The organism is Pseudomonas sp. FW300-N1A1 (assembly GCF_058789115.1).
Genome location: NZ_JBYTBK010000019.1, coordinates 57672 through 98211, shown reverse-complemented (window position 1 = coordinate 98211; position 40540 = coordinate 57672). Strand labels below are relative to the sequence as shown.

The window sequence follows — 40540 nt, the reverse complement described above, 5'->3', positions numbered from 1 at the left end:
CAATTCAACGATGGGTTGGCTCCAGCGCGGGCCGAGGAAAAATTTAAAGTCGTGTCCGGGATTAGTTGACCACTACACTTGATACGAAGGGCGTACAGAAATGAGTACATGTTTGCAAGGTGGCACCTCTGAGTGGTCCCGGAAATCGAAACTGCTCCCTGGGCAGTTTCGATTAAGCCCTCTCTACACCTTTGCCGTCCTCAAGACGCTTCTTTAAACCCTGTAGGTCTGATCTGAGTGACGGTGGCCTGGAATCCCTGTAGTCGGATCACACTGCTGTTGCTCTTCAGGAGCACGGCCGGGCCTGGATGAACCCACGGCGCTTACCGGTTGGACAGTTCACACAGCGATGTGGTGTCGATGATCTGGATGCATTTGCCCTGTGCGGCGATCAGCCCTTGCTGTTGCAAGAGGGTGAAGGTGCGGCAGGCGGTCTCGGTGGCGATGCCCAGGTAGTTGGCGATTTCATTGCGGGTCATGCTCAGTCGAAACTGATTGGCCGAGTAACCATTGGCGTGAAAGCGCAGGGACAGATTGACCAGAAAGGCCGCCAGGCGTTCGTTGGCATTTTTCTTGGCCAGTAGCCGCATCATTTTTTGATCGTCACGAATTTCCCGGCTCATGATGTGGATCAACTGGCGACGCAGTTTCGGAATTCGCTCCGATAACTTCTCCAGTTGATCGAAGGGGATTTCGCACACCGTGGTGGTTTCCTGTGCCTGGGCACTTGAGGTGTAGGCGTTTATATCCATGCCGGAAAAGCCGATCAGTTCGCCTGGCAAATGGAAGCCGATAATGTGCTCTTCACCATTACTGTTCAGACTGGAAGTTTTCAGCGTGCCGGAACGGATGGCGTAAATGGAGGTAAAGGGATCGCCCTGGCGAAACAGGTAATCGCCTTTTCTTAACGGGCGATCACGCTTGATGATCTCGTTCAATGCCGTGACATCCTCACTGTTGAGCGAGAGAGGAAGGCATAGGGGGGCTAACTTGCAATCTTTGCAGTGCTGCGTTTCGGCGTGCTTCAGGGGGGCAGGGGTTTGCATGTTTTAGCCTTGAGGGAATCGTGGGTGCGTAATGCCTTGGCCGCTATGTCGGGCGGCATCATGCAGGCGCTAAAAAATGGTTATTTCTGTCACCTTCACAACGTCGGGTGCTGGCATGTTCAAAGGGCGCACTCAATCCTTGAGTGCGCCCGTTATCACCGACTGTTGAGCGGGTTTGATGTGGATTACAGCAAGTGGTAGCGGTTGCGTCTGACGTCGTCTACCCGTAGTTGTACGCGTTCTTTGGGAGTGCCCAGCATGATCAGCGTGTGGGCGGCCAGTGTCAGGGTCGACTCGAGTACCTCCGGAATCACCTCGGTGGCACCGGCCGCTTTCAACTCGGTGGTCTGGCTATCGTCCTGGGTGCGAACAATGATGTCGATGCTGCTGTTGATGTGCCTGATGGCCTGGATGATGGTCATGGCGGCGTCAGCATCATCGATGGCAATCACCACCAGACGCGCGCGGTTCAGGCCCAGGGCGGCCAGTAACTCGGGGCGTCGCGAGTCACCGTAGTGGACATTCTTCTGGGCGGCGTCTTTCTGGATTTGCTCAGGGTTATCATCGACCGCGACAAACCGGTGTTGCTCACCCATCAGGACCCGGCCAATGGCCTGCCCCACGCGACCGTAGCCGCAGATGATCACATGGCCGTGCAGTTCCTGGCTTTGCAGGGCGATTTCATCGATATTGACCTCATCGTTCGGCGTCTGGTGCAGGCGCTTGGCGATGGCCGGGGCCACTCGCAGCATCAGGGGGGTCACCACCATCGAGCAGAAGGTCGCGGTCAGCAAGAGCCCGCTCAGCTCCTTTGAAACCAGGCTGTTGGCTTGCATTTGCGTCATCAGGGCAAAGCAGAATTCACCGCCCTGAGCCAATGCCAGGCCGCTGCGCCAGGACGTTTCGCTGTTGCTGCCATTGAGCCGGAGGATGACGGCAACGACCACGCCCTTGGTGACCAGCAACGCCAGGGTCAAGCCGATGATCAAGAGCCAGTGGCTCTGGAAGATGCTCAGGTCGATCAGCATGCCGATGCTGACAAAAAACACCCCCAGCAAGATATCCCGGAAAGGGCGTATGTCGGCTTCGATCTGGTGCCGGTAGCTGCTTTCTCCCAGTAGCATGCCGGCGAGAAACGCGCCCAGCGCCGGCGAGAGCCCGAGCAAATGGGTCAGCCAGGCTGTCAGCATGACAATCACCAGGGCCAGCAGCACAAACAACTCGGCGGAGCGGGAGGCGGCGATCTCATGGAACAGTTTCGGCAGCAGCCAGCGGCTGATCATGAACAAACCCACGAACAGCACGACCGTCTTGCCCAGAGTGATGGGCAGTGCCCAGTACCAGGCTTGTCCGGAGGTTCCGGAAAACACCGGCACCATCGTCAGCAACAGCACCGCAACCACGTCCTGGAACAGCAATACACCGATCGCGTTCTGGCCGTGGGGGCTGAAGACTTCGCCCAGGCTGGTCAGTTCCTTGCTGACAATGGCGGTGGAGGACAGTGCCAGGCCGGCCCCGAGCAGTACTGCGCCACTCGCCTGCAAGCCCGCCATGTACAAGGCCCCGCCTAAAATCACACTGGAGATGATGACTTGCAGGCTGCCCAGGCCGAAGACCACCTTGCGCAAGGCGAGCATTTTCGACAGCGAAAACTCCAGGCCCAGGGAAAACAGGAGAAACACCACACCCAGTTCCGCCAGGTAGGGCAGGCCCTCTGAGTCACTCACCCAGCCGAGCGCTTGCGGCCCGACGATCAACCCGACACACAGGTAGCCGAGGATCGGTGGCAGGTTCAGGCGTCGGAACAGTGCAATGACTACCAACGATGCTGTAAGAATAATTAAAACATCTCTGAGCATTGATCGTTCCCTGTGTGGTTGCGCAGCGTATCGGGTGGAGGCTGTAGAGTGAATGAATGTTCAATGTGCAGAAAGCGTAGCTCAGCGCTTTATGGGCTGCGTCGCTGTTGCGTTTTGCATGCTCGATTTTTTGCATGCCAAGGTGCTTTCCGGGCAGCAGGTATCAGACTGCCTGGCTCGGTTAATTAGGAGGGGGGAGGCGTGGGAGGTCAATGTTTACTGATTATAAATAAACATTTTTGATAAATTGATAAGTGCGCAAGGGCGCGCCGGGGGTGATTTTTGTGGCAGTGGGGTGAGTGCCTGACAGCCGCTAAGTCTCATGCTGGCGAGTTCTGGAAGTTTCAGGTGGGGTGTTGTGTTTATATCGGGAGTGGCATTGATAGTGTGTCAGATTTAATGAATTAAGTTTAGTGGTTAGTTGTTTGTATTAATATGGAATGTTCGCGGTCCGGGTTGATGACTGTGAAATAATTATCATCTTTTCGATTAAGCGAAAGCGGTGCATCCCAGGCGCCGCCTCGCAGTCATCATCAGGCCGCCGGTGGCTACCGGGCGGGTCGCTCTCCCAGTTCCTGGACCAGGCGCAACAAGTAGCCGTCCGGATCTTGTACCAGCAGTTCACGCTGGCCCACTTCAACAGCACCGCAGCGATACCAGGCTTCGGCAAACGGGCGGAATTGCGGCCATTGGACTTCGGCCAAACGCTGCAGAATCGGCTCGACGGCATCGACGGTCATCTGGAAGTTGATGCCGCGGCCAAAGGGCACTTCCAGTGCCCCCGTCTGCCATTGGCCTTCCAGTGGGTCGTGCTGTTCGAGCATCACTTGCACCCCGTCGAAATCGAGGTAGGCAAACCCCTCTTCAGGGCGATCGTAGGCGATGTGAAAGCCAATCAGCGTGGTCCAGAAATCCAGGCTCTGCTGGAGATCGCTGACCATCAGTTCGGGGACCATCTTGTTCCGTGTGAGCATACGTATCCTTCGTAAGCAGTGAACTTCAGCGGGTGGTCTGTGCCTGGGCGAGGAGTTCCATGACCTCGCTCCTGTCGCGCAGGCATTGTTTGGTATCCATGATACTGACGGTCAGTCCGGGGACGGCGCCACCATCCGGGTTTTCGGCGAGCCATTGGCATTGTGCTGGTAGATCGCCTGCGGTTGGCCCTGTTCATTGAAGAACACCTGGCCAATGCCCGCCGAATTCCACAGCCGCTCGCCGGCTTGTGCGTGTTCCGGTACATGGGGCACCACCTGCATGCGCCGGCGCCTGGTAAACCAGTTGAGCGGCGAGCGCGGTGAGTAGAGCCAGCGGTTGAGGCGGTCGAACCATTCGAGCAGGCTGGGCGGAAACTCGTTCTTGATGCCGCTGCTGGTGATCTGCCAGATGCGCGGGCCGGCGGTGCGATGACGGATCAGTACTTCGTAGACGAACGAGTAATGCACATCGCCCGACAGAATCACGTAGTTACCCGGCGTGCGCGAATGCCGGAAAATATTCAGGATCACCTGCGCCGCGCCACGATGGGCCATCCAGTTTTCCGCATCCACCAGCAGTGGATAACCGCACCAGCTGAAGACTTTCTGCACGGTCTCGATCAGCTTGACGCCGAACACCGGGGCCGGGGAGACGATGATCGCCGAGGGGTGGTCGAGCAGCTCCTGTTGCAGTTCGCTGAGGGCTTCCCAGTCGAGCAGCCCCGAGGGTTGCTTGAGGTTGAACTCGCTGCGCCAGCGACGGGTGCGGGTGTCGAGCACCACCAGCGCCGGCGTGGTCGGCAGCACGTAATGCCACTGCTGGAACCTCAGCAGGTCGCTGATCAACGCGTCTTGCGCGGCGCTGTCCAGGTAACCGTCCCGGGCGTTCAGGGCGTGGGTTTTATCCACAAGCGCGGTGAACGCATCGGGGTTGTTGCCCCAGCCCTGGCACAGCATGTAGGCGATCAGGGCATTGCCGATGATGCGTTTGGAAAATGGATGGCCGTAGGCGGTTTCTTCCCACTGGGCGCTGAGGTTCCAGTCGTCGGTGATGTCGTGGTCATCGAAGATCATCAGGCACGGCAAGTGCGCAAATACCCGCGCCACGCCGCCCAGCCCTTCCTTGAAGGCATCGATCCGCACCTGCTCAAGCTCGTAGAGTTCTTTTCGTGGCGCAGTGAGGGCCGGCGGTTGGGGGGCGATCAGCGTCCAGGGGGTTGGCGACCATACCAGCAGGTACATGGCCATGACTTCGGCGAAGGTCACCAGATGATTGTCGGCGCTGCTGCTGGTGAAAATCGGCTTGCGCGCCCCGCCGAAAAACCGCTCGCGCAGGGTTTCGTTGCTCGACAGCGCCGGCAGCAGGTCGGCGCGATGGTAGTAGCTGGCCGGGTGCCCGTAGAGCGCGGCGCTGTCGTTCACCACCGCGCCGTCCAGGTGCTCGCCGAACAGACCCAGGCGCTCGATCAAGGCATGAATCGCCCGCAGCATCGGCCCTGCCACATCGTCGGCATAGACCTGGTCACCACTCATCATCAACAGCGCCGGTCGTTGCTCGGCGACAGGGGTGGTCGCCAACAGCTGGTCGACACACAGCAGGCCGTCAGGGGCGTGGTGGTGAGGTTTGCGGCAGGATCCGTGGAGTAGCTGATCAATGCGGCTGCGCAGGACAAAGTTCGGCTGCTGCGCATCGCCATACATCAGGTGCGGTGCCCACTCGGCGATACCGCTGGACGTGCCATCGGCCTGAGTGATCAACAGGTCGTACTCAATCGCCACGTCGCAGGGCAGGGCAGCGTCCAGGTTGACGTCGATCAGATGGATAAAGGCCTGGCTGCCGACCGGGATCACCTGGCAGCGACTGGCGTCGAGCGCGATGTCGCCGCCTGTCGACAGGCGCAACGTCAGCGTCAGCGCCCGCGACCCCACTAGCCACAGCACCAGGCGCGTCGGCTCCAGGCGCCGCAGGAGCGGGCCGACCAAAACGGCGGGCAAAGGTGATTGAGTGTCGAGGGGCAGGGCGGGCATGGACATCCGGGGGTGGGGCTCTTGGCGCAAATTAGCCGTCGATGATACCGCAGCCGGCCCGCAGAAATATGTCCAGGCTTACATATGCGCACGTGAAAAAGGGGCCGGCAACCAGCCCCGCATCAACTGATTATTTGACCGCAACCGGCTCGGGGAATGTCCAGGTGCCATTCAGGATCGGCGCCTGCGGACGGTACAGGCGCACGGTGTAGTTCCATCCCGCAACCGTTGGCAGGCAGTTGACGGTCGTCGCCTGGCAATCGCCGAACTGGATGGCAATCGAGCCGTCATCGGCTTTCTTCGCGGTGAGGTTGTTGAGGGTGTAGGCATTGGCCGGGTTGGGCTGGTAGTAGCCTTCGGCGTTGTACAGGCTCACAGACCAGAAGCCGTCCACGGGTACGTCTTTAACGGTGAGGCGGTACACCGTTTTACCGTCGTTTTGCGCCGGGGTGACGTTCAGGTACGTGGCGTCTTTGTCCGGGTTACCGCCCCAGGCAGATGCCGAGCCGAGCAGGTGGCGGATCGGGTCGACGGTGTCCCGGGTGCCGAAGGCTTTCTTGAAGTCCGGGATGGTCGAGGACAGTACCAGCAGGGCATCGCGCACCTTTTTCTGGCTGGCGGCGTCCCATTGCGGCAACTCAAGCGAGCCAGGGGCTTTCTGGCTGACCTTGATCGCGTCCTGCAGTGTCTGCACCTGTTTGATGTCGTCCGGGTTGGCCGGGTCGACCAGGGTGCGGATGGCCGTCACCGCATAGCGGGTGCCAACGTTTTCGCGGGTCAGGGTGTAGCTGCCGGCGCCGTAGTACACGTTCGGCACGTAGTGGTCCTGGTTGATGACTTGCAGTGCCATGTAGCGCTTGCCCGGCTCCGGCAGGGTGATGGTCACCGGCCCGGCGTCGAGGTCGAACACCCCGGAGGAGTAGAGCGTGTCGCGGTTCAGGCGGATGACGGTCTGGTGTTCGATCGAAGCGGCTTCGCGACGGTGCAGCAGTTTGCCCAGGCCGCCTTGCTGGGTCAGCGCGCCCACGTACATGTCCGATTCGGCGCGGATGAAGTTGTCGACGGTCACGGGCACCGCCTTATCGGCGGCAGGCGTGGCGGCGGCCTGAGCCTGGGCGCTGCCGAGCAGGGCCGTGAGGACAGCAGTGGCAATCCGGGTTTTGTTCATCGTTGAGTCCTTTCAAGGCGCAGGGCAGGCGTCGGAGCCGCAGGGACGACGCTTCGACTGAATCAGCGATAGTAAGGGCTTGGGGCGCTAAAGCAAGAGGATGTAGGCAGCAGATGATGCCGCCGACAGAGCCCTGAAAGGGGAGGGGAATACACAGCATTGGCCCGCGAGCGGGTTCAAATCACCGATCGGTGGGCGGGCACTTCATTGCCTTGCTCCACCGCTTGCTCCTCGCCGTGGGCAATTATCCAGCGCATCAGAGTGGCCACCGGCACCCGATGACTGCGCTCCACCCACTGCACGCTTTCGGGGCTGGACACTTCGATGTAGCGCTTGAGGATCAACTCGCGCTTGTCATCGGACAGCTGCAGGCTGGTTTCGCTGCCGTGCAGGTGGGTATGGGTGCGTTTGACTTGGCGCTGCTCGAGCACCAGCGATCGGGTGTCAGGTGGCATCGGCTGGAGTTTCTTTACAGCGTTGCTGTTGCGGGTCGGACTCGCCCAGTTTGCCTTCCTGTACGAACTTGGCACGCTTTTCGGCGGTGATGTCACGCAGGGCCGCGTAGTAATCCGGTTGTTGTGCCAGGGTGTCGGTCAACGGTAATGCCGCGGCGCGCTTGTCGATCACACCACCGACACTGGCGACGGTGGTCAGGGTTTCGGCGGTGTCGCTGTTGTCGCCGAACGGGTTGAAGGCCGCGGCCAATACCTTGCCGACCGCGTCGCGGCTGTTGGCGGTGCCCAGTACCGGCATTTCAACGATCGGCCCGGCACCGATGCCCCACACACCGAAGGTCTGGCCGAAGTCCGAGGTGTGGCGCGGGATCGCCAGCGAGTCGGACACGTCGATCATCCCCAGCAGGCCGGCCGTGCTGTTGATCGTGAAGCGGCCCAGGGTGTTGAGTGACCGCTTGCCGTTGCCTTGCATCAGGTCGTTGACGAACACCGTGGGTTCGTTGAAGTTGGTGGTGAAGTTATGCATGCCCAGCTGGAAGAACTCCGGCGTGTAGCCATAACCGCGAGCGACCGGCGCGATGGCGTACTCATCGATCACCTGGTTGAACGAGAAAATACCGCGGTTAACCTGCTCGGCCGGGTCATGCAGCGGGTAGCTGACTTGGGCGCAGGTAGCTGAAGTGTCGGCCGTGTTACGACTGGTGCAGCCGTACAGGTAGGTCAAGGTCAGCAGCAGTGCGGTATTGCGAAACAGTGCTTGGGAGCGCTTGAACACAGGCATGGCGGACAGTCTTTGAAAAAAGAGGAAGCTTGATGCTGGCAGCTGCACCTTGCTTAAAGATGTCTGCTTTTTTGCGACACTGATTCTTTGTGACCTGGTTGAAATAAATGACGGCGCGCGCCGAATGGTTTTAGATGTCAGATCTATCAGACGCTGAGTGATGCGCCGGTGAGCAATCTTTTGATCGTGGACGACGACCTTGAGGTCCTTGATCTACTGAGTAAATTTTTTGTGCAGCAAGGTTATGCCGTCGAGGTCGCCACCGACGGTGTCTCACTGTGGGCCGCCATCGAGCGCCAGGTGCCGGACTTGATCATCCTCGACCTGATGATGCCTGGCGAAAACGGCCTGAGCCTGTGCCAGCGCCTGCGCCAGCAATACACCACGCCCGTGATCATGCTGACCGCCATGGGCGAGTTGAGCGACCGGGTGGTGGGGCTGGAAATGGGCGCCGATGATTACCTGAGCAAACCCTTCGACGCCCGCGAACTGCTGGCGCGGGTGCGTGCAGTGTTGCGCCGGGTGGGCGAAGTGCGTCCGCTGACCGGCCAGGTGCCACACCCGCTGATCAAGTTCGCCGACTGGCAACTGGACCTCACGCGACGCGAACTGCGCTCACCGGATCAGGTGATGATCCCGTTGTCGGCCGGGGAGTTCGACCTGCTGCTGGTGTTCGTCGAGCATCCGCAGCGCATCCTCACCCGCGAGCTGTTGCTGGACCTGGCCCGTGGGCGCGCCCATGAGGCGTTCGATCGCAGCATCGACGTCCAGGTCAGCCGCTTGCGGCGTAAACTGGAAATCGACAGCAAGCGCCCGGAGATGATCCGCACCGTGCGCAACGGCGGCTATCTGTTCACCCCTAGCGTGACCCGTCAGTGACAGGGCTCAAGTGGGGCCGGTGCCTGCGCTCGCGGGACACCGTGTCGCGCTGGATCGCCCTGACCACCATCCTGGCGATGCTCACCTCGCTGGGCTTCTACGCCCTGTTTACCCAAGTGGCGGGCGTATGGGCGTATCCGCCGCTGACCGAGAGCGGGCTGCTGGAAAAACTGTCATCCCTGAGCCGGGTGATCGAGGCCTCGGAACCCTCGCAGCGGCAAAAACTGGCCACGGCCGCCAGCGACGGCACCCTCGACATCAAGTGGCGCGCCAGCCATGACGCGTTGAACCTGCCCGACACCCCCGAGGCGAGCACCCGCACGAACAACCCGAAGGCTCATCAGCTGTTCGATAGCCCGCGCCTGGAAGCCTATCAACCCCAAGATTGGCCACAGCAGGACGGCCAGTACGCCTTGGTGATGCAATTGACGGATGGCTCCTGGTTGATGTTCGGCATGCCCTCGCGCAGTTGGGGGCTGGAGCACTGGGCGCGCAACCTGATCGTCATCATGCTGGTGCTGTTGTCCACCGGCCTGGTCGCCCTGATCGCCACTCGCCGCCTGGCCAGGCCCCTGAAAACCTTTGCCCAGGGCGCACGGCGCTTTGGCGTCGACTTTCGCGCCCCGCCTATCGAGCCGGTCGGCCCGAACGAAATCCGCCAGGCCATCCTCGCGTTCAACGCCATGCAGGCCCAGTTGCAGCACTTCATCAAGGACCGCACCCAGATGCTTGCGGCCATCTCCCATGACCTGCGCGCGCCCCTGACCCGCATGCGCCTGCGCGGTGAGTTCATCGGCGACCCGGAGCTGCAGAAAAAACTGTTCCGCGACGTCGATGAAATGCACGCCATGATCAATTCCAGCCTGGACTTCTTCCGTGACGATGCGCGCCTCGAACAAGCCACGCCGTTTGACCTGGCCGAACTGCTGCATACCCTGATCGACGATTACCGCGACCAGTCCATCGAGATCCCCTTCAGCGGTCCGCCCCGGCTGGTCTACGTCGGTCGCCCGCTGGGCCTCAAACGCGTCATCACCAACCTGGTGGAAAACGCCCTGAAGTACGCCAGTGAGCCGGCCATCGAACTGCGCGGCGACGAGAAGCAAGTGATTGTTCGCGTACTGGACCGTGGGCCGGGCATCCCGGACAACCGCTACGAACAGGTGTTTGTGCCGTTCTACCGGCTGGAAGGCTCGCGCAATAAAAACACCGGCGGCGTGGGGTTGGGCTTGTCAGCCGCGCGGGCGATCGTGCTGGAGCATGGGGGAGAGCTGACGGTCAGGAACCGCAAGATCGGCGGGCTGGAAGCGAGGGTGGTGTTGCCGGTGCTGGAGGGGTAGGGGCAGGCAGACAGGCCTCAAGGCGTGCCGTGAACCTGCCCCGGGGGCTCAACTTTGCGGCACCACCCGAGCCTCGTTGCCGCTGCCTTCGATGTAGACATTGCTGCCTTTGCTCAGCGCAGGATTGATCGGTTGGGTCACCGACACCAGCACACCGCTCTTCACCCGCACGATAACCTGCTGCGCTTGCTGTGGCTGGTCATAGTGTTTCTTCTCTGCATAATTACCGCCCGCCGCCCCGGCCAGCGCCCCGGCGACCATGGCCACGTCCCGGCCGGTGCCGTTGCCGATCAGGCTGCCGATACCGACCCCGGCCAACCCGCCCAGAATCGCCCCGACACCGCTGTCGTGATTGGTCTGCATCTGCGTGAGCGTGATCTGCTCGATCTTGCCGCTGCGAATCTCCATTTCCCCCGCACCGCCACTGCCCGCGCCCACAGCGGCACAACCGCTGAGCAACAAGGCAAAAACCGGTGCAAGCAACCACGAGGCAGATGTATTCATCGGATAACTCCAGTGTGTTGAGGCGGCCTTCATTGGCCATGGGCAATCGGGAAAAAGCCTAGCACACGGATTGAATCAGACTGGTGCGGCGCAAGCCGTGAACCGCAGGCCTTGGATTTGTCTCTAGTCCGCTTTGCCCAAGGCACCCCGCAAGTCTTTTACGACAGCGGCTTCGACCTCCCCTTCATCGGCGCCCTCCTGAAACACTGCACAGGTCGCAGATGCTTCACCGTCAGTCGCTCGATAAACCGCCACTACACTACCCGGCCCGCCGCCGGTATGCCCGCACAGGGTCAAGCCACCCTCAACCGGGCCATGCATCACACCCAGGCCATAACCGGGTGAAGTCCAGGGTCGCCCGGGGATCGGCCCGCCCAGATGACGGACTGTCTGCAGGTCCTGTAGCAGCGTCTCCGGCAGCAGATGGCCGGCCAGCAGTCGATCGAGGAAGGTCGCCGCTCGCCCCAGTGGCCCGACCAGCAGGCCGTGATAGACCCATGCGGGGTCGTAGCGGGAGGCTGCCCCCATAGGCACGCCTTGCAGGTCGGCGCATTGTTTGGCGAGCCGGACGTGGCAAACATCCAAAGGCTTCAGGGCCCGTTGGATCAGCGCCTCTTCCAGCGCCAGACCGGTGGTGCGTTCGATCAGCCGTGCCACGAGCAGATAGCCAACGTTCGAGTAGCGCCAGCCGGATCCCGGGGCGTATCGCAGTGTAGATGCATCAAGACGACTCAGCATCTCCTCGGCCGGCCACGCGGCTTCATCATTGGCAACCGCAGTGTGGTACTCCGTCAGTTCGGAATAATCCGCCAGTCCGGCCTCATGGCGCAGCAGTTGACGCAGGGTGAACGGGCCTTCCAGCACCGGGTCGTCCAAACCAACCAGGCCGTCGCGCACCAAGGACAGCGCCGTGGCGGCCAGCACCGTTTTGGTGAAACTCCACCAAGGGACGCTGGTGTCGGAGGGGTTGGGTGTGAGTGGGTGACTGTTCAGTACAAGGGCAGACATCATCGAAAGAGTGCTCATGGAGAGGGGCTAAAAGTCCGTGTTGGCCTGACTTCCCGGCATCATGAACGTAAGCAGGCGGTATGGGGTATATCGTAAAAACACGCTTGCGCGACCAAGCGAGCGGGATCAGCCTGTGTGACACAACCGACCTTGAATTTGATTTGGTAGTTCGGGGTGCAAGGAGGGATGCAAAGAAGAGACAGAAAAGGGGGGGCAGAGTTACTTTTGTTCCAGACCTTCGCGGCGAAAGGCAGGAGGTGTGCAACCGCAGCATAAAAACAAATCTGTCCCCTTTTCTCTTCATACGTGACATCACGGAATACATCGTTGGGTTTTACAACAACGAGCGGCTGCACTCGAAACTGGGATATCTGCCACCAACCGTTTATGAACGGGCGATGGCGTCGGAACCACCTATCGAGGTGTCTGGAATTAGTTGACCACTACAAACAACGGCAATCCCCACAGGTGTTAATTGATCTCCAGTTGGTGCAACCAGGCTCCCTCGGACAACTGTCGCCCCGGTAGTACTTCACGGGTTTTCCCCTCTACCACTGTCCACAACTCACATTGGTTTCGCTCGACGCCCTCAGCCGATCGGCCCGCACGCCCATCGTTGCGGATCAGATACTGTACCGACGTGGGCAATTCAAGGCCCGGAGGAATCGGCTGGCCCGCCGCTATTAAAAAATCGAGCTTGACCTCCGATTCGTATAACTCCTCCAGCCGCCCTAGGCCTATGTCGGCGCAAATATCAATGCCAAAGGACAGTCCCGGCGCTACCCGGTTATCAAACAAGGGCTGTAGTCGCCCCCCTTGCCAGTGTTTCGCGGTAGCGGTGCTGAGCTCATAGACCTCAACTTGCAGGGTGTTAGAAAGTTGATAGACAAATACTAACGGAGGGTCTCCTTCAAAAAGCTCTGGCGCAGCCGTTTCCGGGTCGAAGATTATGAGTTTATTGTCCTTTTCTACTGCTTGTTGCACTGATAACCCCAAGAAATCGATCAGCGCAGTATTGCGTTTGGGCCACAGGGAAATGAAAGGGCCTTGCCTCAAAAAATCAGGCCCGAAGTTATTGCCCGCCACCACATAATTAAGGGCCTCAAAACGTCGGGAGTTTTTCTTGCTGGGTGTCAGTAACGCAATTGTGCCCGGCAATAAAACCAGGCGTCCCCACCGCTTGGCAGGAAAGGCTCGAATAATTCGCTCCACCTGCTGTTGAATGGATTGACGGTAAAACACCTCTAACGCTCTCAACTCTTCAGCGTTTTTTACGCAACTCCATGGAATATTCCAATAGAGTTCGGGGGCGGTGAAGAATCGTACCTGGGGAACAATCGGCTGCTTTCGCAGGGTTGTCAGTGACCGTCTAAGCACGTCGATCAATTGCTCCTGACGACGATCGGTTTCACGCTTGGCAACGTCCAGAATCGATTCATTGGCTCCGCGCGATGACGCGGTATCGGGTGTGGCAACCTGTAGAGAAATTATCTGCACATGGCGTTTCATCTGGCGGTGTTCCCTGAGTCAATTGAAATAGCCACAGCTCAAGGCCGGGGGCTTCAATTAAGAACTCAACACCTGTGGGGCGCCGCAGGAAGTTTCCGAAAAGGGTTAGTGAAAAGCGCTCCGTTTGAGCGAGACGTCGAACATCATGTTTGCATCCGCCAGATGATCCACCGATCTCTTTCTAACCAAGGGGGATGCGGGTTGTGAGTCGATGCTTCATGGATGGGTATCAGCACGCAGAGCGTTCAATGGGCATGCTTCAAGATACTTCTTTTGGAAAATACCGACTGGGCGCTTCGCCCAGTACTCGACGGAAAACGCTGGTGAAAGCACTCGGGCTGCTATAGCCCAGATCAGTTGCCACCCGGGTAATTGCCTCCCCGTTGCCCAGGCGTACTACGGCCGTCAACAGGCATGCCTGCTGGCGCCATTCGACAAAGCTGATGCCGGTTTGTTGGCGAAATAGCCGGGTGAACGTGCGGCGGCTCATGCCAACCTGCCGGGTCATATCGTCAATCCCGATTTCCAGCGACGGTTGCTCCAGCAGGTTGCGGCAGGCGTGTGCCAGCCTTGGCTCACTTGGCAGCGGTGCATTGAGCGACAGGGGCGGCATGTCGGCTATTTCGTGGAGTAGCAAGGCCATGAGATGGCCTTCCCGCTGCTCCTCGGCATATAGGGCCGGAACGTCCGTGGCGCGGATCAGCAGTTGCCGAAGCAGTGCCGACACACCGAAGACCTGGCAGTGCGCAGGCAGATTGAGCCGAGCGGCGGCGGAGGGACGGATGTAGGTGTTCAGCATGGTCACCGGTCCGTTCATGCTCATTTCGTGGGGCACACCGGCCGGGACCCAGATAGCTCTTTGCGGGGGCACGACCCAGTTGCCCTGGTCGGTGAATACCGTGATCACGCCGCAGGCGGCGTAGGCGAATTGCCCGCGTAGATGGCAGTGCAGCGCAAAGTGCTGGCCGTCCCGATAGTCGTTGGCGGTGACCACGGCATCGCGGGGTGTGTGTTCGTAGGGATCGATTTCAGTTGCGCGCATGGCCCAAATCTACTGATCTCTGACCTGATAGTGCAAGCGGGCCGTATTAGCTATTACCCATAGTGACGCCCTGTTCGGCAGCATTCAGCTGGAGGACCTGTCTTCTGGAATCGCGCACTATGCAAAAGAAACACCTGATCCTGGCCGTGTCGGTGACGGCCGTCTGGGGGCTGAATTTCCCCATTACCAAGTTGGGCCTGGCGGCGATTGATCCGCTGTTGCTGACTGCTCTTCGATTTACGCTGGCGGCATTGCCGTGGGTGTTTTTTGTCAGGCGCCCACCGATCGCCATGGGTTGGCTGGCGGCCTATGGATTGATTTTCGGGGTGGCGATGTGGGCGCTGATCAATCTGGGCATCGAACTGGGTGTGCCACCAGGAACCGCTGCGCTGTTGATCCAGTTCAGTGCTTTTTTCACTATGGGCTGGGGCGTGTTGCTGTTTCGAGAACAGTTGAGCCTTGGACAGATACTGGGCGTGGGGCTTGCCGCACTGGGCTTGATCAGCATTATTGTCAGCAACCCCGGCGAGGCAACGACCGTCGGTTATGGCTTGTTGCTGGTGAGTGCACTCAGCTGGAGTGTCGGCAACGTCATCATCAAGCAGTCAAAGGTCCGGGAAATGTTTGCCTTTGTGGTGTGGGCCAGCCTGTTTCCGCCAATTCCCTTGTTGCTACTCACTTGGCTGGCCCATGGCACTGCGCCGTTTACCGCCCTGGTCACCCACTTTGAGTGGGTGGCGCTGTTCTCGCTGTTGTTTCAGGTCTATGCGGCGACGCACTTCTGTTACTGGGGTTGGAATCTATTGTTGCGGGAATACCCGGTGTCCAGAGTGGCACCGCTGTCGTTGCTGATTCCGGTATTCGGGATCGCCGGTTCGATGCTGATGCTCGGGCACAGGATCGATTTCAATGAAGGGCTTTCGATTGCATTGATTCTATCGGCGCTGGTGGTAGGGCTGATGAAGGAAGCCCGGCTTTTGCGCGGGGCACGGTCTAGTGAATAGATGCGCAGATCAGTGTGGCGCGAGAAATGAGGGCGATCGACGACAGTCGCCCTCCGTCAAATCCCGACTAACTGGCTATCGCACGCTGGCAATGAAACTGAGGATTTCCTGCGCGACCCTGTCTGGTTGGTCAAGCTGCATCCAGTGTCCCGTATCGGCCACTACAGCGTGGGGTAACTGCGGCCGTAACGCATAGAGCGCATTTGGATTGTCGTTCGCGCTACTGACCAAGAGGAAAACCGGACCTTTCCAGGCATCCAGCGCGGGTTCCGGGTTCCAGTCGGCGAACGCCAGCGCAAACCCCAGCCGTGCCGCCGGATCGACCACAGCACAGTCTTGCAGAACTCTGGACCGTACCTGTGGGTTGTTGCCCGCGATCGTGGCATAGAATCCCTGTTGCACACCGAGGCTCGTTGGCCCCTTGAGCGCCTCCAGCATGCCGGCGCGAACGTCACTGGGAAGTGCCCTCGGATCTGTCGCGGGATCAAGCAGGAATAGCCCTGCCACCCGCTCGGCGTATCGGGCGGCATAGTCCAGCGCTGCGGCACCACTTCCACTATGGGCCACGATGAAGAAGCGTTTTAGATTCAAGGCTGCCGCGACATCGATGATGTCCTGCGCGCGCCCTGCATAGGAATAGTCCCCATCCGCAGCCGGGGAGCTTTCTCCGCTGCCCCGTGAATCCAGGGCATAGACTTTCCGGTCGCGTCCGATAGGCTCGAGCATTCCCGCCCACTGGCTGGCCCGGCCAGAGTCCGCATGGAGGAAGAGCACTGGCAAACCTTCACCCTGTCCTGCTTCAATCACCGCAAGATCGCCCTGCGATCCCGCGACCGTTATTTGCCTCATGGTGTTCTCCTTGTTGAACCGCATCATCCATGTAAAAGCTCGATAAGCCGCGCTTTAGGCGAGCCTGTCAGTCACTGAATATCTTTCAAGTAATCCCTGAGTGCAATGAGCGGAGCCTGCAACTGCTCCATCGTCTGCTCCTGGCTGAAATCAGCGGCCAACCTGTGCAGTTCGCGCCCCAGGGGTTTGTCCACACCACCTAAAGCGGCCAGCGCCAATTCCACGCATTCGGCCACTTTACGCTGGATCGCCTCGATATCACCCCGGCGCACCAGCAACTCGAATATCTCCCGCTGATAGTCGCCCATGATCGGATCATCCCGCAAAATCGGGCTTTGACCTTCTGTCTCGTACGCCAGCTTGAGGGAGAAAAGGGCGACTGTTTCCAGTGGCAATTCCATGAGGTGGATCCTTGTGATGTCTTGCAGGACGGTCGTCGGCACTTTCCTGCAGGCGAAAAAAAGGCCTTGCTAAGCAAGGCCTTTCTTAAAATTGGTGCCCGAGGGAGACTCGTATGCCCCATATGTTTCGTGTCTTGCAGCGGGATTATATAGATAGGGATACAGATTGGGATACACGAATTGTTGTTCTGGATCCGCTTGGTTCAACTGTTGCCGTCGTGATGGAGGACGTTCTTTATATTTCGGCTTACTGAAAGCAATCCTAGGAAACCCATCGTGATTCCTACACTGGTGGACTTGATAGTCTGACCAAATAAGGAGATCTCTGCTTCGCCGGTGAAACCAAGAATGGTTATCAACGTACCTGAAATTACCAGCAGAGTGCCGAACCAGAACGACCAGTGGGTTATGAGAGTGTGAAGTGGTTTCGAGGCATGGTGTTTGGAAAGATCCTGCGAGACCTCTAGCACTTGCCGATGATTGCTGCCTGTGACAGAGATTTTTTTTCTGCTACGTGGTCCGTACGAAATCGTGACGCCACACATCGCGCAATGTTCGTCAGCCATGGGCTTTCTTTCTGAGTCACCTAGATTTTCGTGGCGTCTACAGTTTTCACACAGATATGGTTCCATTGCATCCTCTTAATGGCCTTGTGCCGGTATCCTTGGGCGCACATCATATGGTGAGGACGATTTTTTGCCTATCTCTGAACCCTCTTCTAAACCAGCTTAGTCAAGTCTACTTTCAGTCGACACGCCGATTCCCAGCAGATAAGGCCGGGGCCCCCTGGCACATTCGAAAGAACACGGGGTCGGAAACCCGCGTGAATGAGTTAGTGGGAAATTCTGAAAGTTACTGAAATTTCAGTCGTTGAAATTGAAAGGATCTGATCGAAAAAGGGCCATCGTTACCGCATCGGTAACGATGGACCTTTGTGTTGCTGATTACGCACGCATGGTGTTCGTCAACCGAGTCAACTCCGTCAACCAATCAACCAACTTCAAAAATCCAGCCGCTAACACGAACGCGCGGGTTCTTTGCCCCGTTTCTATCCGAAATGCCCAGGGTCCCCTGCGACATCCCAAGCCATAGTGCAAATGCACTGGTGAACAGCAGTTCACTCGGTTCACCTGTTCACTGCGCAATTGCACTCCACTTGACCACCCGTTTGCATTCGACCTGACCAGTCATTTGCTTTCGTTCGGACCACCGATTGCATCGGATTTCACCAGCACGCTTTGTAACCATGATCGGCAGAGAACGGCCAGGAGCCGCCGGGGGACGTAGCAATGACGAAAGAGCAACTATGCTATGTCTGATGCCGGAATTGATTGAGCAGATCGGGCCTTCCGTCCATACGTCGTGGCAAAACAATGGGAATGGGATCGATCCGCTTGTGTGGAATTGGCCGTTGCTGCATCTCAAGGCAGGTCTGCCGGAGGTCTGAAGTTGCGAATCGCTTTTCTGGTGAACCGGGACGTGGAGAGCAATCTCACTCTCAATTTCCTGTTGCCCGAGATTCACGAGAGCACAGTGGGAATATTCCTCTCGGAGAGAGTGGGATCGGGCAGGAAGGTGCCACGCATGCTCGGACAACTGGCATTGATCGAGCAGGACTTCTTCAATGCCTTGGCCCCTGGGTTAATCGGATCGAGCGACCAGGTCAGCAGCGGGCATCGATTCGGTTTTGCAGAACTGCAGCAACGCTTTGGGGTTCCTGTGCGGGTATTGCCCAGCTTGAGAGATCCTGCGGGCCTGCAAATGCTGAAGGATGTGGGAGCGGATCTGTTCATCTCAATCCGCTTTGGTCAAATCCTGAAGAATGAAGCATTGGCAATTCCGCCACGCGGCGTCCTCAATCTTCACTCTGGCCTCTTGCCTCAATATCGCGGTGTTCTCGCGACCTTCCGGGCGCTGCTGAACGGGGACCCGGAGATCGGCTGTACTCTCCATTGGATCGACAGTCCCGGTATTGATGTTGGTCGCATCATTGAGACTGCGCGTGTGGCAGTCGAAAAGGAGCGCTCCTTGCTGTGGCACATCCTTTCACTTTATCAACCAGGCGCGCGTCTCATCATGAACGCAATCAGGCGCTTGGAGCGCGATGAGCCCATGACGGGGACGTCTCAAGATCCATCTGCCGGGGCCTACTACTCCTTTCCCGGCGAGGATGACCTGATGCAGTTCACGACACTGGGGTGGCGGCTCTTCGATCGCGAGGACGTTTGGGATCTTTTCGAATCGTACGGATTTCCGTTGCGGATAAGCGCAGGCATGAGCCCGTCCCGGTAATCGGACAATGGTTGAGCCGTCTGTTTAAAGGTTACTGCAACTACTATCACGTACCCGGTAACACACGGCGACTGGATGCCTTTCGCCGTGAAGTGATCGGTGCGTGGAGGCATGCTCTTAAACGGCGAAGTCAGCGGCACCGTCTGAACTGGGAACGCATGGCTACGTTGGCCCGGCTATTCATGCCCTATCCAAGAGAGCTACCAATGCATCCGCATCCCATAACCCGCTTCGGCGTCAAAACCCAAGGCAGGAGCCGTATGCGGTAATTCCGCACGTACGGATCTGTGCGGGGGGTGGCAGGTGACTGCCATTCCTACCGCGACCAGAAAACCTGCTGTAGTTGCCATATCGAATCCATATACCCATAAATAATGTTAGCTATGATCTCACTCTGCTTTGTGCTTGACAATTGATGGGTGATACCGCCTGATGCATTTAAGAAAGTGCTGGTCATTCAGTCTCTAATTGAGATGGCGTTTTGGGTTTTTATTGGTCGAACTCGCTGTTAAAAAAGCGCTCATGGAAATTTCGCGGCATAAAATATATATCGTTCATGGGGGCTTGCATAAAATTCTTCTGTACGTAGTGAAATAGTCCGTCAATGAACTGGAACAGAGCTGCGACTCCTTGTGAGCTTGCGCCGCTACGGGAGTGATACATCAAAGGGTCTAGCGTAAGTATAGCGTCGACCAGTCCGTTAGCACTTTTCAGTTTTTGGTTGAGCGTTTCTTTATTTTGCCAGCCCTTGTAGCCTACTATAAATACTGGAATCTGTTGTGGGGGATATTTCTCATTGACTATGACGGAAGAATAAGACTGCGTCTCATAGGTTACCTGAGGTGAAGTCCCTGGTTGGCCCAGAGCGGAAGCAAAAGCTCGGGATTTCTCTAGCATTGGAGCTAGTTCTTTGTCGCGGTCAGGTATGAAAATGCGCTTTAGCTCCTTGACTTTCGCCGCCGTGGCTAGGGCTTCCTCCCATTGCCCGCATAAATTGCTTTTCGTTTCTATTGCGGCGGCAACGCCTTCTGCCAGATAAAGTCGCGGACCTCCGAATAAATACGGGAAGCTCATAAAGTTTGAGTATTCGATAACAATATCTACTTGCCCGCTTTTCTCGTTGTGTCCGTCAATAATGTCTCCGTTTCCAAAACGATAATTTGGGGGGAAGATCTGAGATAAAAACGTATTGATAAATAATTCTCGCTCATGCCCTTTGCTTGCGCTACTTAGCTCTCCACTTCCATAAAAACCGGCCATCATCATCTTGTGAATGGCTTCGAGTCGCGGCTTTAAGAATGTTTCGAAGGGTGTCTCATCGTCCATAATATTTTCTCTGCGTAGTTCGCGTGTTTAGATTTAATGACGGAGGTTATGGTTCTTCTCGAACTCTATTGATATTTTTATAAACTGCTTTGCTACCAGCCAAAGCGCGCAGATCTGTCTACCATAGAGCGATATACTATCTCGAGAAGGCGAAGCATAGCAGCGGTGAATCGTTAGATGGAGTGGTAACAGTGCGAACTCCAAACGAGATGGTGGCTAGAGAGGAATGTAGACACGGAGCGAGCAAGATGGTGCGAAATCGGTGCGGGAGGCCTCTGGCGTTGCATCAGAGGCTGGTTTGACGGTGCCCTTGTAGAAACATCCTCTGCTTCTTGGCATCACGTTTGGAATGGGGATCTTTGCAATCGGAGCGTTTTTGAGCGTCATCGTTATGCATTGCGTGTTGCGATAATCAATATCCCATTCCTGTCACCCCTGGTGAATGCATCAATCCATCCAGTTTTTTTAGCTGGCCTGAATGGCGGCTTTTGGCCGATTTCTGCCGCTGCTGATCGGCAGCTATGGGGCCAGAGTGTGTAAAAACGCATGCGCCGTTTTGAAGTCTGCGTTGCTACGTAAAATCTGCAGGTGCTTGTGTAATCAGCAGACCAGAAATTTGCGTAGGAGCGCGATTCTTGCTCCAACCCCGACTATCAAACGTGTTCTAAAACGTTTTTACACAGCCTCGACCGAAAGCGGTCCTTAGATGAACGTCCGATCTTGGCCAATAGCCCCCTTCGATACTGGCCGTTTTATCCCTGCCGACCGGGTCTCTGGCAACGTATGAGAGCCCGCACCCGGTAACCCAATCCTCAGAGCGACCTGCCAACAGCGCCATACCTCTAACTTCGCAAAACCCTCAAAGCCAGCGTTCAATGGCAGAATCTCCTTAACTTGATCGTTTTGGAGACCACCATGCTTCGTGCGTTTGAACGAAGGCTCGACCCCTTTCCTCCTGACGAGGTACCACCGCCACCCGATGGCTTGGTTCGGTTTCTGTGGGCCTGCACGCGGGGCGCCCGCGGTTACATCCTTGCGCTTGCGCTGCTCAGTGCGGGTGTGTCGATTTACGAAGCCTGGCTGTTTTCCTTCCTTGGGCAGGTCGTAGACCTGCTCTCGACCTGGCAGGCAGGCGGTGATGCGGCTTCGCAGGAAAGTCGCGTGTTGTGGGGCATGGGTATCGTAATGGTGACCAGCGTCGGGCTAGTGGCGTTGCGCACCATGGTGCAGCACCAGATATTGGCGATCAATCTGCCGTTGCGGCTGCGCTGGGACTTCCATCGCCTGATGCTGCGGCAAAGCCTTTCGTTTTTTTCCGATGAGTTTTCCGGCCGGGTCACTACCAAGGTGATGCAGACTGCGCTAGCCGTGCGCGACGTGCTGTTCACCCTTATCGAGATCGCACCCGGGATCGGGGTGTATTTCATCGCGATCATCGCACTGGCCGGCGGCTTCGCACTGAAACTGATGCTGCCTTTCATTGCCTGGGTCGTGTTGTTCGGGCTGGCCATGCTGTACTTCGTGCCCCGCCTGGGGAAAGTCGGGCAGGAACAGGCCAATGCGCGGTCGATGATGACCGGGCGTATCTCAGACGCCTACACCAACATCACTACGGTGAAGCTGTTCTCCCACTCCAATCGTGAAGCGCACTTCGCGCGTGCAGCGATGGAGGATTTCAAGCAAACCGGCTTCCGCCAGATGCGCTTGGTAAGCCAGTTCGAGATCGTCAACCAGGCATTGGTGGTGGCGTTGATCATGGCCGCAGGTGGTTATGCCCTGTGGCTATGGCACCAGGGTGAGGTCGGTGCAGGTGCCGTGGCGGCAATCACCGCCATGGCGTTGCGCATCAATGGCATGTCGCACTGGATCATGTGGCAAATGACCTCGCTGTTCGAAAGCATCGGCACCGTACAGGATGGCATGGCAACCCTTACCCGCGGCCCCAAGGTGCAGGATGCGCCGGACGCGGGTGTGCTGGTGACCTCCGGCGGGGCGGTAACCTTCGACAATGTGAGCTTCAACTACAATGGCGAACGCCAAGTACTCGATGGCCTGAGCCTGAACATTCGCCCGGGCGAAAAAATCGGCCTGGTAGGCCGATCCGGCGCGGGCAAATCCACGCTCATCAACTTGCTGCTGCGCTTCTATGATGTAGACAGCGGGCAGATTCGCATCGACGGCCAAAACATCGCAAAAGTGACGCAAGACAGTCTGCGCGGCTCCATCGGCATGGTCACGCAGGATACCTCCCTGCTGCACCGTTCCATTCGAGACAACATCGCTTACGGCCGTCCCAATGCGACCGACGCGCAAATCCGAAGCGCCGCGGCCAATGCCCAGGCCGATGAGTTCATAAGCCAACTGAGCGACCAGCAAGGCCATACCGGCTACGACACACTTGTGGGTGAGCGCGGCATCAAGCTGTCGGGCGGCCAGCGCCAACGCGTCGCGATTGCCCGGGTGATGCTCAAGAACGCCCCGATCCTGCTTCTTGACGAGGCGACCAGCGCGCTGGACTCGGAAGTCGAAGTGGCCATTCAGGAAAGCCTCGATGAAATGATGCAGGGCAAGACTGTGATCGCCATCGCTCATCGGCTGTCCACGATTGCGGCCATGGACCGGCTCATCGTCATGGATGACGGACGCATCATCGAACAGGGCACCCACACCGAATTGCTCGGGAAGAGCGGCGTCTATGCGCGGCTGTGGCAGCATCAAAGCGGCGGGTTTCTGGGTGAGGATATGGGAGTAGTCGAGGCTATGGATCAGGTGTGAGCGTGAAGGGTGCGCAGCAGAGCGGGCTTTGAGCGGTGCAGTGGGGCGAGAGGTAGGGACACGACCGTCGCCACTCGTCAGGGGCTGCTCTGACCCCTCTTCGAGTGTTGTAGATGACACCGGAGTCGGGTGCACGAAAATATCGGCGTAAATCAAAGGCATGTTTCTGGTTGGAGCGTACTACGGGCCTTTAGTGGTGCGAATGTATCTGGATGGTTTTTGGCGGTGCCGACTGGGCGCTTATGGCCGAGGCTGTGTAAAAGCGTTTTAGAACACGTTTGACAGTCGGGGTTGGAGCAAGAATCGCGCTCCTACGCAAATTTCTGGTCTGCTGATTACACAAGCACCTGCAGATTTTGCGTAGCAACGCAGACTTCAAAACGGCGCATGCGTTTTTACACACTCTGGGCCATAAGCAAACATTACCGATCTACGATGGTTACTTTCTGGCAAAAGGACTCTTCCCTCATGATGCGTCGTGTCAATCTAACTTTGGCGGGATGCCGCTAACGCGTTTGCGCGAGTCTTCGCACCCGTATCCGGTCGAAACTGCCAGGGTCCCCGGCATGTTTCTGGAGAGGGCTCGCTGTTGTTTGGTGTGGCGCTATGCAATTGGATCGCAGTTAATCGTTCGGTCCCGTCGCCGCTGAATTAGTCGCTGATGTTTCCGTTAGACCAGGTGCTCACGCCACGAAGCTCACCAATCTTCAACATCCACCAAACGGACCATTGCCCACTCCTATTGCATGATTACGCGATGACCAGGTGTGAAACCATTGGCCCTGGCTAGCCAAACCACGGACAGGCCGAGCAGCGCCAATATCAGCAGGGTAGGGGGGAAAGCGCTCGGTCCAAAATGCTCCAGTAACAAGCCACCGGCAATGCCACCTCCGGCCACTGCCAGGTTGAAGATGGTGACCAGCATCGACTGCGCGACATCTGCGCCATCACCGGCGGTATCGGCAATGGCCGTCTGTAGCAGTGTGGGAGCGCCGCCAAATGTAAGCCCCCAGATCGCGATGCTGAGCAGCACAATGTTGGGAGAGCTGCTTGCCATTCCCAAGAGCAACGCCGCCATCGCGAAGACCGCCAGGCTAAGAAGCGTCAGTACACGCAACCCACGGTCCACCCACATTCCTGTGACCCCGATGCCGACGATAGAGGTAACACCGAAGAGCATAAGTACGAGGTCAATCCGCTGGCCAAGCCCCACGGAGACCAGGAATGGTGCGATGTAGGTGTAAAGGATGTTGTGCGCGAGGATCCAGACGAAGATCACAACCAGTATCGAGCGCAGACCTGGGGTCAGAAGAATATTTCGGAGCGACTGGCGCTGACGTTCACTTTGTCCCGGGTAGTCAGGCACGCCAAACCGGACCCACGCGAACAGTAGCAACGCGAGGGCTGACATGATCCAGAACACGCCACGCCAATCAAATAGAGTACCCAGCCATGTGCCAAGGGGTACACCGAGACACAAGGCCACGGGTTGACCGATGCCGACCACCGCGAGGGCCCGTCCCTGAAGATCATGAGGCACCATGCGTCGTGCATAACCGGCCAATAGTCCCCATATCACGCCCGCCGCCATTCCGGCGATGAACCGAGCGACCAAGGTCAGCACATAGTGGGAGGACAACGCCGTCACGGTGTTGAACACCAGCAACCCGCCAATCGCCAGCAAAAACAACGGCCTCCTACGCCATTTTTGCGTGGCTGCAACGATCGGAATCGCCGCTAGAACCGAGCCCAAGGCATAGAGCGTCACCAACTGGCCCGCCATCGCCTGGGAGACGCCAAGGTCCTGCCCGATCAGAGGCAGCAGGCCGGCGGGCATGGTTTCCGTCATGATGGTGATGAAGCCAGCCATCGTAAATGCGAACAGTCGCCACACGGGCAGTCTTTGCACCGAAGACGTCTCATCGAGACCCGGTGCTATCAATCCATTGTCACCATGCGTACTCATCGTTGTATCCCTGATAAAGAGTTCATTTCCTGTTCCTGATCGACTGCCTGAGATTAATTCAGGCGGCAACGGTGGTGTTTTTTTGACCGTTCAAGTCCTCTTGAAAAATGAACTAAAGTGTTTTGAATTTTTCTGGAACGATCATTCCAATAAAGGTCAAAAAAAACCTGACCTCTGTCAGGCTTTCACTTGATGCCTTACAACGCCCCGTCCTGCATTACAACGCGTCTATTGCGATATCGACCACATCCAGCAAGCGTTGCCGACGGTTCTGGTGAGCACTGCCTTTACTCAATACCCGCAAGCCCTGAATCGTGTTCACGATAAAGCGTGCGAGTGCGCGAGGTTTCTTGTGCATGAGAATTTCCCCCTCCGCCTGACCACGGATGAGTGCACGCTCCAAAGCTTTCTCCAGGCGCAGGAAGTTGAGAGAGACCAACTCGGCAATGGATTCGTCCTGGCCAGCCAGTTCCAGTGTGGCATTGGCGGCCAGGCATCCGCGTTGCCCGGTGTCGCTGAGTTCGTCATCCACGATCCTCATCAGTAGTTGCTGGATCAGCCCTTTGACCGAACCCGATTCCTGAAGCAGCGCTACGTTCGTGGCAGTCAGATCGTGATAACGGCGCAACGCATGCTCGTACAATCCATGCTTGTTCTCAAAGGCGTTATACAGACTGCTTCGAGACAATCCCGTACCGTCGACCAGATCCTGTATCGAGGTGGCGCAATATCCAAGTTGCCAAAAAACCTGCATGGCAGCGTCGACAATTTCGTCATGCTCAAATTCTTTGGTGCGCATAGGATGGGTCTTTCTGGAATGATCATTCCAGAAAAATACGGGCTTCCTACTCGCTCGTCAAGGATGGCTTGATCCCGCAACTTACTCTGCATCATTGGAGGACGCCGAGAGTACAAATCGGCAGTAACCTGAAATCACGGTTAGAAACGGCGACTGCAAATGTACCGGAACCTCATTTCTACACAGGCTCGATCGATCGCTGTTGGTCATGAGGGCAGTTCTGGGTCGCGTGCAAGCGGTCGTCACCATGGAGTGGCCGGTCAAGTCGGATGCAAGCAATGGGTAAGTCAGTGCAATAACATAATGGTGCTGACGGCAAACCGCGATACACCAACCTGGGTCACGCCCCTCTGATATAGCCTGGTTGGCTGGTTGTGATGAACAAGGCCGGAAACCCATAGAAACAGGGGCTTACACCTGTCGACCAAACAACCAACCGCCGAAAAGGGGTGGTACATACACAGGACACGGGGCCCGAATTACCCTTGAGGCCCGCCCCTTCGGGAGGCCCCATTGATTTTTTCTGAATGTCCGGCATGTCTTGTGAGGGCGGATGGCTTTCGAGGCTGTCTTTGCTGTTGTGCATTATCTACAGCCAAAAGCAGTAGCTCACGAGGGGCCGCAAACGACTGTGGATTCAACTGATCGACTCTATCTCGGGCCGAACGGTCGATGCCGATTAGAAATACCAATCCTCAGCCTGAACGACACGACAGAATGGTCCCGCCAGTGTTGCATTGTGATGAGCGACAATATCTTTGGCCTTCAGCGCAGGGGTGTCGATGCAGGTATGGCCATCGGCGATAAGCACTGCATCGAATCCAAGATCCCGTGCAGCGCGGCAGGTGCTGTCGACACAATACTGGGTCTTCATTCCGGCAATGACTACGCCCTGAGATCCACAAGCGTGTAGCCAAGCGGCCAGGTCAGTTGTGGCAAAGGCGTTGGGTCGTGTTTTTTCGAAGACCACTTCGTCGCCTTGTAGTACCAGTTCCGGTACCAATTGCGTCATCGGACTGCCCGGTTCGATGGGCGAGCCAGCCGGGCCGATATGACGAGCAAGGAAAATGGGCGCGCCTGCCTTTCGGGCTTTGCTCAACAGACTATTCAATGTGTTCAGTAGCGCTTCGCCACGCCAGGGTTTATCCGGGCCATGAACCAACCCAACCTGCATATCGAGTATCAAGAGTGCATACATGGTGCCTTTCCTTGCGTTTTGGCCAGCGACACAAGGGCAAAAGAAAAGGCCCTATCCATCACTGGCGGGCCTTTTGAGTTCGTGCGTTATTGACTCACGACACCTCTCACGACCCGCCTCGGGCGGTCGTGGTAGTGGTGGTCGGGGCAACACGTGGCTGATTCATAGGGTTGACAGTATCTTCCCGGTACCTGGTTCGCAAGTGGGCGCGACCTACATGAATGCGATTTATGAATTGATCGTTGAGGTCCACTTCTGACCGATTGCAGCTTGTCACGAAGGGCTGCAATCGACCCAAAACAGGCTGTGATCTAGGGCCCCTGGTTGGTATGCGGCCAGGCAGAGGCGTATCGTCTGATCCGCTCTTCCCCCCCCTTGGAACGCTCTCAGTAAGGAACACGCACATGGATGTTGGAATGGCTCTTGAGGTCGAGGCGGCCGAAGGCGAGTACTTGCGTTCACGAGTAGAGAGCCTGTTACGGGTAGACGGAAACCCCTATGGCGCACGTGTTTTTTTCAATGAAGACTTTCCGTGTTTCCAAGTCAAAGCAGCGCCTAGTCCAATGTTTAATCGCATCTACGGCGACAGCGTAGACAACCCCAAGGCTGTGTTGAATTTGCTCAAGCAATCAGCAGAGTATTCGACCGTCACTCCACTCATCGGACAGCCCTCTGCCTTAGAGCAATATACTTATATGGCAGGTTGTCGGCTTGAGCGGTTAAGGGGGTGGACGCACTTGCAATTTGCCTGCGCCATCGAGAACGTAGTCCTGAATCGTCACTCATTCGAAGTCGAGGAGGTCACGTCACAGACGCTTCCTGAGTTCGCAGGTATTCACGCGGGTGGCTTTCATACCAAACCAGAGCAACGGTTACTCAATCAAGCTTCGTTTGCAGGACTCACTTCGAACGAACGCATCAAGATCTACGTTCTGAAAGCGAGTGGTGAAGTCGTGGCAGGGGCCTTGATGTATTTTGCCAGCAACGGTATTGCCTACCTGGGGACGGCGGCTACCCGAAAAAATGCTCGGGGCCTTGGTTACCATGGAGCACTGATAGCCCACCGAATAGAGCAAGCCAAGAAGCATGGCAGTCGGGTGGTCGCCGCAACGGCACTGGCCAGCTCGAAAAGTCGCCGGAATCTGCAACGCGCAGGACTGACGACATCCCATGCCCAAGCACTGTATCGACTGGAAGAAAGCTGAGAGGTACGCGGGCTTTAACCGCCTGCATCTGGCCGACTGCTGTTGGTCATGATGTTGCTTTTGGTCGTGTGCAGCAGAAGCTCGGTCTGTCGATGGAGTCAGGCACTCCGCGATAGGCGCTTTTAAATCCTCTCGTATGGTTGTTTCTTGAAAGGCAGTGCAGGCCGAGAGCCTGGCTTACCCCCTTTAATAATGCTCCGCCTATTTCAACAAGGACTCCACAATGCCAGAACGTTCGCTCAGCAAAATCGAAAAAGTCCATCTCGGAGCTCAGATTCTCGCCCAAGCCACGACGATCATTGCTGCAATTGTCGTCGCGGTGTGGGGTTATTACTCCACCGTGTATGTGAACAAGGAGAAGGAAGTCACAGAATACACACTGAAAGAGTTGGATCAGAAGACCACACAAAAACCGCATATCCAGGCAAAGGTCGAATCAACGGTTCAGTCACTCATGGATGGGCAGAACCTGCTTCAGGTTAAGGTGATTCTTTCCAACCTTGGCAACAAGGAAAGCAAAGTTACTCTGGACGATGATGCCTTGACGCTGGTGCCCGTTGTCTTCGTTGAAGGGAGACCGATCTACCAGAAACCAATCAATCTCCTCTCTGGTCGCTATGCGGGAACCCTCAGCCGTGCACCACTACGATTCGTGAATGTTGGAGCAGGTGAGAGCTACGAGATCACGTTTGTACAGAACCTCGAAAATCCAGGTATTTACCTCATCCATTTTCTAGCCCTCAACGGTATAGATCCTCCTGCGGAGGACTTTGTTATCACAGGTGGCGTGCCATACCAGTATTCCGTTGGCGCAGACCAATACGTGGTTGTGAAGTAAAAAACCTCGCCTCTCAGCGACCGTCCGTTTTTGGCTGTGGATTCAACCGGTCGATGCAACAGAGACTTGGTTTGCAACGATATGCGAATGAAAAAGGCCGCCAGGTTTGACCCAGCGGCCTACGGTCACCTCAACGCCAGGGGATTAATCCGGCGCTGTGGCGTGTTTGTCGGCCAATTCCAATGCCACCACATCATCCACCACCGAACGCTCGAAGACCTCCATCTGAGCAGTCTCGACATCCTTCTCGCTGATCTGGCGTAACAGTGCATACATTGGGCCGGGGTAGTGCGTGGTCAGTACCTGCGCCGCCCACTGAGCCTGTTGCTCGGTGGAAAACGGATGGACAATACTCCGCTCACCGCCTGACTTGACCGTCTCCCAGCAGACCACCGACCAGAACACGGCCTTCTTTTCCACGGTTTCGAAGCCGCTGCACAACGGTCGTTCGACGGTTTTGGCGACCCAAGTCCGGTACGGGTTCAGCCCCTCGCTGGCCGGCCTCATCCGTGCAGTACCGACGAGTCGTCGAGCAGGTCGCCATAGTGAGTTGAGCGCCCACGGTCTGCCATATTGGGGATCTTCAGAAAGCGAAAGGATTGACCGCAGCCGAGGTTCACCAGTTGGTTGCCGATGGTGACCAGTTCCTGCGCCTGTTGGTCCCAGGCGTCCTCCAGCTTCGCGATCTGCGGCGTTCGGACTTTTTCCCGGGCGATGCCTTGCTCCTCCAGCGCACTCACAATCTGCGCGTCGATCGCTTCGGCTTCGGCCCGCTAGGCCTTCAGCAGGGGCTCGATCTTCACCTTGAGCACTTTATGTTCACGGTCTAACTTCAGTTTCCGGCTCTCCAGTTAACCTGAAAGTAGCGGCCGTTACTGTCAGCACGATGTCAGCGAGAGGGCGGCGCTTGATATCTGCGCGCTTTATCCTTGTATCCCAAAGCTCAGTATTTTTCTCAGGATACAAGCAGGGATGCAGGGATAGGGGGAGGCCGGGGTAGATAGCCAGGCACAAAAAAACCGGCACAAGTGGCCGGTTTCTCTGGGTCTGAAAGCCTGGTAGAGGCTTTCAGCTACTGCTATATGGTGCCCCGAGGGAGACTCGAACTCCCACTCCTTTCGAAAACGGATTTTGAATCCGCCGCGTCTACCAATTCCGCCATCAGGGCTCAATGGCGGCGAAGTATAGAGACGAGTTTACCGTTGGTCAATCAGGTTTCATGGTCTATTTTCACTATTTCCGCTAGACTTCCCGGCCCTGCTAGACGAACCCCATCATGCGCGTTGCTGACTTTACTTTCGAACTCCCTGATTCGCTGATCGCTCGCCACCCTTTGGCTGAGCGGCGCGGCAGTCGCCTGCTGACCCTCGATGGGCCTAGCGGCGCTCTGGCACACCGTCAATTCACTGATTTGCTTGAGCATTTGCTCCCGGGCGATCTGATGGTGTTCAACAATACCCGGGTGATTCCGGCGCGGCTGTTTGGCCAGAAGGCTTCCGGCGGCAAGCTGGAAATCCTGGTGGAGCGGGTGCTCGACCGTCATCGCGTGCTGGCCCATGTGCGTTCCAGCAAGTCACCCAAGCCTGGCTCGAAGATCCTGATCGACGGCGGTGGCGAAGCCGAGATGCTGGCGCGCCACGATGCGTTGTTCGAACTGGGGTTTGCCGAAGAAGTGCTGCCGTTGCTCGACCGTGTCGGGCATATGCCGCTGCCTCCTTATATAGACCGTCCGGACGAAGGTTCGGACCGCGAGCGTTATCAGACGGTGTACGCCGAGCGCCTGGGCGCGGTGGCGGCACCGACAGCGGGGCTGCATTTCGATCAGCCGTTGCTGGAGGCGATTGCCGCCAAGGGCATCGAGACTGCGTTCGTGACCCTGCACGTCGGCGCTGGCACGTTCCAGCCGGTGCGCGTCGAGAAGCTCGAAGACCACCATATGCACAGCGAATGGCTGGAAGTCGGCCAGGATGTGGTGGATGCGGTCGCGGCCTGCCGGGCTCGCGGTGGGCGCGTGGTGGCCGTGGGGACCACCAGTGTGCGCTCGCTGGAAAGCGCGGCCCGTGATGGCGTGCTCAAGCCGTTCAGCGGCGACACCGATATCTTTATCTACCCGGGCCGACCGTTCCATGTGGTCGATGCCCTGGTTACCAACTTCCATTTGCCTGAATCCACGCTGTTGATGCTGGTTTCGGCGTTCGCCGGTTATCCCGAAACCATGGCCGCCTACAAGGCTGCCGTGGACAACGGTTACCGCTTTTTCAGCTACGGTGATGCGATGTTCATCACGCGTAATCCAGCGCCGACTGCCCCTAGTGAATCGGGCCCTGAGGAAACAGCATGAGTCGCACCTGTCGTATGTCTTTTGAGCTTTTGGCCACCGACGGCAAGGCTCGTCGTGGTCGCCTGACCTTCCCGCGTGGCACCGTCGAGACCCCGGCGTTCATGCCCGTGGGTACCTACGGCACGGTCAAGGGCATGCTGCCCCGCGATATCGAGGCCACGGGTGCCGAGATCATCCTGGGTAACACCTTCCACCTGTGGCTGCGTCCTGGCACCGAAGTGATCAAGAAGCACGGCGACCTGCACGACTTCATGCAGTGGAAAGGCCCGATCCTGACCGACTCCGGTGGTTTCCAGGTGTTCAGCCTGGGCGCCATGCGCAAGATCAAGGAGGAGGGCGTGACCTTCGCCTCTCCGGTGGATGGCGCCAAAGTGTTCATGGGCCCGGAAGAGTCGATGCAGGTCCAGCGTGACCTGGGCTCCGACATCGTGATGATTTTCGACGAATGCACGCCGTACCCGGCTGATGAAGACGTCGCCCGTATTTCCATGGAATTGTCCCTGCGTTGGGCCAAGCGTTCGAAAGAAGCCCATGGCGACAACACGGCGGCGCTGTTCGGCATCGTTCAGGGCGGCATGCACCAGGACCTGCGCATGCGCTCCCTGGAAGGCCTCGACAAGATCGGCTTCGACGGCCTGGCCATCGGCGGCCTGTCGGTGGGCGAGCCCAAGCACGAAATGATCAAGGTGCTGGATTATCTGCCGGGCATGATGCCGGCTGACAAACCTCGTTACCTTATGGGTGTTGGCAAGCCGGAAGACTTGGTTGAGGGTGTGCGCCGCGGGGTGGACATGTTCGATTGCGTGATGCCAACCCGTAATGCCCGCAACGGGCATCTGTTCATTGATACCGGCGTGCTGAAGATCCGTAACGCGTTCCATCGCCATGATGATTCGCCGCTCGATCCGACCTGCGATTGCTATACCTGCCAGAACTTCTCCCGCGCTTATCTGCATCACCTGGACAAGTGCGGCGAAATGCTGGGGAGCATGCTCAATACCATCCATAACTTGCGTCATTATCAAGTGCTTATGGCTGGTTTGCGCGAGGCTATTCAACAGGGTACATTGGCCGCCTTTGTCGATGCCTTCTATGCCAAGCGCGGGTTGCCTGTTCCGCCTTTGGACTGAGTTTTAAAACGTTTAAGACACTAATTCTGCAACTGGAGTGCTAAATGAGCTTTTTTATCTCGAATGCGATGGCGGACGCCGCTGCACCTGCTGCTGGCCCAATGGGCGGCGGCTTTGAGTGGATTTTCCTGGTCGGCTTCCTGGTCATCTTCTACCTGATGATCTGGCGTCCACAGGCCAAGCGCGCCAAAGAGCAGAAGAACCTGCTCAGCAGCCTGCAAAAAGGTGATGAAGTTGTGACCACTGGCGGTATCGCCGGCAAGATCACCAAAGTAGCTGATGATTTCGTTGTTCTTGAAGTTTCTGACTCGGTAGAGCTGAAGTTCCAGAAAGGCGCCATCGCTGCCACGCTGCCAAAAGGCACGCTGAAAGCGATCTAAGTTTCATCTTCTACCAATCGACGGGGCGCGCAAGGCGCCCCGCGTCATAAGCGGGCGGCGTGATGCTGAACAAATACCCTCTGTGGAAATACGTACTGATCCTGGCGGTGCTGGCGGTCGGTCTGATTTATTCCGCTCCCAATTTATACCCTGACGATCCGGCCATTCAGGTCAGTGGTGCAAGTACTGCGCTGCAGGTGACTCAGGCGGATCTGGATCGTGTGAGCAAAGCGCTCAACGAGGCCGGGATCAACGTCAAGGCCGCCACTCTGGCGGAAAAAGGCAAGGGCGGTCTGGTACGCCTGACCAAACAGGAAGACCAACTTCCAGCCAAGGACGTCGTGCGCAAGGCACTGGGCGATGATTATGTTGTCGCGCTGAACCTGGCACAAACCACCCCGCAATGGCTGCGCAGCCTCGGCGCGCACCCGATGAAGCTGGGTCTGGACTTGTCCGGTGGTGTGCACTTCCTGCTGGAAGTGGACATGGACAAAGCCCTCGATGCCCGCATGAAAGTCTACGAAGGCGACGTCAAGAGCCTGTTGCGTAAAGAGCGTCTGCGCTATCGCAGCCTGCCGCAACTGGGTGGCGCCATTCAGCTGGGCTTCACTGATGAAGCAGCCCGCGAACAGGCCCGTACGCTGATCCGCAAGAACTTCAACGATTTCGACATTGTTCCCGCCGACCTCAACGGTCAGCCGGTGCTGCGTCTGGCGATGACCCCGGCCAAGCTGGCGGAAATCCGTGAATACTCCATCAAGCAGAACTTGACCACGGTACGTAACCGCGTCAACGAGCTGGGTGTAGCCGAGCCTATCGTTCAGCGCCAGGGTGCCAACCGCATCGTGGTCGAGCTGCCAGGCGTGCAGGACACTGCCGAAGCCAAGCGTATCCTGGGCAAGACGGCCAACCTTGAGTTCCGTCTGGCCGCAGAGCCGGGTGCTTCGAAAGCCACTTCCGAAACCTTCGAGTTCCGTGAGGGCAATCGTCCTCCTGCGCTCATCGAGCGTGGGCTGATCATCACCGGTGACCAGGTGACTGACGCCAAGGCCGGTTTCGGTGAGCAAGGCTCGCCGGAAGTGAACATTCGCCTGGACGGTCACGGCGGCGAGCTGATGAATCGTGCGACCCGTTCGAACGTCGGCCGCAGCATGGCGGTGATCTTCATCGAGCAGCGCCCGGTGACCACCTACGTCAAGCAGATGGTCAACGGCGTCGAGAAAGACGTGCCGGTCCAGACTTTCAAGGAAGAGAAGAAGATCATCAGCCTGGCGACCATCCAGTCGCCGCTGGGTGCCCAGTTCCGCATCACTGGCCTGACCGGTCAGGGCGAATCCTCGGAGCTGGCCCTGTTGCTGCGCGCCGGTGGCCTGGCGGCACCGATGTATTTTGCTGAAGAACGTACCATCGGTCCAAGCCTGGGTGCTGACAACATCACCAAGGGTATCGATGCGTCGCTGTGGGGCATGCTGTTTGTCTCGCTGTTCATCATCGCCATCTACCGCTTCTTCGGCGTGATCGCCACGGTCGCGCTGTCGGTGAACATGGTGCTGCTGCTGGCTCTGATGTCGCTGCTGGGGGCAACACTGACCCTACCAGGTATCGCCGGTATCGTCTTGACCATGGGTATGGCGGTCGACGCCAACGTGCTGATCTTCTCGCGGATTCGTGAAGAGATCGCCGCGGGCATGTCGGTACAGCGGGCAATCAACGAAGGCTTCGGCCGGGCATTTACTGCGATTCTCGACGCCAACCTGACCACCTTGCTGGTCGGCGGCATCCTCTTTGCCATGGGCACCGGCCCGGTCAAGGGCTTCGCAGTGACCATGTCCCTCGGGATCTTTACCTCGATGTTCACGGCCATCATGGTGACCCGCGCGATGGTCAACCTGATCTTCGGCGGTCGTGACTTCAAGAAGTTGTGGATTTAAGGGGCTGCCATGTTACGTACAATCAACTTCATGGGCGTTCGCAACGTTGCGTTCGGCGTCACATTGTTCCTTACGGTCCTGGCATTGTTCAGCTGCGTCACCAAGGGCATGAACTGGGGGCTGGACTTCACCGGCGGTACGCTCATCGAGCTGACCTACGAGCGTCCGGCCGATGTGACCAAGGTGCGCGAGCAACTGGCGTCGTCGGGCTATAACGACGCCGTGGTCCAGAGCTTCGGTGCTACCACCGACTTGCTGGTGCGGATGCCGGGCGATGACCCGCTGCTGGGTCAAAAGGTGGCTGAAGCGCTGCAGAAGGCCGGCGGCGATAACTCGGCCGTGGTCAAGCGCGTCGAGTTCGTCGGCCCGCAGGTGGGTGAAGAGCTGCGCGACCAGGGCGGTCTCGGCATGCTGATGGCGCTGGGCGGCATCCTGCTCTACCTGGCGTTCCGCTTTCAGTGGAAGTTTGCGGTCGGTGCGATCGTATCCTTGATCCACGACGTGATCGTGACCATCGGTATCCTGTCGTACTTCCAGATCACCTTCGACCTGACGGTGCTGGCGGCGGTGCTGGCGATCATCGGTTACTCGCTCAACGACACCATCGTGGTGTTCGACCGGGTGCGTGAGAACTTCCGGGTGCTGCGCAAGGCCAGCCTGATCGAGAACATCAACATCTCGACCACGCAAACCCTGTTGCGCACCATGGCAACCTCGATCTCCACCTTGCTGGCGATCGCGGCCCTGTTGTTCTTCGGTGGCGACAACCTGTACGGCTTCTCCATTGCGCTGTTCATCGGTGTACTGGCAGGTACCTACTCGTCGATCTACATCGCCAACGTGGTGTTGATCTGGCTGAACCTGAGCAGCGAGGATCTGATTCCTCCTGCCAACACCGAGAAGGAAGTGGACGACCGTCCTTGAGGCGTCATTCCTTCTGGTAATATCTGAAAAGGCGCGAGTATTGAACTCGCGCCTTTTTTTGTGCTCCAAGGCTGGGAGAAGCGCGGGTTTATCCCGCATGTGATGGTCAGGAGGTTCATGTGAACAAGTCGATGCTGGTTGGTGCGGTGCTAGGTGCTGTCGCTGTCACTGCTGGGGGGGCTGTTGCCACCTATAAGCTGGTAAAAAGCGGCCCTGAGTACGCTCAGGTGTTGGCGGTCGAGCCGGTCAAACAACAGATCAAGACGCCACGTGAAGTCTGCAAGGATGTCGCCGTTACCCGGCAAGCGCCGGTAAAAGATCAACACCAGATCGCCGGTACCGTGCTGGGTGCAGTGGCGGGTGGTTTGCTGGGCAACCAGATCGGCGGCGGTAGCGGTAAGAAGATCGCCACGGTCGCGGGTGCGGTGGGCGGCGGTTACGCCGGCAACAAGGTGCAGGAGGGCATGCAGGAGCGTGATACCTACACCACCACGCAAACCCGCTGCAACACGGTCAATGACATCAGTGAGAAGGTCGTAGGCTACGACGTGCGTTATTCGCTGGCCGGCAAGGAAGGCAAGGTGCGTATGGATCGTGATCCGGGCAACCAGATTCCGGTCGACAAGGAAGGTCAGCTGATCCTGGGGCAGAACGAACCGGCTCAGTGATCCGCTGAACTCAAGCTCAACAAGAAGCACCCTGCGGGGCAATGCCGATCAGTTAAGTCAAGGACCAGCCGAACATAGGACCGTGGCGAGGGAGCTTGCTCCCGCTGGGGCGCAAAGCGGCCCTCTTTTGGGGCTGCTACGCAGCCCAGCGGGAGCAAGCTCCCTCGCCACGGGTTTCGTGTTCGGCTTTGTTTTTCTTAACTGACCGGCATTACCCTGCAGGGTGCTTTTTTGTGCGCGGAGTTGGCGCGCCGCCACGCATCCCTGTGGGATGTGGTGTTCCTGAGTACGAATTTCAGGCATAAAAAAAGCACCCAGAAGGGTGCCTTTCTGTGCCAGTCGCTTAACGTTTCAGCGAGGCTGGCAGGTGCGGCTGGATGGCCGTCAGGACTGCCTTGAAGCATTTGGTGTTGCCGGCAACGATGTGGCCTTTTTCAAGGAAGTCGTGACCACCGGTGAAGTCGCTCACCAGGCCGCCTGCTTCCTGGATCAGCAGGGCGCCTGCTGCCATGTCCCACTCGGACAGGCCCGACTCCCAGAAGGCGTCGAAGCGGCCGGCGGCCACGTAGGCCAGGTCCAGGCTCGCTGCACCAGCGCGACGGATGCCGGCAGTCTGGCCAACCAGGCTGCGGAACATGCCCAGGTAGTTGTCGAGGTTGTCCATCTGGTCGTCGCGGAACGGGAAGCCCGTGCCCAGCAGGGCGCCGTCAAGGCTGGTGCGACCGCTGACGCGTAGGCGACGACCGTTGAGTTGGGCGCCACGACCACGGCTAGCGGTGAATTCTTCCTGGCGAACCGGGTCCAGGACCACGGCGTGTTCCAGGCGACCACGGTATTTGCAAGCAATGCTCACGGCGAAGTGCGGAATGCCGCGCAGGAAGTTGGTGGTACCGTCCAGGGGGTCGATGATCCACAGGTATTCTTCGCCTTCGATGCCGGTGCCGGCGTGCATGCCGGTCTCTTCGCCCAGGATCGAGTGGTTCGGGTAGGCCTTGCGCAGGGCATCGACGATTTTCTGTTCGGCCGCGCGATCAACTTCGGACACGTAGTCCTTGGCGTCTTTTTCATCGACCTTGATGGTATCCAGGCGCTCGATGGAGCGGAAAATCAATTCACTGGCGCTGCGGGCGGCGCGCAGCGCGATATTCAGCATGGGCTGCATGGATGTGTCACCTAAGGTTGTTAAAGAAAGCCGAGCATTCTAGCAGAAAGTTTCTACAGATGAACGACGACGTTCGCTTTCGTGGCTCAACTTCGCATTCGGCCTCGTAAATGCGCGGGCTTTTTGACGAGCGGTCAATAGTCTCGGGCAGGGCGTCGTGACGATTCATGGTGGGCTACGGGTGGAGCATCGGTGCGGCATGGCGACAGCGGGCGTGGTCAAGCCAGGCAGTAATTTTTGAGGCAGGATGCCTGGATGAACTGTAAGATTTGCCGCCAAATCCCCTGTCAGAGAGCGCCTCCCTTGCTGCAGAACATTCGTGTCGTCCTGGTCAATACCAGCCATCCGGGCAATATCGGCGGGGCTGCGCGTGCCATGAAGAACATGGGGCTGTCGCGGCTGGTGCTGGTCGAACCGCGGATTTTTCCGCACCACGAAGCCGATGCGCGGGCCTCCGGTGCCGGTGACATTCTGGAAAATGCCCAGGTTGTCGCCACCCTGGAAGATGCCCTGGTGGGCTGCAACCTGGTGCTGGGCACCAGTGCCCGGGATCGTCGCATCCCCTGGCCGTTGCTCGATCCGCGTGAGTGCGGCAGCAAAGTGGTTGAAGAAGCCGGGCGGGGCGCCGAGATCGCTCTGGTGTTCGGTCGTGAAGATTCCGGCCTGACCAATGAAGAGCTGCAGCGATGTCATTTTCACGTGCACATCCCTTCGGACCCTGAGTTCAGCTCGCTGAATCTCGGGGCGGCGGTGCAGGTGCTCAGCTATGAAGTGCGCATGTCCTGGCTGGCGGCACAAGGCCAGCCGAGCAAGGTCGAGAAAGACGAAGTGGCGTCCACCAAAAGCGGTGAGCTGGCGACCATGGATGAGCTGGAGCGATTCTATGAGCACCTGGAGCAGACCCTGGTGGCCATTGAGTTTCTCGATCCGGAAAAACCACGGCACTTGATGGCGCGCCTGCGTCGGTTGTACGGTCGAAGCTCGGTGAGCCGGGCGGAAATGAATATTTTGCGTGGCATCCTCACGGAAACCCAGAAAGCGGCCCGTGGTGAGCTCCTTAAACGGAAGGATTAATGATGTTCGAGCGTTTGCGTGAAGATATCCAGAGCGTTTTCCACCGCGACCCGGCGGCGCGTAATGCGTTTGAGGTGCTGACCTGCTACCCGGGCATGCACGCGATCTGGATTCATCGCCTGTCGTCGGCGTTGTGGGGCATGGGCTGGAAGTGGCTGGCGCGACTGGTGTCGAACTTCGGTCGCTGGCTGACCGGGATCGAGATTCACCCGGGCGCCAAGGTCGGTCGGCGCTTCTTTATTGACCACGGCATGGGCATCGTCATCGGCGAAACCGCTGAAATCGGCAATGACGTCACCCTTTATCAGGGCGTGACCCTGGGCGGCACCAGTTGGAACAAAGGCAAGCGCCACCCGACGCTGGAAGATGGCGTGGTGGTGGGGGCGGGCGCCAAGGTGCTGGGGCCGTTCACGGTGGGCGCCGGGGCCAAGGTCGGCTCCAATGCCGTCGTGACCAAGGCGGTGCCGGCGGGGGCGACGGTGGTCGGGATTCCCGGGCGGATCATCGTCAAGTCTGACGACGAACAGGAAGCCAAGCGCAAGGCCATGGCCGAGAAGCTTGGGTTCGACGCTTATGGCGTCAGCGAAGACATGCCGGACCCGGTGGCGCGTGCCATCGGTCAGTTGCTGGATCACCTGCAGGCGGTGGACGGTCGGCTGGAGGATATGTGCGGCGCGCTGAAGGACCTGGGTAGCCCGTACTGTGCCAAGGACCTGCCTGAACTGCGCGAGGAAGACTTCGCCTGCGTGAAGGGCAAGGATGAAAGCCAGGCGAGCTGATGGCGTGGTTTGTGTCGCGGCTGTGTGGTGTGCCTCGCGGGTGTGCCATTAAGCCGCGGACTTTGCTATAGTGCGCGCGCTCTTTTGCGGGTAAACCTGACTAAAGTACTAGGTCTTATAGTTGACTTAAATACTCGGGAATTGCATACTCGTCCCCATCCCGAAACTCCGTGGTAATTGTCCATGCGACTGACTACAAAAGGCCGATACGCTGTCACCGCCATGCTTGACCTGGCGTTGCACGCGCAGCATGGGCCGGTGTCCCTGGCTGATATCTCCGAGCGCCAAGGCATTTCCCTGTCCTACCTCGAACAGCTTTTCGCCAAGTTGCGCCGCAGCAACCTGGTGTCCAGTGTTCGCGGTCCAGGCGGCGGCTACCAGCTGTCGCGTGATATGCAGGGGATCCAGGTGGCTCAGGTCATTGATGCGGTGAACGAATCGGTCGATGCAACCAAATGCCAGGGGCTGGGTGATTGCCATGGTGGCGACACCTGTCTGACCCACCACTTGTGGTGCGATCTGAGCCTGCAAATCCACGAATTTCTCAGCGGTATCAGCTTGGCTGATCTTGTCACTCGCCGTGAGGTACAAGAAGTAGCCCAGCGTCAGGACCAGCGTCGTTGCAACAGCAAGGCGCCGCGTCTGGACAAGATTGAAGCGTCCGCCGTCGAATGACAGCCCAAGAGCTAGCGGCACGCCAGCCAGCCTGATTTAGGAGATAGTCCATGAAATTGCCGATTTACCTTGATTACTCTGCGACCACCCCGGTTGATCCGCGTGTCGCGCAAAAAATGAGTGAATGCCTGCTGGTCGACGGAAACTTCGGTAACCCGGCGTCCCGTTCCCACGTGTTCGGCTGGAAGGCCGAAGAGTCGGTCGAAAACGCTCGCCGCCAGGTCGCTGAC

At 57.9% G+C, this 40540-nt stretch carries 38 protein-coding genes and 1 tRNA gene (1 of these 39 running past the window's edge); 17 read left to right on the top strand and 22 right to left on the bottom strand.

Annotation, left to right across the window (positions count from 1 at the left end; genetic code table 11):
• Positions 1-323: 323 nt before the first annotated feature.
• The 7 genes from fnr to AC3WQN_RS15025 all read right to left on the bottom strand — a co-directional run bounded on the left by fnr (position 324) and on the right by AC3WQN_RS15025 (position 8311).
• On the bottom strand, positions 324-1046 hold the full coding sequence (fnr, locus tag AC3WQN_RS15055; protein ID WP_103402377.1) for a fumarate/nitrate reduction transcriptional regulator Fnr: 723 nt from the start codon (positions 1044-1046) through the stop codon (positions 324-326).
• Positions 1047-1231: 185 nt separating this feature from the next.
• Positions 1232-2905: a cation:proton antiporter gene (locus tag AC3WQN_RS15050; protein WP_103402378.1), complete on the bottom strand. Its 1674-nt coding sequence runs from the start codon at positions 2903-2905 to the stop codon at positions 1232-1234.
• 548 nt (positions 2906-3453) lie between these two features.
• Positions 3454-3879: a bleomycin resistance protein gene (locus AC3WQN_RS15045; RefSeq protein WP_103402379.1), complete on the bottom strand. Its 426-nt coding sequence runs from the start codon at positions 3877-3879 to the stop codon at positions 3454-3456.
• A gap of 111 nt (positions 3880-3990) precedes the next feature.
• Positions 3991-5913 carry an alkaline phosphatase D family protein gene (locus AC3WQN_RS15040; protein WP_492589524.1) on the bottom strand — a complete coding sequence of 641 codons (1923 nt, stop codon included), beginning with the start codon at positions 5911-5913 and terminating at the stop codon, positions 3991-3993.
• A gap of 124 nt (positions 5914-6037) precedes the next feature.
• Positions 6038-7075: a DUF1214 domain-containing protein gene (locus AC3WQN_RS15035; RefSeq protein ID WP_103400549.1), complete on the bottom strand. Its 1038-nt coding sequence runs from the start codon at positions 7073-7075 to the stop codon at positions 6038-6040.
• A gap of 176 nt (positions 7076-7251) precedes the next feature.
• On the bottom strand, positions 7252-7530 hold the full coding sequence (locus AC3WQN_RS15030; protein WP_103400548.1) for a hypothetical protein: 279 nt from the start codon (positions 7528-7530) through the stop codon (positions 7252-7254).
• Positions 7520-8311, bottom strand: coding sequence for an MlaA family lipoprotein (locus AC3WQN_RS15025; RefSeq protein WP_103400547.1), 792 nt, complete (start codon positions 8309-8311; stop codon positions 7520-7522). Before AC3WQN_RS15025 ends, AC3WQN_RS15030 begins: the two co-directional genes overlap by 11 nt.
• 168 nt (positions 8312-8479) lie before the next feature.
• Between AC3WQN_RS15025 and AC3WQN_RS15020 the strand changes: the two genes are divergently transcribed.
• Positions 8480-9190: a response regulator gene (locus AC3WQN_RS15020; RefSeq protein ID WP_095147122.1), complete on the top strand. Its 711-nt coding sequence runs from the start codon at positions 8480-8482 to the stop codon at positions 9188-9190.
• A gap of 77 nt (positions 9191-9267) precedes the next feature.
• Positions 9268-10530 (top strand): ATP-binding protein, encoded by a 1263-nt coding sequence (locus AC3WQN_RS15015; RefSeq protein WP_103400550.1) that lies wholly within the window; start codon positions 9268-9270, stop codon positions 10528-10530.
• 48 nt (positions 10531-10578) lie between these two features.
• On the opposite strand, the gene AC3WQN_RS15010 is transcribed toward AC3WQN_RS15015, so the two are convergent.
• The 4 genes from AC3WQN_RS15010 to AC3WQN_RS14995 form a co-directional block, all read right to left on the bottom strand.
• On the bottom strand, positions 10579-11034 hold the full coding sequence (locus AC3WQN_RS15010) for a glycine zipper 2TM domain-containing protein (RefSeq protein WP_103400546.1): 456 nt from the start codon (positions 11032-11034) through the stop codon (positions 10579-10581).
• Between the two features lie 123 nt (positions 11035-11157).
• A complete protein-coding gene (locus tag AC3WQN_RS15005; RefSeq protein ID WP_103400545.1) occupies positions 11158-12045 on the bottom strand; it encodes a serine hydrolase domain-containing protein in 888 nt (295 codons plus the stop codon).
• A 468-nt stretch (positions 12046-12513) separates the two neighbouring features.
• Positions 12514-13551, bottom strand: a complete 1038-nt coding sequence (locus AC3WQN_RS15000; protein ID WP_103400543.1) for a hypothetical protein — start codon at positions 13549-13551, stop codon at positions 12514-12516.
• 259 nt (positions 13552-13810) lie between these two features.
• Entirely contained in the window at positions 13811-14593 is a 783-nt protein-coding gene (locus AC3WQN_RS14995; RefSeq protein WP_103400542.1) for an AraC family transcriptional regulator, read from the bottom strand.
• A gap of 119 nt (positions 14594-14712) precedes the next feature.
• Between AC3WQN_RS14995 and AC3WQN_RS14990 the strand changes: the two genes are divergently transcribed.
• Positions 14713-15597, top strand: a complete 885-nt coding sequence (locus AC3WQN_RS14990) for an EamA family transporter (RefSeq protein WP_103400541.1) — start codon at positions 14713-14715, stop codon at positions 15595-15597.
• A gap of 75 nt (positions 15598-15672) precedes the next feature.
• Here AC3WQN_RS14990 and AC3WQN_RS14985 read toward each other — a convergent pair whose 3' ends face one another.
• From AC3WQN_RS14985 to AC3WQN_RS14975, 3 genes are all read right to left on the bottom strand, one after another.
• Positions 15673-16446 carry an alpha/beta fold hydrolase gene (locus tag AC3WQN_RS14985; RefSeq protein ID WP_158248603.1) on the bottom strand — a complete coding sequence of 258 codons (774 nt, stop codon included), beginning with the start codon at positions 16444-16446 and terminating at the stop codon, positions 15673-15675.
• A gap of 71 nt (positions 16447-16517) precedes the next feature.
• Positions 16518-16847, bottom strand: a complete 330-nt coding sequence (locus AC3WQN_RS14980; protein WP_103400539.1) for a hypothetical protein — start codon at positions 16845-16847, stop codon at positions 16518-16520.
• A gap of 203 nt (positions 16848-17050) precedes the next feature.
• A complete protein-coding gene (locus AC3WQN_RS14975; protein ID WP_146038378.1) occupies positions 17051-17413 on the bottom strand; it encodes a hypothetical protein in 363 nt (120 codons plus the stop codon).
• 1018 nt (positions 17414-18431) lie between these two features.
• On the opposite strand from AC3WQN_RS14975, the gene AC3WQN_RS14970 reads away from it, so the two are divergent.
• Positions 18432-19139, top strand: a complete 708-nt coding sequence (locus tag AC3WQN_RS14970) for a formyl transferase (RefSeq protein ID WP_256587283.1) — start codon at positions 18432-18434, stop codon at positions 19137-19139.
• Between the two features lie 489 nt (positions 19140-19628).
• On the opposite strand, the gene AC3WQN_RS14965 is transcribed toward AC3WQN_RS14970, so the two are convergent.
• Positions 19629-20465, bottom strand: coding sequence for a DUF6602 domain-containing protein (locus AC3WQN_RS14965; RefSeq protein ID WP_103400537.1), 837 nt, complete (start codon positions 20463-20465; stop codon positions 19629-19631).
• A gap of 915 nt (positions 20466-21380) precedes the next feature.
• Between AC3WQN_RS14965 and AC3WQN_RS14960 the strand changes: the two genes are divergently transcribed.
• Positions 21381-23240, top strand: a complete 1860-nt coding sequence (locus tag AC3WQN_RS14960) for an ABC transporter ATP-binding protein (protein ID WP_103400536.1) — start codon at positions 21381-21383, stop codon at positions 23238-23240.
• Between the two features lie 739 nt (positions 23241-23979).
• Here AC3WQN_RS14960 and AC3WQN_RS14955 read toward each other — a convergent pair.
• The 3 genes from AC3WQN_RS14955 to AC3WQN_RS14945 form a co-directional block, all read right to left on the bottom strand.
• A complete protein-coding gene (locus tag AC3WQN_RS14955) occupies positions 23980-25206 on the bottom strand; it encodes an MFS transporter (protein ID WP_103400535.1) in 1227 nt (408 codons plus the stop codon).
• Between the two features lie 217 nt (positions 25207-25423).
• Positions 25424-26005 (bottom strand): TetR/AcrR family transcriptional regulator, encoded by a 582-nt coding sequence (locus AC3WQN_RS14950; RefSeq protein ID WP_103400534.1) that lies wholly within the window; start codon positions 26003-26005, stop codon positions 25424-25426.
• 679 nt (positions 26006-26684) lie between these two features.
• The gene (locus AC3WQN_RS14945) at positions 26685-27203 is read right to left on the bottom strand and encodes a cysteine hydrolase family protein (RefSeq protein WP_103400533.1); all 519 of its coding nucleotides are present in this window, start codon (positions 27201-27203) and stop codon (positions 26685-26687) included.
• A 404-nt stretch (positions 27204-27607) separates the two neighbouring features.
• Here AC3WQN_RS14945 and AC3WQN_RS14940 point away from each other — a divergent pair, with 404 nt between their 5' ends.
• Together AC3WQN_RS14940 and AC3WQN_RS14935 are read left to right on the top strand one after the other, a co-directional pair.
• Positions 27608-28408 carry a GNAT family N-acetyltransferase gene (locus tag AC3WQN_RS14940; RefSeq protein ID WP_103400532.1) on the top strand — a complete coding sequence of 267 codons (801 nt, stop codon included), beginning with the start codon at positions 27608-27610 and terminating at the stop codon, positions 28406-28408.
• Positions 28409-28631: 223 nt separating this feature from the next.
• Positions 28632-29246 carry a hypothetical protein gene (locus tag AC3WQN_RS14935; protein WP_103400531.1) on the top strand — a complete coding sequence of 205 codons (615 nt, stop codon included), beginning with the start codon at positions 28632-28634 and terminating at the stop codon, positions 29244-29246.
• Between the two features lie 144 nt (positions 29247-29390).
• On the opposite strand, the gene AC3WQN_RS14930 is transcribed toward AC3WQN_RS14935, so the two are convergent.
• The 3 genes from AC3WQN_RS14930 to AC3WQN_RS14920 form a co-directional block, all read right to left on the bottom strand.
• Entirely contained in the window at positions 29391-29753 is a 363-nt protein-coding gene (locus AC3WQN_RS14930) for a hypothetical protein (RefSeq protein WP_103400530.1), read from the bottom strand.
• Positions 29750-29986 (bottom strand): hypothetical protein, encoded by a 237-nt coding sequence (locus AC3WQN_RS14925; protein WP_103400529.1) that lies wholly within the window; start codon positions 29984-29986, stop codon positions 29750-29752. Before AC3WQN_RS14925 ends, AC3WQN_RS14930 begins: the two co-directional genes overlap by 4 nt.
• Before the next feature lie 343 nt (positions 29987-30329).
• Positions 30330-30414: transfer RNA gene (locus AC3WQN_RS14920), tRNA-Leu, on the bottom strand.
• A 108-nt stretch (positions 30415-30522) separates the two neighbouring features.
• On the opposite strand from AC3WQN_RS14920, the gene queA reads away from it, so the two are divergent.
• The 6 genes from queA to AC3WQN_RS14890 all read left to right on the top strand — a co-directional run bounded on the left by queA (position 30523) and on the right by AC3WQN_RS14890 (position 36620).
• A complete protein-coding gene (gene queA / locus AC3WQN_RS14915; RefSeq protein ID WP_103400527.1) occupies positions 30523-31587 on the top strand; it encodes a tRNA preQ1(34) S-adenosylmethionine ribosyltransferase-isomerase QueA in 1065 nt (354 codons plus the stop codon).
• Between the two features lie 14 nt (positions 31588-31601).
• The gene (gene tgt / locus AC3WQN_RS14910; protein ID WP_162130301.1) at positions 31602-32717 is read left to right on the top strand and encodes a tRNA guanosine(34) transglycosylase Tgt; all 1116 of its coding nucleotides are present in this window, start codon (positions 31602-31604) and stop codon (positions 32715-32717) included.
• 44 nt (positions 32718-32761) lie between these two features.
• Positions 32762-33097 (top strand): preprotein translocase subunit YajC, encoded by a 336-nt coding sequence (gene yajC, locus AC3WQN_RS14905; protein ID WP_103400526.1) that lies wholly within the window; start codon positions 32762-32764, stop codon positions 33095-33097.
• A 62-nt stretch (positions 33098-33159) separates the two neighbouring features.
• The gene (secD, locus tag AC3WQN_RS14900) at positions 33160-35028 is read left to right on the top strand and encodes a protein translocase subunit SecD (protein ID WP_095147114.1); all 1869 of its coding nucleotides are present in this window, start codon (positions 33160-33162) and stop codon (positions 35026-35028) included.
• A 9-nt stretch (positions 35029-35037) separates the two neighbouring features.
• Positions 35038-35952: a protein translocase subunit SecF gene (gene secF / locus AC3WQN_RS14895; protein ID WP_103400525.1), complete on the top strand. Its 915-nt coding sequence runs from the start codon at positions 35038-35040 to the stop codon at positions 35950-35952.
• Between the two features lie 119 nt (positions 35953-36071).
• Positions 36072-36620 carry a glycine zipper 2TM domain-containing protein gene (locus AC3WQN_RS14890; RefSeq protein ID WP_095079924.1) on the top strand — a complete coding sequence of 183 codons (549 nt, stop codon included), beginning with the start codon at positions 36072-36074 and terminating at the stop codon, positions 36618-36620.
• Between the two features lie 343 nt (positions 36621-36963).
• Here the strand turns inward: AC3WQN_RS14890 and suhB are convergent, their stop codons facing one another.
• A complete protein-coding gene (gene suhB, locus AC3WQN_RS14885) occupies positions 36964-37782 on the bottom strand; it encodes a type III secretion system regulator SuhB (protein WP_095147112.1) in 819 nt (272 codons plus the stop codon).
• A 303-nt stretch (positions 37783-38085) separates the two neighbouring features.
• On the opposite strand from suhB, the gene trmJ reads away from it, so the two are divergent.
• The 4 genes from trmJ to AC3WQN_RS14865 all read left to right on the top strand — a co-directional run.
• Positions 38086-38856, top strand: a complete 771-nt coding sequence (gene trmJ, locus AC3WQN_RS14880; protein ID WP_103400524.1) for a tRNA (cytosine(32)/uridine(32)-2'-O)-methyltransferase TrmJ — start codon at positions 38086-38088, stop codon at positions 38854-38856.
• A 2-nt stretch (positions 38857-38858) separates the two neighbouring features.
• Positions 38859-39635 (top strand): serine O-acetyltransferase, encoded by a 777-nt coding sequence (gene cysE / locus AC3WQN_RS14875; RefSeq protein WP_095079929.1) that lies wholly within the window; start codon positions 38859-38861, stop codon positions 39633-39635.
• Between the two features lie 183 nt (positions 39636-39818).
• Positions 39819-40310 carry a Fe-S cluster assembly transcriptional regulator IscR gene (gene iscR, locus AC3WQN_RS14870; protein WP_027619653.1) on the top strand — a complete coding sequence of 164 codons (492 nt, stop codon included), beginning with the start codon at positions 39819-39821 and terminating at the stop codon, positions 40308-40310.
• Positions 40311-40360: 50 nt separating this feature from the next.
• Positions 40361-40540 carry the 5' end (the start) of an IscS subfamily cysteine desulfurase gene (locus AC3WQN_RS14865; RefSeq protein WP_103400523.1) on the top strand. Its footprint extends 1035 nt past the window's final position, so 180 of the gene's 1215 nt are visible here — the first part of the coding sequence; the start codon lies at positions 40361-40363; the stop codon falls past the right edge of the window.

Excerpts from the sequence above, each read along its gene's own strand:
- AC3WQN_RS14990 (WP_103400541.1), top strand. The coding sequence starts at position 14,713 with ATGCAAAAGAAACACCTGATCCTGGCCGTGTCGGTGACGGCCGTCTGG.
- AC3WQN_RS14985 (WP_158248603.1), bottom strand. The coding sequence starts at position 16,446 with ATGAGGCAAATAACGGTCGCGGGATCGCAGGGCGATCTTGCGGTGATT.
- AC3WQN_RS15005 (WP_103400545.1), bottom strand. The coding sequence starts at position 12,045 with ATGATGTCTGCCCTTGTACTGAACAGTCACCCACTCACACCCAACCCC.
- AC3WQN_RS14970 (WP_256587283.1), top strand. The coding sequence starts at position 18,432 with ATGCTCGGACAACTGGCATTGATCGAGCAGGACTTCTTCAATGCCTTG.
- AC3WQN_RS15040 (WP_492589524.1), bottom strand. The coding sequence starts at position 5,913 with ATGTCCATGCCCGCCCTGCCCCTCGACACTCAATCACCTTTGCCCGCC.
- queA (WP_103400527.1), top strand. The coding sequence starts at position 30,523 with ATGCGCGTTGCTGACTTTACTTTCGAACTCCCTGATTCGCTGATCGCT.
- AC3WQN_RS15045 (WP_103402379.1), bottom strand. The coding sequence starts at position 3,879 with ATGCTCACACGGAACAAGATGGTCCCCGAACTGATGGTCAGCGATCTC.
- AC3WQN_RS14940 (WP_103400532.1), top strand. The coding sequence starts at position 27,608 with ATGGATGTTGGAATGGCTCTTGAGGTCGAGGCGGCCGAAGGCGAGTAC.
- AC3WQN_RS14995 (WP_103400542.1), bottom strand. The coding sequence starts at position 14,593 with ATGCGCGCAACTGAAATCGATCCCTACGAACACACACCCCGCGATGCC.
- cysE (WP_095079929.1), top strand. The coding sequence starts at position 38,859 with ATGTTCGAGCGTTTGCGTGAAGATATCCAGAGCGTTTTCCACCGCGAC.
- secF (WP_103400525.1), top strand. The coding sequence starts at position 35,038 with ATGTTACGTACAATCAACTTCATGGGCGTTCGCAACGTTGCGTTCGGC.
- AC3WQN_RS15015 (WP_103400550.1), top strand. The coding sequence starts at position 9,268 with ATGCTCACCTCGCTGGGCTTCTACGCCCTGTTTACCCAAGTGGCGGGC.
- AC3WQN_RS15010 (WP_103400546.1), bottom strand. The coding sequence starts at position 11,034 with ATGAATACATCTGCCTCGTGGTTGCTTGCACCGGTTTTTGCCTTGTTG.
- AC3WQN_RS15000 (WP_103400543.1), bottom strand. The coding sequence starts at position 13,551 with ATGAAACGCCATGTGCAGATAATTTCTCTACAGGTTGCCACACCCGAT.
- tgt (WP_162130301.1), top strand. The coding sequence starts at position 31,602 with ATGTCTTTTGAGCTTTTGGCCACCGACGGCAAGGCTCGTCGTGGTCGC.
- AC3WQN_RS14935 (WP_103400531.1), top strand. The coding sequence starts at position 28,632 with ATGCCAGAACGTTCGCTCAGCAAAATCGAAAAAGTCCATCTCGGAGCT.
- AC3WQN_RS15050 (WP_103402378.1), bottom strand. The coding sequence starts at position 2,905 with ATGCTCAGAGATGTTTTAATTATTCTTACAGCATCGTTGGTAGTCATT.
- AC3WQN_RS14930 (WP_103400530.1), bottom strand. The coding sequence starts at position 29,753 with ATGAGGCCGGCCAGCGAGGGGCTGAACCCGTACCGGACTTGGGTCGCC.
- AC3WQN_RS14945 (WP_103400533.1), bottom strand. The coding sequence starts at position 27,203 with ATGTATGCACTCTTGATACTCGATATGCAGGTTGGGTTGGTTCATGGC.
- AC3WQN_RS15025 (WP_103400547.1), bottom strand. The coding sequence starts at position 8,311 with ATGCCTGTGTTCAAGCGCTCCCAAGCACTGTTTCGCAATACCGCACTG.
- AC3WQN_RS14950 (WP_103400534.1), bottom strand. The coding sequence starts at position 26,005 with ATGCGCACCAAAGAATTTGAGCATGACGAAATTGTCGACGCTGCCATG.
- AC3WQN_RS14960 (WP_103400536.1), top strand. The coding sequence starts at position 21,381 with ATGCTTCGTGCGTTTGAACGAAGGCTCGACCCCTTTCCTCCTGACGAG.
- secD (WP_095147114.1), top strand. The coding sequence starts at position 33,160 with ATGCTGAACAAATACCCTCTGTGGAAATACGTACTGATCCTGGCGGTG.
- fnr (WP_103402377.1), bottom strand. The coding sequence starts at position 1,046 with ATGCAAACCCCTGCCCCCCTGAAGCACGCCGAAACGCAGCACTGCAAA.
- AC3WQN_RS15035 (WP_103400549.1), bottom strand. The coding sequence starts at position 7,075 with ATGAACAAAACCCGGATTGCCACTGCTGTCCTCACGGCCCTGCTCGGC.
- AC3WQN_RS14965 (WP_103400537.1), bottom strand. The coding sequence starts at position 20,465 with ATGGACGATGAGACACCCTTCGAAACATTCTTAAAGCCGCGACTCGAA.
- iscR (WP_027619653.1), top strand. The coding sequence starts at position 39,819 with ATGCGACTGACTACAAAAGGCCGATACGCTGTCACCGCCATGCTTGAC.
- AC3WQN_RS14975 (WP_146038378.1), bottom strand. The coding sequence starts at position 17,413 with ATGGCTGACGAACATTGCGCGATGTGTGGCGTCACGATTTCGTACGGA.
- AC3WQN_RS14955 (WP_103400535.1), bottom strand. The coding sequence starts at position 25,206 with ATGAGTACGCATGGTGACAATGGATTGATAGCACCGGGTCTCGATGAG.
- yajC (WP_103400526.1), top strand. The coding sequence starts at position 32,762 with ATGAGCTTTTTTATCTCGAATGCGATGGCGGACGCCGCTGCACCTGCT.
- AC3WQN_RS14980 (WP_103400539.1), bottom strand. The coding sequence starts at position 16,847 with ATGGAATTGCCACTGGAAACAGTCGCCCTTTTCTCCCTCAAGCTGGCG.
- suhB (WP_095147112.1), bottom strand. The coding sequence starts at position 37,782 with ATGCAGCCCATGCTGAATATCGCGCTGCGCGCCGCCCGCAGCGCCAGT.
- AC3WQN_RS15030 (WP_103400548.1), bottom strand. The coding sequence starts at position 7,530 with ATGCCACCTGACACCCGATCGCTGGTGCTCGAGCAGCGCCAAGTCAAA.